A 57,244-nucleotide genomic window follows, 5' to 3' on the forward strand; every position below is an offset into this window, starting at 1 on the left:
GGCCAGCAGCGCGTCGAGCTCGGCGTCGTCGCGGGGCAGCTGCCCGTAGTTGACGGACGAGGCGGCGTAGTCACCTCCCGGGCGCGACGGGCTCGCCAGCTGCAGCGCGAACGCCCCGCCCATGCAGAACCCGATGACGCCGACCCGCCCGGTGCACTCGGCGAGCGCCACCAGCTGGGCCCGGGCGGCCTCGACGTCCTCGAAGGCCCTGCCGTGCCCCGCGGCCAGGGCGCGGAAGGTGGCCGTGAGGCACTTCCGGGCACCACCGGCGGAGAACAGGTCGGGCATGAGCACCACGTACCCGGCGTCGGCGAGGCGCTCGACCTGCCGGCGCATGACGTCGTCCACGCCGAACGCCTCGTGCACCACCACCACGCCCGGCCACGGCCCGTCGCCGTGGCGGTCCCGGTCGGGCACCCCCAGCACGCCCCGCAGCTCCGGGCTGCCCCCGGGGCGCGGGACCAGCGGGACCTCGCGCAGCCTCACGGGTGGAACACCGCGCGCAGGCAGCCGTCCTGCTTGTCCTTGAAGATCTGGTACCCGTGCACGGCGTCCTCCAGGGGCATGTGGTGCGTGGCCAGCCACGACGTGTCGAGTTCACCGCGCTGCAGGTGGTCGAGCAACCGGGGCACGTACCGCTGCCCGTGCTGCTGCGCCGAGCGCAGCGTCAGCCCCTTGTTGGTCACCACGCCCATGGGGAAGGAGTCCGTCAGCCCGTACACGCCGAGCACCGAGACCACGCCGCCCTTGCGGCAGGCCAGCAGCGCCTCGCGCAGCGGGGTGGCCCTGTCGGTCTCCACGCGCACCGCCTGCTTGACCCTGTCGACCACCTGCTGCACGCCCGTGCCGTGGCCCTCCATGCCGACCGCCTCGATGACGCTGTCGGGCCCGCGTCCGCCGGTGGTCTCGCGCAGGGCCTCCTGCACGCTGTCGGTGGTGGAGTAGTCGATGGTCTCGGCGCCCAGGTGCTCGCGGGCCAGCGCGAGCCGGTCGGGGAGCCTGTCGACGACGACGACCCGCGCGGCGCCCATGAGCCGCGCCGCCGCGGCGGCCATGAGGCCCACCGCGCCCGCCCCGAAGACGGCCACCACGTCCCCGCGGGAGATGTCGCAGAAGTCGGCTCCGGTCCACGCCGTGGGGGCGGCGTCGGAGGCGAACAGCGCCTGGGTGTCGCTGACGCCGTCGGGCACGGTGAAGCAGTTGACGTCGCCGAACGGCACCCGGACGTACTCGGCGTGGCTGCCGGCGTACCCGCCGAAGGGGTGCGTGTAGCCGTAGATGCCGCCGCTCGGGTAGCCGAGCACCGGCTGCTGCACGGCGGCGTTCGGGTTGGTGGTGTCGCACAGCGACGGCATCTCGTGGGTGCAGTACCAGCACGCGCCGCACGAGATGAAGCTCGGGACGACCACGCGGTCGCCGGTCCCCACCCGCCGGACCTCCGGGCCGGTGGCGACGACCTCGCCCATGAACTCGTGGCCGAAGACGTCCCCGGCGCGCATGCCGGGCAGGTAGCCGTCGATGAAGTGCAGGTCGGAGCCGCACGTCGTCGTCTGCCTGACGCGCAGCAGCACGTCGTGGGGGTTGACGACCGTCGGCTCGGGCACGTCGGCGACCGCGAGGTCGTTGACGCCGTTCCAGACCAGGGCGCGCATCCTCAGCCCCTCTCGTCGCGGGCGGAGGGCTGCGGCCGCAGCGTCGGGACCTCACCGGTGACCAGGAGCGCCCGCAGCCGGTACAGCAGCGTGAACGCGGCGGCGCCGGCGGCCGCCCGCGGCAGGGGGAGGTCGGCCACCGCCCGGACCTCGGTGCCGTGGTCGCGGGGGGCGGGGGAGGTGGTGACGTCGATGCTGCTCGTCGAGCCGCCGGTGGGCCCCTCGTAGCGCAGGCCGTCCTCGCGGCGCGCCAGCGCGGTGTCCCAGACCAGGCCGTCGTGCCCCTCGCCGCCGGCGAACGTCCACCGCTGGCCGGCGCCCCGCGCCTGTACGGACCCCAGCTCGCCCAGGAGCCGGCTGAGGGTGCCGGGGTCCTCCAGGGCGGTGAGGACGTCGACGGCGGACGCCGTCAGCGTCACGGTCTGCTGGACGGGCGAGGCCTGGCCGCCCCCGGCCGGCGACCTGCCGGGGAGGTGCTCGAGCACGGCGCGGGCGGCACCGGCGAGCCTTCCGTGATCACTGTGCGTCACCCCTTCGACGCTACGACGCGGCCCCCGGGGGAGCGACCCGATCACCCGCGGCCACCTCAGCCGGCGAAGGTCAGCACCAGCAGCACGACGTTGAGGACCACGACGGCGGCCACCGCGAGCAGGGCCAGCGCCCGCACGAGGGGGGTGTTGGCGTGCTCGCCCATCACCGCGCGGCTGGAGGTCAGCCGCAGCAGGGGGACCAGGACGAACGGGATGCCGAAGCTCAGCACCACCTGGCTCAGCACCAGCGCCTGCGTCGGGTCGACGCCCGCGAGCAGCACCGCCAGCGCCGGGACCAGCGTGAGCACGCGCCGCACCAGGAGCGGCGGCACCCGGCGCCGCAGGGTCCCCCAGATGACGGCGCCGGCCTGGGAGCCCACCGAGGTCGACGCCAGGCCCGAGGCGAGCAGCCCGACGGCGAAGAACAGGCCGACGGCCGGTCCCAGGGCGTCCACCACGGCGGCGTGCGCGCCCTCGAGGGTGTCGGTGCCGGCCACGCCGCGCAGCGAGGTGGCGGCGAGCAGCAGCATGGCGATGTTGACCACGCCCGCCAGCACGAGCGCCGCGACGACGTCGGTGCGGGTGGCGCGCAGCACGCGGGGGACCCGGGACGGCTCGACGGCGCCGCCGTGGTGGTCCCGCGCCAGGCCGGAGTGCAGGTAGATCGCGTGCGGCATGACCGTGGCGCCGAGCATGCTGGCGGCCAGGAGCACCGTGTCCGGGCCGTCGAAGCGTGGCACCAGCCCGGCGGCCGCCTCGGCGGCGTCCGGGGGCGCCACCACGAGCCCGGCGAGGAAGCCCACCGCGATGACGCCCAGCAGGGTGATGATCACCGCCTCGAAGCGGCGCACGCCGTCGGCGCTGTTGAGCGCCAGCACCGCCGTGGAGACCACCCCGGTGATGACGCCGCCGAGCCACAGCGGCAGCCCGAACAGCAGGCCCAGCGCCACCGCCCCGCCGATCACCTCGGCGACGTCGGTCGCGATCGCCACGGCCTGCGCCTGGCTGAAGAACGCCAGCCGTCCGCGCGGGCCGAGCCGGTCGCGCAGGTGCTCGGGCACGGTGCGCCCGGTCACCACGCCGAGCTTGGCGGACAGGTACTGCACGAGCACGGCCATCGCGTTGGCCACCACGAGCACCCACAGCAGCAGGTAGCCGTACTGGGCGCCGGCGGTGAGGTTGGCGGCGACGTTGCCGGGGTCGACGTAGGCGACGGCCGCGACGAAGGCCGGTCCGAGCAGGTGCAGGAGCTTGCGCTCCGGAGCGGGGCCGCGGGTGCTCGAGGTGGCCGCGGTCGTCGTCACCCGGTCAGCGTGCCACGGGTTTCGGTCGACCGAAACCTCGCCGTGCCGGATCCGCTCCCGTCGAGCGCGGCCAGGTCGCGCCGGGCGGCGAGCAGGTCGGGCCCGAGGGCCTGCGCCAGCTCGCCCCCACCGGACAGCGGCAGCGCCGCGGCGCAGCCCGCGGTGCGCCCGGCGGGCCCCGTCGTCGTCGCCGGGCCGGACGGGCCGACGGGGGCGGCCAGGGCGGCCAGGGCGGCGGGGGAGCGCAGCCGGCTGACGAGCACGCGCGGGGCGTCGAGCGCGTCCCAGCTCGGCGCACCCGGCCCCAGGGCCACGGACTGCCGCAGCCACGGGGCGCCGGCGAGGTCCGCCCGCAGCGTGCCGCGCCAGCGGCCGGGGGCCTCGCGCCACCGGCCGAGCACGACCACCTCGGTGAGGTCGAGCGCTCCGCCCTGCTCGACGTCGACGGTCGTGACCGCGTGCAGGTCGCTGCCGCGCACCGCCACGAGCGGCTCCAGGGCGACGTCGAGGTGCCCGCCCTCCGCCACGCGCAGGCGCAGGTCGAGGCGCGCCGGGCGCCCGGAGCGGTCCGGCATCGACAGGGTGGCCGCGACGCCGCGCAGCGACAGCCGCGCCCCGCGCTCGACGACGACGTCGACCTCCACCGCGTCCCCGCCCAGCGGGCCGGCGCCCGTCCCCACGAGGTGCACCTCGGCCGGTCCCGTGCGACGCGCGTTGAGGATGCCCTCCGCGCGGTTGGTGGTCAGCCGCGCGCCCCCGCCGGGGCCGGGCGCGGCGACCAGCTCGACCCGGGTGAGCACCGTCAGCCGGCTGACGCGGCGGCGAGCTCGCGCCGCTGCGCCAGCAGCTGCCGCACCCACGCGGCCACGGGGGTGGCGCCCGGGTCCTCGCGCAGGCTCGTGAACGCCACCGGGCGCTCGCCGCGCAGCGCGGAGGCGTCCCTGTCCATGACCCCCAGGTCGGCGCCGACGAGGGGGGCCAGGTCGGTCTTGTTGATGACGAGGAGGTCGGAGGTGATCACGCCCGGACCGCCCTTGCGGGGCACCTTGTCGCCGCCCGCGACGTCCACCACGAAGATCTGCGCGTCCACCAGGCCGTAGCTGAAGGTGGCGGTGAGGTTGTCGCCGCCGGACTCCACGAGCACGACGTCGGGGTGGAAGCTGTCCTCGAGCTCCTCGACCGCGTCGAGGTTCATGGCGATGTCGTCGCGGATGGCGGTGTGCGGGCACGCGCCGGTCTGCACCGCGGTGATCCGCTCGGCGGGCAGCACGCCGTGGCGGACGAGGAAGTCGCCGTCCTCGGTGGTGTAGATGTCGTTGGTCACCACCGCCATGTCCAGGCCGGCGCCCTCCGGGCCCAGCGCGCGGCACAGGGCCGCCACCAGCGCGGTCTTGCCCGACCCGACGGGGCCGCCGATGCCGATGCGCAGCGGCGCGGACGGCGAGCGGCGAGGGGTGGCGACGGGCGCGTGGGTGTGGGGGACCCCCGCCGCGTGCGCCCGGGCGTGGGCGTCGTCGTCGTGGTCCTGGTGGGGGAGCGGGTTGCCGTACCTGTCCTGCGGCGCGGGGTGCGTGTGCGGGGGCTCGGTGAAGCGCAGGTGCGCGTCGACGTCCGGCTGCGCCGGGGTGTGGTCGAGGTCGGGGGTGCGCTCGGCGCCGGTCGGCTGCGGGTCCTGCGGGTGCACGGGTCGTCCTTTCAGGAGGCGAAGAGCTTGTCCTGGCGCGGCGCGTGCCGGGTCACCAGGAGGTCGGTCAGGGGGTCGGACTCCGACGGCGGCTCCTGGCCGCGGGCCACCGCGTCGGCGGCCTCGCCGGCGAGGGCGTCCTGCAGGGGCCCCAGGCCCGCGAGCACCGCGGCGACGGTGACCGGGTCGAGGCCCAGCAGCCGCGCGGCGGCCGTGGCCGGGGCGGTGCCGGTGAGGTACAGCGCCACGAGGGCGGCGTCGCGGGGGGAGCCGCCGGCCGCGGCGGCGGCCACCCCGACCGCGAGGGGGTGGTGCGGCGCTCGCGCGACCTCCCGCAGCGCCGCCCACGCCGCGCTCGGCCACGCCACGGACGCCACGCGGACCAGGCCGCGGCCCTGTGCGCGGGACGCCTCACGGGCCGCGGGCGCTGGCAGCCGGACCTCCGCCTCGCCGTCGAGCGCGCGCAGCGCGCCGGTCTGCGGTGCGGCGCAGGCGGCGGCGGCGAGGTGCGCCGCGACGACCCCCGCGGTGAGCAGGCGGCGGCGCAGCAGCGTGGCGAGGGAGGCCTCGTCGCGGACGTACCCGTCCAGCACCGCCTGCTCGGTCCCGGCGGAGTGGGCGTGCCCCCCGGCGGGCAGGCGGGAGTCGGCGAGCGCGAGCAGTGACGCCGCCGTCATCAGAACAGGAAGTACCGCTGCGCCATGGGGAGCACCGCCGCGGGGGACTCCTCGATGACGTCGCCGTCGACCCGCACGGTGAAGGTGTCGGGGTCGACCTCGATGCGCGGCAGCGCGCCGTTCTCCGGCATGTCGGCCTTGGTCAGCCTCCGCACGTCCTTGACGGCCACGAGCCGGCGCTGCACGCGCAGGCGGTCGGCGAGGTCGTGCTCGAGCGCCGTGGGCGCCACGAAGTGCACCGACGTGGCCGCGGCCACCGGCACCGCGGCCCCGAACATGGGCCGGGGCAGCTGCGGCTGCGGCGTGGGGATCGAGGCGTTGGCGTCCCCCATGGCGGCCCAGGCGATGAAGCCGCCCTTGAGCACCACGTGCGGGCGGACGCCGAAGAACGCGGGGTCCCACAGCACGAGGTCGGCCAGCTTGCCCGGCTCCACCGAGCCGACCTCGCCGTCCAGGCCGTGGGCGATGGCCGGGCAGATGGTCGTCTTGGCCACGTAGCGGCGGGCGCGCAGGTTGTCGTCGCCGTCGGGGCCGCTCGGGTCACCGGCGAGCGCGCCGCGGCGCACCTTCATGGCGTGCGCGGTCTGCCAGGTGCGCAGCACCACCTCGCCGATGCGGCCCATCGCCTGGGAGTCCGAGCCGATCATCGAGATGGCGCCGAGGTCGTGCAGGACGTCCTCGGCGGCGATGGTGCTGGGGCGGATCCGGCTCTCGGCGAAGGCCAGGTCCTCCGGGATCCGCGGGCTCAGGTGGTGGCAGACCATGAGCATGTCGAGGTGCTCGTCGATGGTGTTGACGGTGTGCGGCCGCGTCGGGTTGGTGGAGCTGGGCAGCACGTTCGCGTGCGAGGCCACCGTGATGATGTCCGGCGCGTGACCGCCCCCGGCGCCCTCGGTGTGGTACGCGTGGATGCCCCGCCCGGCGATCGCCGACAGCGTCGACTCCACGAACCCGGCCTCGTTGAGGGTGTCGGAGTGCAGCGCCACCTGGATGCCGTGCTCGTCCGCGGCGCGCAGCGCGGCGTCGATGACGGCCGGGGTGGAGCCCCAGTCCTCGTGGAGCTTCAACCCCGAGGCGCCCGCCAGCAGCTGCTCCTCGATCGCCGCCGCCGAGGTGGTGTTGCCCTTGCCGAGCAGCGCCACGTTGACGGGCCAGCCGTCCATCGCCTCGAGCATGAGCGGGGTGTGCCACGCCGGCGTGACGGTGGTGGCCTTGGTGCCCTCCGCCGGACCGGTGCCGCCGCCCACCAGCGTGGTGATCCCGTTGCCGAGGGCCTCGGGCACGATCTGCGGGCAGATGAAGTGCACGTGGGAGTCGACGGCCCCGGCGGTGAGGATCTTGCCGTTCCCGGCGATGACCTCGGTGGACGGGCCGATGACGAGGTCGGGGTGGACCCCGTCCATGGTGTCGGGGTTGCCGGCCTTGCCGAGCGCCACGACCCGCCCGTCGCGGATGCCGACGTCGGCCTTGACGACCCCCCAGTGGTCGAGCACCACGGCGCCGGTGATGACGGTGTCGAGCGCGCCCTCGGCGCGGGTGGTGCGGGCCATGCCCATCGACTCGCGGATGACCTTGCCGCCGCCGAAGACCGCCTCCTCGCCCGAGCGGCCGGGGCCGCCGCAGCGGTCCTCCTCCACCCTGATGAGCAGGTCGGTGTCGGCGAGCCGGATGCGGTCGCCCGTGGTGGGCCCGAACAGCGCGGCGTAGCGCTCGCGCGAGAGGTCGACCATCAGAGCCTCCCGGGGGCGGGCGTGGTCAGGCCGGGCACCACGCGAGCCCCGGCGATCGGCACGAGCGACACCTCGCGCTCGACCCCGGGTTCGAACCGGACGGCGGTGCCGGCGGCCACGTCGAGCCGGAGCCCGTGCGCCGCGGTCCTGTCGAACGAGAGGGCGGTGTTGGCCTGGGCGAAGTGGAAGTGCGAGCCCACCTGCACCGGGCGGTCGCCGGTGTTGACGACGACGAGCGCGGTGCGCGGCGCGCCGGGCAGCGTGGTGACGGGGTCGGCGTGCTCGTCGACGAGCACCTGGCCGGGGTGCCAGCCGGTCACGGGATCGGCTCGTGGACGGTGACGAGCTTGGTGCCGTCGGGGAACGTCGCCTCGACCTGCACCTCGTGGAGCATCTCCGGGACGCCGTCCATGACGTCCTCGCGGGTCAGCACGCCGCGCCCGGCCGACATGAGGTCGGCCACGGTGCGCCCGTCGCGCGCCCCCTCCAGGAGGAAGGAGGTGATGACGGCGACGGCCTCGGGGTGGTTGAGCCTCAGCCCGCGCTCACGCCGCCGCCGCGCCAGGTCGGCGGCGTAGCTGAGCATCAGGCGCTCGGTCTCGTGCGGGGTCAGCAGCACGGGCTGACGCTAGCCGAGCGGGCTCGGCCTCGGGGAGGTCGGCCTCGAACGGGTCTGCTGCGTCCGCACGGCGTGCAGCGGGGAGGCGCCGGGGCGGCGGCGGCGCAGGCGCGGGCCGAGCCAGCCCTCCACCGCCACGCCGGCGCGCACCACGAGGACGCCGAGCAGCGTCCCGGCGAGCAGGTCGCTGAACCAGTGGAAGCCCAGGTACAGCGACACCAGCGTCATGACGGCGCTGGGCACGGCCACGCACACCAGCGCCGTGGACCTGCGGACGCGGGTGCCGCGGGCGCGGGCGACGAGGACGACGACGAGCGCCGCCGCCGAGGCGGCGTTGGCCGCGTGGCCCGAGGGGAAGGCCTGGCCGCCGGGCACGAACAGCTGCGGGTCGCCCGTGATGGCCAGGCCGCGGGCCAGGGAGAACTTGGCGGCGGCGATGACCACGTTCATCGCGAAGATCGTGCCGAGCACCATCCACAGCGAGGACCAGCTGCGCAGGCGGCGGCACGCCCACAGGGCCGCGGCCACCACGACCGGCGTGACCAGCCACCGCTGACCGGTGTGGTCGAGGACGTGCGCGAGGACCAGGTCGGGCCCGGTGTGGGGGCGCGCCGCCATCCAGGCGTGCAGGCGGACGTCGGCGACGGTCGTGAGCGGGCCGCCCAGGAGCAGGTCGAGCAGGACCCCGAGCAGCGCGGCGCCGGCGAGCAGGGGCCACCGCACGGCGAGCCACGCGGCAGCGGCCTCGCGGTGCTCGCCGGTCCCGCGCAGCGCGGCTGCACGCGGGCCGAGACGCATCGGATCAGTCGTCACAGTCCCTTGTTACCCGTTTCACATGAACGGAACCTGTCAGAAGTGGTCGCCCAGAGTCACGATCCGACAACGATGGACTCGCCGCTGGTGGAGACCAGCAGACCCTCGGCGCCGACCCGCACGCCCGTGACCTGCTGCGAGAACGGCAGCTCGCCCAGCGGGACCTCGAAGGCCAGCTGGTCGCGCAGACCGCTGAGCACCGAGCGTGACAGGCGGTCGACCAGCGCGCTCCCCGAGAGCAGCTGCCGGGGGACCGCCCGCAGACCTCCGCCGTCGGCGGTCAGGTCCACCGCGGCCGACAGGGACACGTCCTGGCCGAGCAGCCGGGTGGTGCCCGTGACGCGCAGGTCCCCGCCCTCGGGGGCCACCGAGAGCGGCAGGTCGCGCTGGCCCAGCACCTCGTCGAGGACCGGGTAGGCCAGCAGCGCCGTGGACGTCGCCCGGTCCACCTCGACCCGCTGCACGCTCCCTCCCAGCACCTGCGACAGCGGCAGGTGGACGCCGGACAGGCGAGCGTCGACCTGCTCCAGGCGCAGGCCGGCCGCGGGGACCCCGCGGGCCACCACGCGCACGTCGTCGTAGCGGCCCCGCAGGGCCTGCGGGAGGAACCAGCCGCCCTCCACCCGCACGTCCACGCCGCCGGTGGCCCCGGTGGCGCCGGTGACGTCCGCCGCGACCCGCTCCTGGGCCGCCGCCCGCGCCGCGCCGTCCACCGCGGGCGCCGCCACCGCGGCGCCTCCCGCGAGCACCGCCAGCACCACCAGGGTGAGGAGCAGCCGGCGCAGCACGGGGCCATCCTCTCAAGCCCTAGCCTCGCGGCATGCCGCTCCTGGACGTCCTGCTCGGCCGCACCCCGCCCGCCGGGGACGAGGCCTCCGCGCTCGCCGCGTGCCTCGACAGCCCGCTGTGGGTGGCCAGCGTGCTGGACGGGGCCCCCTACGCCGACGTCGAGGCGCTGCTGGAGCAGGCCGACGCCGCCGCCCGCGCCCTGCCGCCCGAGGCCGTGCTCGCGGCGCTGCAGACCCACCCGCGCATCGGGGAGCGCCCCACCGGCGACAGCGCCCACGAGCGCATGTCGCGCCTGGAGCAGTCAGGGGTGGCGCGGGACGCCGAGACCACCGAGCGCCTGGCCGCCGGCAACGCCGCCTACGAGGCGCGCTTCGGGCACGTCTTCCTCGTCCGGGCGGCCGGGCTCTCCCAGGAGGAGGTCCTCACCGCCCTCGACGCGCGGCTGGGCAACGACGCCGCCACCGAGCTGGAGGTGGCCGGCGACCAGCTGCGGCAGATCGCACTGCTTCGGCTCCAGGCCGCCCTGGCGGCCTGAAGCGCGGATAGCCTCCGCCGCGTGGGGTTGAGCACGCACGTCCTGGACACCGCCTCCGGCGCACCCGCCGGGGGCGTCCCGGTCTTGCTGTCGCTGCGGGCCGTCGACGGCACCGACGCCTGGACGCCGCTGGTCACCGCCGTGACCGACGACGACGGGCGCGCCGCGCTCCTGCACGACGACCCCGACCCCGGCACCTACCGCCTGCTGTTCGACACCTCGGGGCGCAGCGGGTTCTTCCCGGAGGTCGGCGTGGTCGTCGTCGTCCCCGAGGGGACCCAGCGGCTGCACGTGCCGCTGCTGCTGTCGCCCTTCGGCTACACCACCTACCGCGGGAGCTGAACCACCCCCATGAGCCACGAGCAGAGCCACGAGCTGTCCTGGAACCAGTACGGCAAGGCCGAGGTGCGCGTCGTGCACGTCGACAGGTCCGAGCCGCAGCACGTCGTCCGCGACCTCAACGTCACCACCGCGCTGCGCGGCGACTTCGGCCCGGCCTACACCGACGGCGACAACTCCCGCGTGCTCACCACCGACGCCCAGAAGAACACCGTGTTCGGCCTGGCCCGCGAGACCGGGGTGGGCGAGCCGGAGGCGTTCGCGCTGGCCGTGGCCCGCCAGCTGCTGTCCGCGTGCCCCTCCGCCGACGTCGCGCGCGTGGAGGTCGAGCAGTACCCGTGGAGCGCGCTCGGCGGCGGGCACGCCTTCTCGCGGGCCGGTTCGCACGTGGTGGTGGCCGAGCTGGAGCTGCCGCGCGACGGCGAGGCGCAGCTGTCCGGTGGCGTCGACGAGCTCGTGGTGCTCAAGACCACGGACTCCGAGTACCACGGGTTCGTCAAGGAGCGCTTCACCACCCTCGCCGAGACCGACGAGCGGCTGCTGGCCACGCAGGTCACCGCCCGCTGGCGCTACGCCACCGGCGCCGCCGAGAGCGCCGACCACGCGGCCGTGAAGGCCGGGGCGCTCGCTGCGCTGCTGGAGGCCTTCGGGGGGCACCACTCCCTGGCCCTGCAGCAGACGCTGCACGCCATGGGCTCCGCCGTCCTCGACGCCCGCCCCGAGCTGGCCGGGGTGACGCTGTCGCTGCCCAACAAGCACCACTTCCTGCAGGACCTCTCGCGCTTCGGCCTGGACAACCCGAACGCGGTCTACCACGCCGACGACAGGCCCTACGGCCTCATCGAGGGGACGATCACCCGCCGGTGAGCCTCGACCTCGACGCGCTCGCGCGCTCCCTCGACGACCAGCTCGCGGGCGTCGACGCGGCGCTGGCGGCCGAGCCCGTCCAGCTGCCCCAGCCCCAGCCGGTGCACACGGTGTACGTGCCCGCCGACGCCGGGGACGACGGCACGCCCGAGCAGTGGGGCCGCCGGGCCCTCGGACTGCTCGCCCGCCACGCCCCCGGCACCGCGGCCCTGGCCGCCGCCACGGGGCTCGACGTCGACGACGACGACCGCGAGCGGCTGCTCGAGCTGCTGCGCACGCGGCCGGTGGCCGACCTGCGCCTGGACCTGGAGGACGGCTACGGCCTCCCCGGGGGTCCGTCGGGAGGCCCGGGGCGCCGCGGGGACGCCGAGGAGGACGCCCACGCGGACGCCGCGGGCGCCTCGCTGGCGCGGGTCGCCGGGCGGCGGGTGCGCCAGCAGGTGGCGCCGGGCACCGCGGGGGTGAGGGTGCGGTCCTTCGATGCGAGCACCCGGCGCCGCGCGCTGCGGACGCTCGCGCGCGTGGTGGCCGCGGTGGTCGCCACCGCCGAGCGCGGCGCCGACGCCCCCGAGGTGGAGCTGGGCGCGCTGCCCGACCACCTGCTCGTGACCCTGGCCAAGGTCAGCGACCCGCTGCAGGTGGGCGCGCTGGCCGACGCGCTCGACGCGCTCGAGGCCGCGCACGGCCTGCCCGGGGGCTGGGTGCGGGTCGAGGTGCAGGTGGAGGTGCCGGCGCTGGTGGTCTCACCGGACGGGCGCGCCGCGGTGGCCCGCTGCCGCGAGGCGGCGCGGGGGCGGCTGACGGGCCTGCACTACGGCACCTACGACTTCTCCGCCGCCTGCGGCGTCCCGCCGGCGCACCAGAGCCTCGAGCACCCCCTGGCCGACCACGCCAAGGCCGTGCTGCAGCTCGCCGCGGCGGGCACGGGCGTGGCGGTCAGCGACGGCTCCACCAACGTGCTGCCCACCGGCGGTGCCGACGGCTCCGACACCGCCCAGGTGCACGCGGCCTGGGCGCTGCACGCCCGGCTCGTCACCCGCCAGCTGGAGCGCGGGCTCGCGCAGGGGTGGGACCTGCACCCGGGGCACCTCGTGACGCGGCACCTGGCCAACCTCGTGCACGCCCGGGCCGCGCTGCCCGACGCCGAGCGCCGGCTGGCGGCGTGGGTGGCCGCGACCGCCGCCAGGGCCGCCGCCGGGGACGACGCCGCGGCGGGCGTGGCCGACGAGCCCGCCACCGCGCAGGCGATGGCCCGGCTGCTGGTCCGCGCCGACGTCGTGGGGGCGCAGGACCTGGCCACCAGCGCGCGGCGGACGGGGACGGACGAGGCGGCGCTGCGGGCGCTGGCGAGCAGGAGGGTCGGCTGATGGGACCGTCGAGCGGGCTGGACCTCCTCGTCCTGGCGGAGCGCGCCGTGCTGCCCGGCGGGACGCGCGCAGCGGCGCTGGGAGTGCGGGACGGGCGCATCGCCGTCGTCGTCGACCTCGACCGGCGGGGCGACCTGCCGGCCGCGCGGCAGGTGCTCGAGCTGGCCGACGACGAGGTGCTGCTGCCGGGCCTCGTCGACACGCACGTGCACGTCAACGAGCCCGGCCGCACCGCCTGGGAGGGCTTCGACACCGCCACGCGCGCCGCCGCGCTCGGCGGGGTCACCACGGTGGTCGACATGCCGCTCAACTCCGTCCCGGCGACGACGACGGCGGACGCGCTGCGCGTCAAGCACGACGCCGCGCGCGGGGCCGTCCACGTGGACGTCGGGTTCTGGGGCGGCGTGGTGCCCGGCAACACCCGGGAGCTGGCCGGGCTCGTGGCGGGCGGGGTGTTCGGGGCCAAGTGCTTCACCACGCCGTCCGGCGTGGACGAGTTCGAGCACGTCAGCCCCGCCCAGCTGCGCGAGGGCCTGGCGGAGCTGGCGCGGCTCGGGTCGCGGCTGCTCGTGCACGCGGAGGACCCGCACGTGCTGGACGAGGCGGCGGAGCAGGTGGCGCGCCGCGTCGCCGAGGGGGCGGACCCGCGGTCCTTCGCGCTGTTCCTCGCCTCCCGGCCGGCGTCGGCGGAGGACTCGGCCGTGGCCGACGTCGTCGCGGCTGCCCGCGAGCTGCGCGGGCTGGGCCCGGGCGGTGCGCAGGTGCACGTGGTGCACCTCGCCAGCGCCTCGGCGCTGCCGCTGGTGGCGGCCGCCCGCGCCGAGGGCCTGCCCGTGACGGCGGAGACCTGCCCGCACTACCTCACCCTCGACGCCGCGGCCGTGCCCGACGGCGCCACCCAGTTCAAGTGCTGTCCGCCGGTGCGCTCGGCGCAGACGCAGGACGCCCTGTGGGCGGCGCTGGAGGCGGGGGTGCTCGACTCGGTGGTCTCCGACCACTCGCCCTGCACGCCCGACCTCAAGCTGCTCCAGGAGGACGGGGGCACCGGGGACTTCCTCGCCGCGTGGGGCGGCATCGCCAGCGTGCAGCTGGGCCTGCCGGTGGTGTGGACGGCCGCGCGCGAGCGCGGGGTGCCCCTGGAGCGCGTGGTCGGCTGGATGGCCGCCCGGCCCGCGGCGCGGGTGGGCCTGGCGGGCCGCAAGGGCTCGCTCGTGGTGGGGGCGGACGCCGACCTGGCGGTGCTCGCCCCCGAGGAGGAGCTGCTGGTGGAGCCTGGGTCGCTGGCGTTCAGGAACAAGGTGACCCCGTACGCCGGGCAGCGGCTGCGCGGGGTGGTGAGGTCGACGTGGCTGCGCGGGCGGCGCGTCGACGGCGCCGACGCCGGGGCGCGGCCGCGCGGTGGGCTGCTGCACGCGGCGGGCGGCGTCGTGGAAGATGGCCCGGCGTGAGCAGCCTGACCGACCTCGCCAGCCGCGTCCTCGGTGGGGTGGTGGTGACGTGCAACGACCAGTTCTACGCGGAGGCGTCCAACCTCCTGCTGCCGCACCCGGCGCGGTTCGACCCCGACGCCTACGACGCCAAGGGCAAGGTCTACGACGGCTGGGAGACCCGCCGGCGCCGCACCGTCGGTGACGACTGGGTGGTGGTGCGCCTGGCGGCGCCCGGCGTGGTGGAGCGCGTCGACGTCGACACCGCCTGGTTCAAGGGCAACTTCCCCTCCGCCGCCACCGTCCACGGGGCGTGGCTGGAGGGCTTCCCCGGCCCGAACGACGTGTGGCAGCTGCCCGAGCACGTCTGGCGGCCGCTCTCGCCGCGGACCCCGCTCACGGGTGACGCGGTGACGTCGCTGCCGGTGGTGCCCGAGGGGGCGCCCGAGCTGGCGGGCCGGCGGGTGTCGCACGTGCGGCTGACCATCCACCCCGACGGCGGCGTCGCGCGGCTGCGGGTGTGGGGCAGGCCGGTGCCGGACCCGGCGCTGCTCACCGGCACGGTGGACCTGGCCGCCACGGAGAACGGCGGGCGCGTGCTGGGCTCCTCGAACGAGTTCTACGGCTCCGCCGACCACCTCCTCGCCCCCGGGCGCGCCGCCACGATGGCCGACGGGTGGGAGAACGCCCGCCGCCGCGACGGCGGCCACGACTGGGTGGACCTGGAGCTGGCCGGCGCGGGGCGGCTGCGCCGGGTGGAGGTCGACACGACGTGCTTCGTCGGCAACGCCCCGGGCCGGGTGGTGCTGCGCGGCGCCGACGCGCGGGCGGGCGACCTCGGCGAGCCGTCGTCGTGGCCGGTGCTGCTCGACCTGCTCCCGCAGCCCGACACCCGCCACGTCATCGCGCTGGACGAGGCGGCCCGCCGGCGGGCCGTGACGCACGTGCGCCTGGAGGCGCACCCCGACGGCGGCATGAGCCGCCTGCGGCTGTGGGGCGAGCTCGACGACGACGCGCTGGCCGCCGCCGCGCGCCGCTGGGAGGACACGGCCCTCCCCGTGGGCTGAGGCCCCTCAGACGGGACCTCAGACGGGGCCTCGGGCGGCTGGGGGTCTCGGGACGACGTGACCGCCCCCTCTGCGGGGGGACCCCTCAGCACCAGCGTCGTCCCCGTGCACACCACCTGGGGACCCGCACTGGACGCCGAGACCTCCCTGCGCCGCGAGCGCCTCGCCCGAGACCTGCGCCGGCCCGCGCGGGCGAGGGGAGGATGGGCCGCGTGGACCAGCCTGATCCCGGCGCGACGCCGATCGTCGGCCGCGACGCAGAGCTGAGCGACCTGGCCGCGGCGCTGGAGCGCGCCGCGGCCGGCCGGCCCGGCGCGGTGCTCCTCACCGGGGACGCCGGCGTCGGCAAGACCCGGCTGCTGCGCACCGCTGCGGACCTGGCCCGCGGGCGCGGGGCGCGGGTCCTGGTGGGGCACTGCCTGGACCTCGGCGACGTCGGGGTGCCGTTCCTGCCCGTCGCGGAGGTGCTCAGCGCCCTCGTGTCGGCCGCTGCCGACGACGACGCCGTGCGGGCGGCGCTGACGCAGCGGCCCGTCCTCGCGCGCCTGTCGCCGGCGGTGCGGGAGCTGCTGGGCGGCCAGGCCGCGGCGGACCCCGCCTCCGCCGACCGTCTGGCGCTGTTCGAGGCGGTGGAGGGGCTGCTCGCCGACCTCGCCGGCAGGGACGGTGGGGCGCCGGTCGTGCTGGTGCTGGAGGACCTCCACTGGGCCGACGCCTCCACGCGCGACCTGCTGCGCTTCCTGCTCGCGCGCCTGCGGGTCGGCCGGCTGCTGGTGCTGGCCTCGGTGCGCGCGGAGGACCTCCACCGCCGCCACCCGCTGCGCCCCCTCCTGGTCGAGCTGAGCAGGCTCGCGGCCGTGCGGCGCCTGGAGGTGGGACCGCTCGAGCGCGACGCGCTCCTGCAGCACCTGCGCCACCTGGGGGCGGCCGGCGGTGCGCCCCGCACCGAGGCCCAGCTGGCCGCGGTGGCGACCCGCAGCGCGGGCAACCCCTACTACGCCGAGGAGCTGCTCGTCAGCAGCTCCTCGGGAGCCGCCGGCGTCCCCGAGGCGGTCTCCGACGTGCTCCTGGGGCGGACCGCCGTGCTCGACGAGCCGGCGCGGCGGGCGGTCGCCGCGGCCGCCGTGGGCGGTCCGGTGGTCTCCGACCGCCTCCTGCGGCAGGTGCTGCAGGAGGCGCTGGACGTGCCGCCGGACGCGGCGCTGGAGCAGGCGGTGGGCGCCGCCGTGCTCGTGCCGCGCGCCGACGGGTACGCCTTCCGGCACGCGCTGCTCCAGGAGGCCGTCCTCGACGACCTGCTGCCCGGTGAGCGCACCGCGCTGCACGCCTCCTACGCGCGGCTGCTCGCTGCGGCCGCCGGCGCGGGTGCGCCGCTGGCGCCCGCCGCCGAGCTCGCCCGGCACGCGCTGGCCAGCCACGACACGGCTGCGGCGCTGGCCGCCAGCGCCGCGGCCGCGGCCGAGGCCCTGGACCGCCTGGCGCCCGCCGAGGCGCTGCGCCACGTCGAGCAGGCGCTGTCGCTGCTGCCCGTGGTGCCGGGCGCCGACGAGGCCGCGCTGGCCGCTCCGCTCACGGACGCCCTGGCCTCCCACCAGTCCAGCGCTCCGCTGCTGTCCGCGGTGGCCGCCGAGCTCGCCTCGCGCGCCGGTGAGCTGGGACGCGCCGTCGAGCACGCCCGCCGCGCCGTGGCCCTCAGCGACGGGGGTGCCGGCGGGCCGCTGCAGGCGGTGGAGGCCCGCACGCGGGCGGCGCTGCACCTGCTCGCCGCCGACGTCGACGGGTCGATGACCGCGCAGGCCGCCGGCCTCCTCGACGACGCCGAGCAGCTGGTCGGGCAGCTGGACGGGCAGCTGGACGGGCAGCTGGACGGACCGGCCACGGCTGCCGTGCGCGCGCGGCTGCTCGTGCAGCGGGGCCGCGTGCACCTCGCCCGCGACGAGCTCGCTGCTGCGGAGGGCGCCGCCGAGGAGGCGCTCCCGCTGGCCCGCGCCGCCGGCGACGCGGCGGCCGAGGCCGAGGCGCGGGCCACGCTCGCCGTCGTCCACGACGTCGCCGGGGCGGACGCGCAGGTCGCCGAGCACCTGGGCCGCGCCCTCGCGCTGGCCGCGGCGGCCGCCGACCCCCTCGCGGCCTCCAGGGCCGGCTACCTGCTCGCCGTGCACCACTGGGGCGCCGGGCGCGTCCCGGAGGCGCTCGCGGGGTTCGAGCGCGTCAGCGCCGAGCTGGCCGCCCAGGGGCTGGCCTGGAGCCGCTACGGGGTGGCGGCGGTGTGGATGACCTCGGTGGCCCGGTACGCCTCCGGTGACCTCACCGGGGCCGCCGCGGCCTCGGCCCGCGGGGCCTCGGGGCCCGACCCCGTGCACCGGGCCCTGTCGCAGGCCGCTGGCCTGCAGGTGGAGGCGGCGCTCGGGCGGGAGGGCGTCGCCGAGCGCGCGGAGGCGCTGCTGCCGGCCGTGGCCCCCGACCCGCTCTCCACGATGGTCGCCCTCGGCGGCCGCACCGAGGCGCTGGCCTGGCAGGGGCGCCCGGCCGAGGCGGCCCGGGCGGCGACCGACGCCCTCGCGGTGGCGGAGGGGGTGGACCTCGAGGAGGCGCTCTCCGGGATCTGGCTGTCCGCGCTGGCCGTGGGCTCGCTCGCCGACGCCGGCGGCGACCCGGCGGAGGGGACCGAGCTGGCCCGCCGCGGACGGGTGCTCGCCGAGCGGCCCCCCGGCCGCGGTGGTCCGCTGGGGCCGGAGGGGCGGGCCTGGCTGGCGCGCCTGGACGCCGAGCTGGCCCGCCTGGCCGAGCCCGGCTCGGCCGCCGCGGTGGCGTCCTGGCGGGCGGCGCTGGAGGCGTTCGGCTACGGCCACCGCTACGAGCTGGCGCGCTGCCGGTGGCGCCTGGCGGAGGCCCTGCTCGACACCGGCCGGCCCGAGGCCCGCACCGAGGCCCGCGAGCTGCTGGCGACCGCCCTCGGCGAGGCCGAGCGCATGGCCGCGGCGCCGCTGGCCGTCGCCGTCCGCGACCTCGCGCGCCGGGCGCGGCTGCGTCTGGACGGCGGACCGGGCGCGCAGGGCGTCGTCGTCGACAGCCCGCTGACGGCCCGGGAGGCGGCGGTGCTGGCCCTCGTGGCGCAGGGGCTCACCAACCGCAGGGCGGGGGAGCGGCTGTTCATCAGCGAGAAGACCGTCAGCGTCCACCTGTCCAACGCCATGGCCAAGCTGGGCGCCTCAGGGCGCGCCGAGGCCGTGGCGGTGGCCACCCGGCGCGGCCTGCTGCCGCCCGCCTGATCTGTGGCCTGCGTCACGATGTGGTGACGGACCCGGTCTCGGGGTGCGTCCACCCTCGAACGGCCGTAGCAAGGGGCCGTTCGGCGGGCCACCGCCGAGCTGCCCCGAACTCAGCGGAGGAACGCCATGCACCGGACACCGTGGTCTCGCCGGCAGTTCCTCGGCGCCCTGGGCGCCGGGGGAGCGGCCGCCCTCGGGGCGGGCTCGCTGGCCAGCTGCTCCAGCTCCTCGGGCTCCGGCTCGGGCTCGGGGTCTGGCGACGGGGGGCTGACCTTCACGCTCTGGGGCGGTGACGAGGAGGTCCAGGCCTTCCAGGCCGTGGCCGACGCCTTCGAGCAGTCGGAGGGCACGAAGGTCACCCTCAACCAGCTGCCGTACACCGAGGTGCTGCCCTCGGTGGACTCCCGGTTGCAGGCCCAGGACCCGCCGGACCTGTTCCGGGTGTCCTACATCGACATCGGCAGGTACACCACGCTCGGCGTGCTGGCCGACATCTCCGACGCGCTGCCCTCCGGCTACGCCGACGCCTTCACCCCGGCGCTGTGGAAGGCCGTGCAGGACCCGGACGGCAGGCCGGTCGGGGTGCCCCACCACACCGACTGCTCGGCCATCGTCTACAACGCCCCCGCCTTCGCGGCCGCCGGGATCACCGCGCCCACCTCGCTGGACCAGGCCTGGACCTGGGAGCAGTTCCAGCAGGTGCTCACCGAGGTCAAGGGCGCCAACGGCGGCAAGTACCCGGTGGCGATCAACTGGCAGGCCGCCGGCGCCTACCGCTGGCTGAGCTTCCTCGCGCAGGCCGGCGGCTCGGTCTTCAACGACGACCTGTCGCAGGTGACCATCGCCTCCGACGCCGGGAGGAAGGCGCTCACCTACACGCAGGGGCTCTACACCTCCGGCCTGCACGACCCCACCTTCCTCGTGCAGGCGGCCAACTACCCGGACGAGACGTTCCCCACCGGCCAGCCGCTGTCCATCGCCACCGGCGACTTCAACCTCCCCTCCCTGGTCTCCACCGCCACCGGCTTCGACTGGGGCGCCACCTACCTGCCGCGCGACGCCGCCGCCGCCACCGACCTCGGCGGCAACGCCGTCGTGGTGCCGGACGGGCCCAACGTCGAGGCCGCCGCGAAGTTCGCGGCGTTCCTGGCCAACGCGGAGAACATGAAGAGCTTCTGCGAGGCCACCACGGTGCTGCCCACCCGCAGCGACGTCACCGACCTCACCTACGCCGTCCGCCCCGACCTCATGCCGGTCTTCGTGGAGCAGGCGACCACCATCCCCGAGAGCCTCGTGGCCGCCAGCACCTCCCCGGTGTTCACCCAGGTCAACCAGGCCCTCCAGCAGCAGCTGGAGGGGGCCTTCGCCGGCGGTGCGGACGTCGACTCCACGCTCGAGTCCCTGCAGCAGGCGATCGAGCAGGCCCTCCAGCAGCAGGCCTGACCCGTGGCGCTCCTCGGCTCGGCCGCGGCCCTGCAGGACTCGCCGTCGTCGGCGAGGCGCGTCCGCCGCACCCGCCGCCGGGGCGAGGCCGTGGCGGGCCTCGCCCTGGCCGCCCCCGCCCTGCTCGTCTTCGCCGTCTTCATGTTCGTGCCCCTGGGCATGACGGCGTACTACTCGCTGACCCGGTACACCGGCTTCGGGCAGCCGCGCTTCCAGGGCCTGGAGAACTTCGTCCAGATCGGCTCGGACCCGCTGTTCTGGCGGGCGCTGACCAACACCGCGGTCTTCACGGTGGTCAGCGTGCCGCTGAGCGTGCTCGGCGGGCTGGGCCTGGCGCTGCTGCTCAACCGCCACCTGCCCGGGCGGGGGCTGCTGCGGGCGCTCTTCTACGTGCCCGTGGTCATCTCCGCCGTCTCGGCGGGCATCATCGCCCGCTGGATCTTCAACGAGAACTTCGGCGTGGCCAACCGGCTCCTGTCGCTGCTGGGGCTGCCCGAGGTGGGCTGGCAGACCGACGGGCCGGCGGCGCTGGCCTCCGTCATCGCCGTGCAGGTGTGGACGAGCCTGGGCTTCGCCATGGTCGTCTACCTGGCGGGGCTGCAGGGCATCAGCGGCGAGGTCTACGAGGCCGCCGAGCTCGACGGCGCAGGCCGCTGGCGCGTGCTGCGCTCCATCACCTGGCCGCTGCTCGGGCCCACCACGTTCTTCATCCTCGTCTACATGGTCATCACGTCGTTCCAGGTCTTCGACATCGTGGTGATCATGACCGGGGGCGGTCCGCAGAACGCCACCACCTTCCTGGTCAACTACGCCTACGACTCCGGCTTCGAGCAGCGCCGCCAGGGGTACGCCGCGGCCCTCGGCGTGGTGCTCTTCGCCATCGTCATGGTCCTCACGCTGCTGCAGTGGCGCGCGGGCCGCCGGAGGGACCTCGCATGAGCGCCGCCACGCAGCCCCGGACCGCCGGCTCCGGCGCCACCGCCGTCCCGCGCCGCCGCCCCGCGCGCGGCGCCCCCTCGCGCCGCGGCGCGGAGCGCCGCGTCACCGGCTGGCGGCTCACCGCGGCGGTGCTCCTCGCCGCCGTCGTGGTCTTCCCGCTGTACTGGATGCTCGTGACGGCGCTGTCGAGCCCCGGCGCCCTCACCCGGCCGGACGCCGCGCTCTGGCCCACCGAGCTGCGCTGGGAGAACTTCACGCGGCCCCTGGAGCAGTTCCCCTTCGCGCGGTGGGCGCTGAACTCGGCGACCATCGCCGTCATCTCGGTGGCGCTCACGGTGGCCATCAACCTGGCCGCCGGCTACGCCTTCGCCAAGCTCGACTTCCCGCTGAAGAACACGCTCTTCCTCGCGATCGTCGGCACGCTGATGATCCCCGTGCAGGTGATCATGGTGGCGCAGTTCCAGCTGGTCATCGACCTGGGGCTGGTCAACACCCCCACGGGCGTGGTGCTGCCGCGGCTGGCGGAGGCTTTCGGACTGTTCCTGGCCCGCCAGTTCATGGACGCCATCCCCGACGAGCTCCTCGAGGCGGCCCGCGTGGACGGCGCCAGCGCCCTGCGCACCTTCGTCTCCATCGTGCTGCCGCTGAGCAAGCCGCTGGTGGCCGTGCTCGTGATCTTCACCTTCATGTGGCGCTGGAACGAGTTCATCTGGCCGCTCATCGTGCTGCCCGACCCCGACGCCTTCACCCTGCCGCTGGGCCTGCGCTTCCTGCAGCAGCAGTTCGGCAACGACTACGGCTCCCTCATGGCGATGTCGCTGCTGTCGATCCTGCCGATGCTGGTGGTCTTCGCCGTCTTCCAGCGGTACTTCGTGGAGGGGGTCGCGCGCAGTGGGCTCAAGTGAGGGGTCCGCGCGCGGCCTGGAGGGTGCGGCCGGCGCCTACCGCGCCGCGCTCGAGGCTCCGGGGACGCTCACCGAGTGGTCGCTGACCCGGTACGACACCACCGGGATGCCCGTGGTCGCCACCGCGTGGGACCCGCCCGCGGGCCCGGAGGGCGGCGGCGACGCCCACGGCGTCGGGTACGGCGCCTCCGAGCTGGAGGCCCGGGTCGGGGCCCTGGGCGAGCTCGCGGAACGCGTCGCCCTGGCGCCGCGGCTGCGGTCGGCGCTGGCGGGCGCCCGCCGCGCCTCCCTCGCCGAGCTGGTCGCCGAGGTGGGGGCGCAGGGCGTGGTGGACCCCCTCGAGCTGGCGCTGCCCGCCGGCTCGCCGCACACCGCCGACTCCCCGCTCGACTGGGTGCCCGCGGTGCGCTGGCGCACCGGTGAGCAGGTCCTCGTGCCCGCCGACGCCGCCGCCTACGACGGCTCCCTGCGCTCCCCGGGCGGACCGGGGCAGCTGTTCACGCCGGTCTCCAACGGCCTGGGCGCGGGTGCCGGGGACGACGCCCTGGTCCGGGCCGTCTCGCACGGCCTGCTCGAGCTGCTCCAGCGCGACGGCGACACCGTGAGCTTCAAGGCCCTCGACACCGGCGAGGTGGTGGACGTCGAGGCGCTGGCCGCCGGTGACGCCGAGCTGGCCGGCGTGCTCGCGCAGCTGCGCGCCGCGGGCACCGAGCCGGTGGTCAAGCTCGCCAGCACCGAGCTGGTGCCCGTCGTGTTCTGCCACGGAAGCCACGAGGTCGACGGCACGCCGCCGCTGGCCGTGGGCGCCGTCGGTGAGGCGGCCCACCCCGACGCGGTGCTCGCCGTGCGCAAGGCGCTGCTCGAGCACGCCGCCTCCCGCGCCCGCCGGGTCTTCGCCTTCGGTCCCCTCGACGACGTCCGCCGCCTCAGCCCGGACTACTGGGAGCTCGAGCAGCAGCGCCCGGTGGGGGAGCAGGAGCCGCGGGCGCTGCACGAGGCGGCCGGCTGGGCGCGCCTGGACCTGGCGGGCGTGCGCGCCGCCGTGGAGCCCGCCTTCTCCCGGCGCACCCGCACGGTGGGGGTGGCCGAGCTGCTCGCGGTCTCCAGCCCCGGCGAGCGCGGCCCGGCGCAGCTGCTCGAGCTGCTGCTCGGCAGGCTGGAGGGCTTCGACGTGCTCGTGGTCGCCTCCGACGAGGGCGACGGCGGGCCCGGCGGAGTGCGGTCCGCCAAGGTGGTGGTCCCCGGGCTGGAGGTGGAGACGCTGTCGTACGGACGCATCGGCGAGCGCGTGGCGCGCCGGCTGCTGGAGCGCGAGGACCCGCTGGTCACGAGGGCCCCCGGACCCGGTCGCCTGCCCGTCCGCCTCACCGCCGCCGCCACCGAGCGCCTCGGCGGACCGGTGTGGTGGGACGCCGACCGCGCCGCCGCCGCGCTCGGGCCGCTGTACCCGCTGTACCGCGAGCCTCGCCGGCACGCCCCGCAGCGGCTGGGCCTGGCGTGAGCACCCCCTCGTCCCCGGCGCTGCAGCTCCTGCGGCGCGCCCAGGACCGCGACCTGGCGGGCGAGGGCATCCCCGTGGCGCTCGCCCTGCTCGACGAGACCGGCGCGGACCCCGCCGCTGCGTCGGCGGTGGCGTCCCCGGCCGACGCCGCCCTCGTCGCCCAGCTCGACGCGCTGCGCGCCGAGCTGGCCCCGGACCAGCGCGACGGCGACCTCGGCGTCATCGCCTCCCTGGTCACCGCCGCCGCCTTCCACGAGGCCGAGCAGCTGGGCCGGCCGGCGCCGGAGGCGGGACCGCCGCCGCCGTCGTCGTCCTCGCGGACCGGGCGAGCGCGCCTGGGGTGGCGCCGCCACCGCGAGGCGCTGGCCGCCGGCCGCGTCCTGCGGGTGGTCAACTACCACAACACCCCCGAGCACGGCCGCGACGGCCTGCGCGCCGAGCTGGCGCGCTTCGCCGAGCACTGGGTGGGCGTCGGGTGGGAGGACCTGCTGGCCTTCTACGCGGCCGGCGCCTGGCCCGACGACCGGCCGCGCTTCGCCCCCGTCTTCTACGAGGGCTACGCCAACAGCGCCCAGGTGGCCGCTCCGGTGTGCGAGGAGCTGGGGCTGACCGGCTGGTTCCCGGTGTGCACCGGGTTCCTGCAGTGCCCGCCCGCGCAGCAGGAGCTGTTCGCCCGCTCGCACTTCATCGCCGTCGACCCCGCCGAGCGGGACGGGCGGCGCCTCGCGATGTCGCCCGAGGAGGCCGCGGCGCTCGCGGGCCGGCACGTGGTGCTGCCGCACACCTCCTCCCACGACGGCATCGGCGAGACCTCCCTGGGCGCGGGTGAGGACGACGTCGAGCGGGAGGTCGCCGCGCCGCTGCGCCTGCTGCAGGAGTGGACCGGCGGGCGCGCCGCACCCGCCACCGCCTGGATGGGCGGCACGCCGTGGGGGCTGCACCCCGGGCACGACGCCGCGGTGCGCGCAGCGGGCCACCAGCTGGTCATCAGCAACACGGCGGTGCAGCGCGTCGCCGCGGGGGACGCCGCGCAGCGGGCTGGCTAGCCTGGCCGACCGTGCCAGCCGCCGTCGTCGCCGTCGTGGGGCCCACCGCCACCGGCAAGTCGGACCTGGCGGTGGAGCTGGCCCTGGCGACCGGCGGCGAGGTGGTCAACGCCGACGCCTCCCAGCTCTACCGGGGGATGGACGTCGGCACCGCCAAGCTGTCGGTGGAGGAGCGGCGCGGTGTGCCGCACCACCTGCTCGACGTGCTGGACGTGCGCGAGGAGGCCCGGGTGGCCGCCTACCAGCGCGCGGCGCGGGCCGCGCTCGCCGACGTGGTGGGGCGCGGCCGCACCGCCGTCCTCGTGGGCGGCTCGGGGCTGTACGTGCGGGCGGCGCTGGACGAGCTGGCCTTCCCCGAGACCGACCCGGCGGTGAGGGCGCGGCTGGAGGCTGAGCTGGCGGCGGCGGGACCCGGCGGCGAGGCGCAGCTGAGGGCCCGGCTCGCGGCGGCGGACCCGGTGGCCGAGGCCGCCATCACCCGGGGGAACGTGCGCCGCGTGGTGCGGGCCCTGGAGGTGGTCGAGGTGACGGGCCGCCCGTTCAGCGCCTCCATGCCGCTGCGGCGCTACAGCGACGCGGTGGACGCGCTGGGCGCTGTGGTGCAGGTGGGCCTGCGGGCCGACCGCGAGGTGCTGCGGGAGCGGATCGCCGCCCGGGTGGAGGCGATGGCCCGCGACGGGCTCGTGGAGGAGGTGGCCCGCCTGGCGGAGGCGGGGCTGCGCGAGGGCGCCACCGCCAGCCGCGCCCTCGGCTACGCCCAGCTCCTCGACGCCCTCGACGGCCGCTGCAGCGTGGCCGAGGCGCTCGAGGCCACGGTGCACGGCACCCGCCGGTACGCCCGCCGGCAGCTGTCGTGGTTCGGCGCCGACCCCCGCGTGCAGTGGCTCGACACCGACGCGCTGCTGGCCTCCGGCGGCCGCGGCGCGGTGGTCCAGGCGGCGCTCAGGCTGCTCGCCTAGGCTCGCGGGCGTGACCAGCACCCTCGCGTTCACCAAGGGGCACGGGACGCAGAACGACTTCGTGCTGCTCACCGATCCCGACGGCGCCCTCGCGCTGGACCCCGTGCTCGCCGCGCGCCTGTGCGACCGGCGCGCCGGCCTCGGCGCCGACGGCGTCATCCGGGCCGTGCGCAGCGACGCCCTCCCCGAGGGCGCGGCCGCCCTGGCCGAGGACGGCGCCGCGGTGTGGTTCATGGACTACCGGAACTCCGACGGCTCGGTCGCGGAGATGTGCGGCAACGGCGTGAGGGTGCTCGTGGCGCACCTGCTGGCCGAGGGCCTGGTCGAGGAGGCCGAGCTGCGCAGCGGCCCGGGCCTGGCCGTGGGCACCCGCGCCGGCGTGCGCCGCGTCCGGCGCGTGCGCGGACCCGAGGGGGAGGACTGGCTCGCCGTCGACATGGGCCCCTGGCACCTCGTCGACCCGGTCGGCGCCGCTGAGCGCGGCGCCGACGCCGAGGTGGGGGTCCACGGGCTCGACGGCGTGCGCAGGCCCGGCCTGTCCGTCGACGTCGGCAACCCCCACACCGTGGTGGCGCTGGCCTCGGCCGCGGAGCTGGAGGCCGCCGACCTGGGCCGCGCGCCCGAGGTCGACCCGCTGCCGCCGCACGGCACCAACGTGGAGCTGGTGATCGTGGAGGACGCGGTCGGGCGCTCGGGCGCGTCCGAGCAGCCGCTCGGGGTCATCAGGATGCGCGTGCACGAGCGCGGCTCGGGGGAGACCCGCTCCTGCGGCACGGGGGCCTGCGCCGCGGCGCTCGCCGTGCGCAGCTGGGCCGGAGGCGCGCAGGCCGGCGCCCCGGAGCGGTGGCTGGTCCACGTCCCGGGTGGCACGGTGGCGGTGCGCGCCCTGGAGGGCCAGCGCGTGGAGCTGGCCGGGCCGGCGGTGCTGGTGGCCCGCGGCGAGGTGGACCTGGCCCTCCTGGAGGGCTGACCGCGGCGCGCCCGGCGTCCGCGACACGCCGGTCGTGATGCCTTCGTGATGTGACGTCTGGCTACTGGTGGGGCAGGAGTGCACTCCTGCCCGCTGTGGGCGACGATCTCTGGGCTGTGAGGGTGACCACTTCGGGCAAAGTGGTTGCTGCTCACCCTGCGTCGGGGAACCCTTGACCCAGGGCAACGGGGGGAGACGGTCGCGGTGGAGAGCACGGCCACGAAGAGCGCACTGCTCGACGCGCGCACGCACGCCGCGGTGGCGGCGCTGGCGGCCGTCAACGACCCCCGCACCGACGGCGACGAGCGCCTGCGCCGCCGCGAGCGGCTGCTGCACCAGCTGGCCATGGAGCGCCAGCGCAAGCAGCGCCGCCTCAGCCGGACCGCCTGACCTCCAGCACGCGGAACCCCTTGCGGGAGCCGGAGCGCTCGGCGGTCCAGCCGTGCTGCTCGCCCTGCTCGCCGATCCAGCGCTGCAGCGAGTCGGCGCCGAGGTCCTTGGCCACCACCAGGTGCGCGCTGCCGCCCGGCGCCAGCCGCGGCAGCCAGTGCAGCAGCAGCGCGTGCAGCGCCGGCTTGCCGATGCGGATCGGCGGGTTGGACCAGATCGCGGCGAAGCGGGCTTCGTCGTCGACCTCCTCGGGGGCTGCGGTGCGCACCCCGCGCAGGCCCAGGGACGCGGCGTTGGCGGCGGTGAGGTCGCGGGCGCGCTCGTTGACGTCCACCGCCCACACGCGGCGGGTGGCGGGCTCGGGCGACCTCATCGCCAGGGTGAGCGCCACCGGTCCCCAGCCGCAGCCCAGGTCGAGCAGGTCGCCGTCCGCGGGCGGGTCGCCCACGAGGTCCAGCAGGACGGCGGTGCCGAGGTCGAGGCGGTGCCCGCTGAACACCGACGGCGCCGTGACCAGCTCCAGCTCGCGCCCGTCGAGGTGGACCCGCAGCGGCCGGCGCTCGTCGGCGCTGGCGGGGGAGGCGCTGAAGTAGTGCTCCGGCGGCTGGTCGGGCTCGTCACGCACTGCGGGAGGCTATCCGTGAGCTCGAGGGGCGGAAACACCGTCGACGTCCCGGGCGTTGTGAGGAACAGTGGGCGGCTCGCAGTCAGCGAGCCGCACGACGCAGGAGGCGCATGACCACCACGGCCCAGTCCACGACCCGTACCGCTGACGACGCCGTCAGCCGCATCCTGGCCCGCCACGGCGGCGCGGTCCCGGCAGCGGTGGCGGACGGCGGACGGGACTACGACGGCGAGCAGTACGACCTCGAGGAGCGCAACGCGCTGCGACGGGTCGGTGGCCTCGCCAGCGAGCTGTCCACCGAGCTCACCGACGTCACCGAGGTCGAGTACCGCCAGCTCCGCCTGGAGCGCGTGGTGCTGGCCGGCGTGTGGTCGAGCGCGACCGCGTCCGCGGAGGACGCCGAGAACTCCCTGCGGGAGCTCGCCGCGCTGGCCGAGACCGCCGGCTCGACCGTCCTCGACGGCGTGCTGCAGCGGCGCGACACCCCCGACCCGGGCACCTGGCTCGGCTCGGGCAAGGCGAACGAGCTCAAGGGCGTCGTCTCCGCCGCCGGCGCCGACACGGTGATCGCCGACGGCGAGCTGTCGCCGTCCCAGCGCCGCGCGCTGGAGGACATCGTCAAGGTCAAGGTCATCGACAGGACCGCCCTGATCCTCGACATCTTCGCCCAGCACGCGAAGTCCAAGGAGGGCAAGGCCCAGGTCGAGCTGGCGCAGCTGGAGTACCTGCTCCCGCGCCTGCGCGGCTGGGGCGAGTCGATGTCCCGCCAGGCCGGTGGCCGCGTCGCCGGCGGTGAGGGCATCGGCTCCCGCGGACCCGGTGAGACCAAGATCGAGCTCGACCGGCGCCGCATCCGCACCCGGATGGCCAAGCTGCGCCGCGAGATCAAGGAGATGCGGCCCGCCCGCGAGACGCGGCGCCAGTCGCGCCGCCGCGGGGCCGTGCCCAGCGTCGTCATCGCCGGGTACACCAACGCCGGCAAGTCCTCGCTGCTCAACCGCCTCACGGGGGCGGGCGTGCTCGTGGAGGACGCGCTGTTCGCCACGCTGGACCCGACGGTGCGCCGCTCGCAGACGCCCGACGGGCGCACGATGACGCTGTCGGACACGGTCGGCTTCGTCCGTTCGCTGCCCACGCAGCTGGTGGAGGCGTTCCGCTCCACGCTGGAGGAGGTCGGCGAGGCCGACGTCCTGCTGCACGTGGTCGACGCCTCCCACCCCGACCCGGAGGGGCAGATCTCCGCGGTGCGCGACGTGCTGGCCGAGGTCGGCACGCACGGCGGGGACGGGCCCGTGGAGGTCGTCGTCCTCAACAAGTGCGACCAGGCCGACCCGGAGGTCGTCTCGCGGCTGCTGCGCCGCGAGCGCGGCTCGGTGGTCGTCTCGGCGCGCACGGGCGAGGGCCTGGAGGCGCTGCGCGAGCGCATCGGCGAGGTGCTCCCGCACCCGGAGGTGCTGGTCGACGTGGTGGTGCCCTACTCCAGGGGCGACCTGGTCTCGCGCGTGCACTCCACCGGCGAGGTGCTCTCCACCGAGCACACCGAGACCGGCACGCGCGTCCGCGCGCGGGTCGCCCCCGACCTCGCCGCGGAGCTCACCGCCTGACCCCCAGCAGGTGAGGCGACGAGTGCGGAGTCCAGGGTCAGGATCACGACGATCCTGACCCTGGACTCCGCACTCGCGGCAGTTCAGCGACCAGTGAGCGCGCGGCGGACCCGGTCCACGGTCTCCTCACGAGCCCACGGTCGGTGCCGGTCCAGGCTCCCGCCGACCAGGACGACGACCGTCCAGCCGGCCTCGCGCAGCCGCGTCCGCTTGTCCTCGTCGTGGCGCCACTGGTCCTGGCCCTTGAGGCGGTGGACGTCCCCGTCGTACTCGACGATGACGCGCTGCTCGAACCAGACCATGTCGACCTGCCACAGCCGACCGGTGGCGTCCGGCACCCACCGTCCGCACTCCGGTTCCGGCAGCCCCGAGCTCACGAACAGCAGGCGCGCCTCGGTCTCCATGGGGGAGTCGACCTGGTGGCGCACGTCTGCGAGGACGAGTCGCAGCTGCCGCGCGCCGCGGCAGCCGCTGCGCAGGTCCACCGCGACCTGCATCTCCTCGTGCGACGCGTGATGGCGTCGGACGGCGTCGCCGAGAGCCACCCCGTCGACGTGGGGCAGGCCGGGTGCTAGGTCGCACCAGGCGCTCACCGGGTCCTGCAGCCGCAGCCCGTCCCACGCCGGCAGGAGCGCCGAGGCGTCCCCGCCCGTGGTGAGGACGAGCCCGTCGTGCTGCCGCACGCGGCCGACGCTCACGCCGCGGACCTCGGGGCGCACGACACCCGCCGGGACCCGCGCCTGGAGGAGCCCGCCGACGGGCTCAGGGCGCCCCCAGGGCGTCGGCAGCCCGAGCAGGCGCACCGCGGTCCACTCCGAGAACCCAGCGGAGGGCGGCAGAGCCAGGCGCGCGGCAGCCACATCCAGTGCCAGCCCGGGTGCGAGGCCCGGGTGCGAGGCCCGGTGGCACCCGCACGCCGCGGTGCGGGGTGGTGAAGCGCGGTGGACGCAGCACGTCGGCCGTGGGTCCCATCTCGCGCGCCTCGGCCACGCTGAAGGGGCGACGCAGCAGCTCGGGTGGGACGTCGGCTCGGCGCGGCACCGCATCACCGTGCCGCGCGAGGGCTCCTTCCTGCTGTCGTCGTCCACAGGCGTCCGCGAGGGCGGAGTCCGGGGCCAGGAAGTGCTCGATGGTGACCTCGGACTCCGCTCTCGGGGCGCCTGGAGGGGGGCTGTGGACGAACGCGGCCGCCGGTCGGTGGCGCTGCGTAGGGTGGCTCGGTGCCGAAGCCCAGCCGCGGAGCCGACCCCTCCGACCTCCTCGACGCCGCCGTCGCGGCGCTGGGCGGGGCCCCGCGCGAGGGGCAGCAGAAGATGGTCGCCGCCGTCTCCCAGGCGGTCCGCTCGGGTCGCCACCTCCTCGTGCAGGCCGGGACGGGCACCGGCAAGTCGCTGGGCTACCTGGTGCCGCTGGCCGCGCACGCCGCCGAGACGGGCACCCCGGGCGTGGTCTCCACGGCGACGCTGGCGCTGCAGGCGCAGGTGGTCGACCGGGACCTGCCCCGGCTGTCCCAGGCGCTGCGCCCGCTGCTGGGCCGGGAGCTGACGTGGCAGACCGTCAAGGGCCGCGCCCACTACGTGTGCCGGCAGAAGCTGGTGGGGGGCTTCCCCGAGGACGAGCCGGAGGCGCTGCCCGGCATGGAGCTGGTCGGCGGGGCCGAGCGCGCCACGGACCGTCGCCCCGCCGCGAGCTCGGCCACCAGCCAGCTCGGCCGGGAGGTCGCCAGGCTGCACCGCTGGGCGCAGGACACCGAGACCGGAGACCGCGACGAGCTGGTCCCCGGCGTCTCCGAGCGCGCCTGGCGCCAGGTCTCGGTGAGCTCGCGCGAGTGCCTCGGCGCCACCCGCTGCCCCATGGCGGAGGAGTGCCACGTCGAGCTGGCGCGGGCGCGGGCCAAGGAGGTGGACGTGGTCGTCACCAACCACGCGCTGCTGGCCATCGACGCCGTCGAGGACGTGCAGCTGCTGCCCGAGCACGACGTCGTCGTCATCGACGAGGCCCACGAGCTGGTCGACCGGGTCACCTCGGTGGCCACGGGGTCGCTGTCGGCCTCGGCGGTGGCCCAGGCCGCGACCACCGCGCGCCGCCAGGGCGGTCTCGACCCCACGTCGGCTGAGCGGCTGCGCGTCGCCTCCGACGACCTCGGCGCCGTGCTCGAGGAGGCCCCCGTCGGCAGGTACGCGCGGGGCCTGCCCGAGGGCGTGCGCCTGGCCGTGGCGGGCGTGCGCGACGCCGCCCGCGAGGCCCTGTCGGGCCTCAAGGGCGAGGGGGGCCAGAAGGACGACGACGGCGAAGCGGCGGCCGGCAAGCAGGTCGCCCGCGCCGCGCTGAGCGAGGTCTTCGACGTGGCCGAGCGGCTCGTCGAGGTGGGCCCCGCGGGAGACGCGCCCGGTGAGGACGTCGCGTGGCTCGAGGCCCCCGGCGCCTGGCGCCGTGACGAGGAGCCGCGGCCGCGCGTGCTGCACGTGGCGCCGCTGAGCGTGGCGATGACGCTGCGCGAGCACCTCTTCGGCGGCTCCACGGTGGTGCTGACCTCGGCCACGCTGACGCCGGGCGGGTCCTTCGACGCCGCCGCCGGCGCGCTGGGCCTGCAGGGAGCGGGGGCGCCGCAGTGGACCGCGCTCGACGTCGGCAGCCCGTTCGACCACGCCAAGCAGGGGATCCTCTACGTGGCCGAGCACCTGCCCCAGCCCGGCCGCGAGGGCCCGGTGCCGGAGGTGCTGGAGGAGGTCGAGCGACTGGTCATCGCCGCCGGCGGCCGGGCTCTGGGGCTGTTCTCCTCCCGCCGCGCCGCCGAGGCCGCCGCGGAGGCCCTCGGCGACCGGCTCGCCCAGCACGGCATCTCCGTGCTCTGCCAGGGCGACGACACCGTGCCCAACCTCGTCCGCGAGTTCGCCGAGGACCCGCGCACCTGCCTGTTCGGCACGCTGACGCTGTGGCAGGGCGTGGACGTGCCGGGCCCGAGCTGCCAGCTGGTCATCCTCGACCGGATCCCGTTCCCCCGCCCGGACGACCCGCTGGCCTCGGCCCGCGCCGAGGCGGCCGACCGCGCCGGGGGCAACGGGTTCATGGCCGTCTCCGCCACCCACGCGGCGCTCCTGCTCGCGCAGGGCGCCGGGCGGCTGCTGCGCAGCACCTCCGACCGCGGCGTGGTGGCGCTGCTCGACCCGCGGCTGGCCACCAAGCGGTACGGCTCCTTCCTGCGGGCGAGCCTGCCGCCGCTGTGGCCGACCACCGACACCGAGGTGGTGCTGGGCGCGCTGCGACGCCTGGACGCCGCGGCCACTGATCAAGAGGCGAGGGTCACCGAGCCTGCTTAGCGTGATCGCATGACCTCCCAGAGCAGCGAGACCACCGTCCAGGACGCCACGGCCACCGCCGTGGCCGGCAGCGTGAAGACCTCCGACGGCGTCCTGGAGGCGGCCACGCAGCTGGCCGGTGAGTCCGCCGGTGACCGCACCACCCCCGAGCACCTCATGGCCGCCGCCACCGCCGCGTGCCTGCAGCAGTCGATCGGCATCGCCGCCTCCACCCAGGACGTCGACGCCAGCGACGCGCAGGTCACTGCGCACGTGGTCCTGACCACGGCGGAGGAGGCCGGCTACACCTCCCACATCACCCTGGAGGTCAGCGGTCTCGCCGACGACGTCGCCGAGCGCGTGCTGGAGCAGGCCCAGCAGATCTGCCCGTTCACCAAGGCCCTGGCGGGCTCCGACCTCACCGTGAAGCTGGCCGCCTGACAGGATCCGGCACGTGAGTCAGGCATGAGCCAGCACTGGGACCTGGTCGTCGTCGGGGCCGGGCCGGCCGGCTCGGCGGCCGCCCTGGGCGCGCTGCACCAGCGCGCGGACGCGCGGGTCCTGCTGCTGGACCGTGCCGACTTCCCTCGCGACAAGGTCTGCGGCGACGGGGTGGCTCCGCACGCCTTGGACGTCCTGGAGACCGTCGGCGTCACCGGCCTGCTCGACGACTGGCCGGTGGCGCCGCGCCTGCGCATCTCCGTGGTCGGCGCCCCCGGGGTGCCGGTGGTCGAGCAGGCCATGGCGCGGCCGGCGCAGGTGGTGCCGCGCGCGGTCCTGGACGAGCGGATCCTGCGGGCCGCCCTGGACCGCGGCGCGGTGCTGCGCCGGGCCCGGGTGCGTGACGTGCTGCAGGACGGCGCGGGCGTCGGCGTCGTCCTGTCCGACGGTGAGGTGGTGCGCGGGCGCGTCGTGGTGGGTGCCGACGGCGCCCACTCGGAGGTGCGGCGGGCCCTGGGCCCGGCGGCCGTGCCCCCGCAGAAGCGGGGGACGACGGCGATCGCGGTGCGGGCGTACGCGCCCGTGCTGCCGCAGCACGACGGCGTGCAGGTGCTCGCGTTCTCGCAGGACACCGACAGGCCCAGCTACGCGTGGTCCTTCCCCGTCGGCGACGGCCGGGCCAACGTGGGCTTCGGGCAGCTGGTCGACTCGCGCTCGTCCGCGGGGGAGGCGCCCACGCGGGCCCGGCTGCTGGAGCGCCTCGAGGAGCTGCTGCCGGGGACCACGGCGGGCGCCGAGCAGGTGGCCGGGCACCCGCTGCCGCTCTCGACGGGCCGCGGCGGTGTGTGGTCGGTGGGGCGCGTGCTGCTCGTCGGCGACGCCGCCAGCCTCGTCAACCCGGTCACCGGCGAGGGCATCTACTACGCGGTGCTGTCCGGGGTGCTCGCCGGGCGAGCGGCCCTCGGCGGTGGGCGCTACGACGCGATGCTCCGCGAGGCCCTCGTCGGCCACCTGCGGCACACCGACCTCGCGGCCCGGCTGGTGCGCAGCGACCACCTCCTGCACGCGGCGCTGCGCGCGTCGGCCCGCGACGGCGGCGTCTTCGACGACGTCGCCGACATCGGCCTGGCCCGCGGCCGCCTCACGCGCCGCGTGGTCACGGGGATGGGCCGGGCGCTGGTCGGGCGCTGATCGGTTGGCGCTCACGGGTGACGTGCGCCACGGTGGCCGCATGTCCACCCGCGACGACGCGGCCGGCCAGCGCGGGCCGAGCGCCACCACCGTCCTGGACCCGTTCCGCGGGTCGAAGCTCGCGGTGCCGGAGGTCCGCGAGCTCCCGAAGCCGCCGAGCCGGTGGCTCCCGCTCATCGGTCCGGGCATCATCGCCGCCGGCGTGGGCCTGTCCAGCGGCGAGTTCGTGCTGTTCCCGTTCATCGCCTCCCAGGTGGGGCTGGTGTTCGTGTGGGCGGCGGTGGTCGGGGTGGTCACGCAGTTCTTCGTGACGATGGAGATCGAGCGGTACGCCCTGGCGACCGGCGAGACGGCGGTGACCGGCTTCAGCCGGTTCTGGCCGCACTGGGGGCTGGTCTTCGCGATCCTCACCTACGGCGCCAACCTCTGGCCGGGGTGGGCGACCAGCTCGGCGACGCTCATCAGCTTCCTCACCGGCGGGACGCCGCGGTACATCGCCATCGGCCTGCTCGTGGCGATCGGGCTCATCCTCACGCTCGCCCCGGTGGTGTACGTGGCGCTGGAGAAGATCCAGATGGTCAAGGTGGCGGCGGTGCTGCTGCTGCTCGTGGTGGGCGCCTTCGCCGCCATCACGGCCACCGCCTGGCGGGACGTGCCCACCATCGTCACGGAGGCGACCTTCCCGGCTGCCGAGCTCGGCTTCGCCACGCTCTTCGGCGCCATGATCTTCGCCGGCGCGGGCGGCGGGCAGAACCTCGTGCAGTCCAACTGGATCCGCGACAAGGGCTTCGGCATGGGCCACTACGTCCCGCGCCTGCAGAGCCCCGTCACCGGTGAGCCCGAGGCCGTGCCGAGCACCGGCTACGTCTTCCGCACCGAAGGGCCGGAGGGCGAGGAGAACCTGCGGCGCTGGCGCGGCTGGTGGCGCTTCGCCAACATCGAGCAGCTCAGCACCTTCGTCGCCATCACCGTGGTGTCCATCTTCTTCACGTCGCTGCTGGCCTACTCCACCGTCTTCGGCCTGGAGGACCTGCCCAACGACATCCAGTTCGTGCGGGTGGAGGGCGAGCAGCTGGCCGAGGCCGTCGGCGACTGGTTCGGCGTGTTCTTCTGGATCATCGGCGCGTTCTCCCTGTTCGGCGCCGCCCTCGGCATCACCGACTACACGAGCCGCATGGCCGCGGACGTGCTGAAGACCAGCTACCTCAGGGGCGCTGACGAGAGCCGCATCTACTTCTGGCTCACCTGGGGCCTGGTGGCCATCGGCTGCGTGGTGCTGCTGGTCGGCTTCGACCAGCCGATCGCCCTCGTCGTCGTCTCCGCCACCGTCGGCGGGCTCATGATGACGATCTACTCGGCGCTGCTCATCGCCACCAACCGCAAGCTGCTCCCGGCGCCGCTGCGCGTCAAGGGAGTGCGGCTGGCGCTGCTCGTGGCCGCCATCCTCATCTACGGGACGGCGACCGTGCTGACCATGAGCCAGCAGATCCCGAAGCTCTTCGGAGGCGAGTGACGCCTCAGAGCGAGCGGAGCACCGTGACGACGCGGCCCAGGACCGTGGCCTCGGTGCCGTCGATGGGCGAGAAGGCCTCGTTGCGCGGCATGAGCCAGACCCGGCCCTCGCGGCGCTGCAGCACCTTGACCGTGGCCTCGCCGTCGATCATGGCGGCGACCACCTCGCCGTTCTCGGCGACTGGCTGGCGGCGGACCACCACGTAGTCGCCGTCGCAGATGGCGGCGTCGACCATGGAGTCGCCCACGACGCGCAGGGTGAACAGCTCGCCCTCGCCGACCAGCTGGCGGGGCAGGGCGAAGACGTCCTCCACCTCCTGCTCGGCCAGCAGCGGGGCGCCCGCGGCGATGCGGCCGACCAGCGGGACGAACGCGGTCTCCTCGCTGTCCGGCACCGCGGGGGCCGCGGGCTCCCCGGCCGCTCGACCGGAGGTGCGGGCGGCGTCGACCACCTCGATGGCGCGCGGGCGGTTCGGGTCGCGGCGCAGGTAGCCCTTGCGCTCGAGGGTCACCAGCTGGTGGGCGACGCTGCTGGGGCTGTGCAGGCCCACGACCTTGCCGATCTCCCGCATGCTCGGCGGGTAGCCGCGGCTGGAGACCGACTCGCGGATGGTGTCGAGGACGGCGCGCTGGCGGCTGGTGAGGTCGTCAGTGCGGGTGGGGGAGCCCTTGGGGGCGGTCGTCGCCACGGACGCAGCGTAGTGGATCGATGACGCGGATCTCAAACAGGCGTTCGACGGGCGCGCCGCGGGCCGTGCGGAGGCCCGTCCAGCACTGCTGGGCGCCCCACCAGCGCCTATGGTTCCGACGTGCTGCCCCCCGACGCCGCTCCCGCCACCGCGACGCCCTCGCTGTCGCGCGTGGAGGTCAACGGCCTCAACGTCATCGACGAGTCCGAGCGCAAGGGGAAGCCCTCCAGCCTGTTCTGGCCCTGGTTCGCCGCCAACGTCTCGGTCTTCGGCATCGCCAACGGCGCCTTCGTGCTGGGCTTCGGGCTCAGCTGGTGGCAGGCGCTGCTCGCCGGCGTCGTCGGCGTGGTGGCCTCCTTCCTCCTGTGCGGGCTGGTGGCCCTCGGCGGCACGCGGGCGTCGGCGCCGACCATGGTGGTCAGCCGCGCAGCCTTCGGCGTCCGCGGCAACCGCCTGCCCTCGGCGGTCAGCTGGCTGCTCACGGTCGGCTGGGAGACCGTGCTCGTGTCCCTGGCCGCGCTCGCCACCGCCACCGTGTTCACGACCCTCGGCTGGGGCGGCGGAGCCGTCACCAAGGCGGTCGCGCTCGTCGTCGTCGTCCTGCTGGTGGTCGGCGCGGGGGTGCTCGGCTTCGACGCGATCATGCGACTGCAGACGGTCATCACCGTGGTGACGGGCGTGCTGACCCTGGTCTTCCTGGCGCTGCGGGCCGGGGACCTCAGCTGGTCCGCCTTCGCCGCCATGCCGAGCGGCTCCTGGCAGGCCCTGGTGGGGGCCACCGTCTTCACCATGACCCTGTTCGGCCTGGGGTGGGTCAACGCCGCGGGCGACTACTCCCGCTACCTGCCGCGCCACTCCTCGCGGCCCGGCGTGGTCTGGTGGACCACCTTCGGCGGCGCCGCGGCGCCCCTGGTGCTGCTGGTCTTCGGCATGCTGCTCGCCGCCTCCTCCACCGAGTTCTACGACGGCGCCAGCACCGACCCCATCGGCGCGCTGGCCTCCGGCCTGCCGGTGTGGTTCCTCGTGCCGTTCGCGCTGGTGGCCGTGCTGTCGCTGGTCGGCGGCGCCGTGCTCGACATCTACTCCTCCGGCCTGGCCCTGCTCTCCCTCGGCCTGCCCGCCCCGCGCTGGGTGGCGGCCCTGGTCGACGGCGCGCTCATGGTGGCCGGCGCGGTGTACGTGGTCTTCGTCTCCGCCGACTTCCTCACCCCGTTCCAGGGCTTCCTCATCACCCTCGGCGTGCCGATCGCCGCGTGGGCGGGGGCCGCCATCGCCGACCTGGTCCGCCGCTCCGGCGCCTACGACGACGCCGCGCTCTTCGACCCCGCCGGCCCCTACGGCTCGGTGCGCTGGGGCCCGGTGGCCGTGCTCCTGCTCGCCACCGCCGTCGGCTGGGGCCTGGTGGTCAACACCAGCGCCACCTGGCTCGGCTGGCAGGGCTACCTCATGGGTCCGCTCGGCCTGGGGGGCAAGAGCGGCGACTGGACCTTCGCGAACCTCGGGGTGCTCGTGGCGCTGGTCATCGGCTTCGCCGGGCAGCTGCTGCTCACCCCGTCGGCGAGGAAGACCCTGCGCACCGGAGCGCTCAGCCGCGCTCGCCGGTGAGCTCGCCGGTGAGCTCGCCGGTGACGAGCCCGCGCAGCTGCGCCAGCGGCAGCTTGGGCGTGCGGTCTTCGGTGACCAGGCCGTTGGCCTCCTGCAGCGTGTCCGCCAGCTGCGTGTAGCACCACCCGACCAGCCCGCCGGCCTCGACGCAGGCGTTGGCCGCGCCCAGCAGGTCGCCCAGGCGGCGGGCGAAGTCGTCGGCGTCCCAGGCGGTCGAGTAGCCCCAGGTCGCGCCCTCGGGCGCCGAGGAGCCGGGGGTGAACCTCACCCCGCCGAACTCGCTGAGCACGAGCGGCCGCTCCTCGTCGGGCAGGTCGCCGCCCCGGGCGCCCCCGGCCACCCTCAGGCGCCGCCCGTTGGCGGTCACGCGGGCCGAGGGCGACGACGGCGAGGGCACGCCCACCAGCGCCGCGGCGGCCTCCGGGGAGCCGTAGCGGGACAGCAGCACCTGGCCGGAGTCCGTGTAGTCGTGCACGGTCCACACGTCGGAGTCGGTGTGCTCCCACCCGTCGTTGCTGATGACGGGCCGGGTCGGGTCGAGCGCCCTGGTCAGAGCCGCCAGCGCCGTCGCGTACGCGCGCTCCCCGGCGCAGGCGGCGACGTCCTGCACGCCCCAGCTCTCGTTGAGGGGCACCCACGCGACGACGCTGGGGTGGCTCGCGTCGCGGCGCACCACCTCCAGCCACTCCGCCGTCAGCAGCGACACCGCGCGCGCGGTGTGGGCGTAGGCGTTGGCGGTCTCGGCCCACACCGTGATGCCGAGGCGGTCGCACCAGTGCAGGAACCGCGGGTCCTCCACCTTCTGGTGGATGCGGACGGAGTCGAAGCCGAGGTCGGCCAGCAGCTGCGCCTCGGTGCGCAGCCGCTCGGCGCTGGCGGCCAGGTGGGTGTCGGGCCACCAGCCCTGGTCGAGCACCGAGCGCAGCGTGCGCGGCGTGCCGTTGAGCATGAGCCGCCCGGCGCCCACTCCCACCGAGCGCATCCCCAGGTAGCTGGCGACGGCGTCGAGCTCGTCGCCGGGGGAGCTCGGGGAGCCGGCCAGCAGCCGCACCTGCGCGTCCACGAGGTGCGGGTGCTCCGGGCTCCACAGCAGCGCCTCGCGCTCCTGGCCGTGCCGCAGCAGCGGCACCGCGAGGGCCACCTCCACGCGCGGGCCCCCTCGCTCGGCGGGTCCGGGCACGGCGACCACGGCCTCGGCGAGCACGCGCTCGTCGCCGTCAGCGCCGAGGGAGAGGCGGACGGCGAGGCTGGCCGGCTCCACCGGGGTGCTCGACAGCTCCGCGACCAGGTGCACGGTCGCGCCGGTCAGGTCGGTGGTCCAGGTGAGGTGCTCGATGCTCACCGCGGGCACCACCTCGGCCCACACCGTCTGCCAGATCCCGGAGGTGCGGCGGTACCAGATGGCGTGGGGGGCGTCGTGCCAGTCCTGCTTGCCGCGGGGCAGCTCGGGGTCGCGGGCGTCGTCGACGGCGCGGACCACGAGCACGTGCTCGAGGTCCAGGTCCAGCTGGTCGGCGTCGAGCAGCTCGGTGACGTCGGCGGAGAACGGCGTCTGCCCGCCGGTGTGCTCGGCCACGAGCTGCCCGTCGAACCAGACCCGGGCGCCGTGGTCGACCGCGCCGAAGCGCAGCACCAGCCGCGCTCCCTCCCCGAGCGCCTCGGCGCCCGCGACGTCGCGCAGGCGCAGGCCGCGGCGGTACCAGAGCTCCGCGAACGGGCCCTGCTCGCCCACGCCGGACGCCGCGCTCTCCGGCGGGTAGGGGACGACGACGTCGCGCTCGAAGCCCGCCCGCTGCGTGAGGTCGGAGCCTCGCCACAGGCCCCGGGGGGAGGGGGCTCCGGCGGGCACCAGCCCGAGCTGCCAGGTGCCGTCGAGGTCGGTCCAGCGCTCTCGCAGCAGCTGGGGCCGCGGGTGCTCCCCGGTCTGGGCGCTGGCTCGGGGGAGGTGTGCCGTCTCTGCCACGGCCCGGAGTGTGCCACGCCCCGTCGCGCTCGCAACGGTTGCGTTTCCATCGTTGCAAATCACGGGCCGACGATGCAGACTCCGGCTCAGCGGACGACGAGGAGGTCGACGATGACGACGAGGCTGCCTGAGCAGCACCCGAGCCGGCGGAAGGTGCTGGCCGGGGGACTGGCCGGGCTGGGGGCCCTGGGCCTGACCGGCGGGCTGGCCGGTTGCGGCTCACCCCTGGCCGCCGGGGTGGCGGGCACCCCGCTGAACCCCGACTCGGTCACGTTCTGGAACCTGTTCGGCGGCGGAGACGGCGCCCGCCTGCAGACCATGCTCGAGGAGTACCGCAGGCAGCAGGGGTCGCAGGACTCCCTGACCGCGGCCACCTTCGCCTGGGGCAACCCGTACTACACCAAGGTCGTGCTGGCCACGCTCGGCAACAAGCCGCCGGACGTCGCCGTGGCCCACGCCACCCGCGCGACCATCCTCGCGCAGGCCGGGCTGCTCGAGCCGATCACCGAGGACCTGCTCGGCCTGGCCGGGCTGTCCAGCTCCTCCTTCACGACGTCGGTGTGGGAGGCCGGCAAGGTCGGGGACAGCTACTACACGATCCCGCTCGACACCCACCCCTACGTGCTGTTCTTCAACTCCCAGGTCTGCCAGCAGGCCGGGCTCCTCGACGCCGACGGCAAGCTGGCGCCCATCCAGGGCAAGGAGGCCTTCGAGGCGGCGCTGACCGCCATCGCCGGCGTCACGGGCGGAGCGGCGTGGTCGGCGTCCAACGTCGGCGACACCTCGGGCTCCTGGCGCCTGTTCCAGACCCTGTACTGGCAGATGGACGGCGCCACCGACTTCCTGGGCGACGACGGGCAGCAGCTCACCGTCAACGAGGAGCTGGCCCTCGAGACCATGGCCTACATCGGCGACCTCGCCAAGCGGGGCCTGCTGACCCCCACCGTCGACTACGCCGGCGCCGGGACCCAGCTGTTCACCGGCAAGGTCGGCTTCCAGACCCAGGGCGAGTGGGAGATCACCACCGCGCAGTCCGTGGAGGGCTTCGAGTTCGGCATGGTGCCGATCCCGCAGATCTTCGACGTGCCGGCCGCCCAGGGCGACTCCCACACGTTCATCCTCCCGAAGATGGACAGGACGGACGCCCAGAAGGAGCTGGCGATGGGCTTCGTGAAGTCCCTGCTCGACCAGTCCCTCACCTGGGCCGAGGGCGGCCACGTCCCGGCGCTCACGGCGACGCTGGAGTCGGCCGAGTACAAGGCCCTCGAGCCGCAGGCCGACTACGCCGCGGCTGCGGAGATCGCCAAGTACGACCCGCCGGGCTGGTACTCCGGCTCGGGCTCGACCTTCGAGAACACCGTGGGGTCGCAGATCGGTCTGGTGCAGCAGCAGCTGGCCACCCCGCAGCAGGCGCTCGACGCCATCAAGGTGCAGCTGCGCACCTACCTGGAGACCCCCAGCCCGGTCGCGGGCACGTCCTCGAACGCCTGACAGGAGCCGACGATGACCTCGATCACCGCCGCGCCGGCACCCTCGGCGACGCCGCCGCAGGACACCCCGCGCGTCCGCCGCACCGACGCGAAGGCCGGGTGGCTCTTCGTCGCCCCGTTCGCCTTCTTCTACCTGCTGTTCCTCATCGCCCCGACGATCTACATGATCGTCTCCAGCTTCTTCAACACCTCGCTGGTGCAGGGCGGCCTGGGCAGCTTCGCCGGGTTCGCCAACTACGCCGAGATGTTCGGCCGCGAGGACTTCTGGTCCTCGATGTGGCACACGCTGCAGTTCACGATCTACACCACCCCGCCGCTGGTGGTGCTGAGCTTCGTCATCGCGGTGCTGGCCAACCGCGTGCAGCGCGGCCAGTGGTTCTTCCGCCTGGCGTTCTTCCTGCCCTACGTGCTGCCCTCGGCCACGATCTCCCTGATCTGGGTGTACATCTTCACGCCGGACACCGGGCTGTGGCCGTGGCTGGAGCAGCTCGTGGGCCTGTCGCCCACGGCCGTGCTGGCCGACCCGTCGCTGGCCATGGTCGGCATCGCGGTGGCCACCATCTGGTGGACCATCGGCTTCAACTTCGTGCTCTACCTGGCCGGCCTGCAGGACATCCCGCGGGAGCTGTACGAGGCGGCCGCCACCGACGGCGCCACCCCCTGGCAGCAGATCCGGTTCATCACCATCCCGCTGCTGAGCAGGACGACGACGCTCGTGGTGCTCCTGCAGATCATCGCCTCGCTGAAGATCTTCGACCAGGTCTACCTCATGACCCAGGGCGGCCCGGGCATCTCCACCCAGGTGGCGCTGACCCTCATCGCCAACGTCGGCTTCACCGACAACCGCATCGGCGCGGCGTCCGCGGCCTCGGTGCTGCTGTTCATCGTCATCATCGTCATCGCCGTGGCCCGCCAGCTGATGGAGCGCCGCTCGGAGAGGAGCGCCTGAGATGGCCACCAACACCACCACCCGCAACGGCGTCTCCGCCGCCGCCCCGGCCGCCGTGGTGCCCGCGGCGGCCGGCAAGGACTCCACCCGGACGTTCACGATCATCACCACGGTGGTGCTCGTGGTGTTCGCGGTGATCTGGCTCATCCCGAGCCTGTACGCGCTCAAGGCCTCCCTGTCGAGCAACGCCACCGCCGCGCTCGGAGCCGGCGAGGTCATCGCCAGCACCAGCCCGACGCTCGAGAGCTACACCACGCTGCTGGCCAGCGGCGACATCTGGAACTGGTACCTGTCGAGCTTCCTCACGTCAGCCGTCACCACGGTGCTGACGGTGCTGTTCGCCTCGATGGCCGGGTACGCCCTCTCCCGGCTGCGCTTCCGGGGTCGCAACCTCGTCTTCGTGCTCATGCTGCTCGGCATCATGGTGCCGCCGCAGGTCCTCGTGGTGCCGATCTTCCAGATGCTCGACGCCGCGGCCCTGCTCAACACCTACTGGGCCGTGATCTTCCCGCAGGTGCCGGCCGTCATCGCCGTCTTCGTCTTCAAGCAGTTCTTCGACGGGCTGCCCAAGGAGCTCGAGGAGGCCGCCCGCATCGACGGCGCCGGCTACTGGCGCATCTACCGCCAGGTGGTGATGCCCCTGAGCAAGCCGGTCATCGCCGCGATGGCGATCGTCACGTTCGTCGGGGTGTGGAACAACCTCATCCTGCCGCTGTTCGTGGTCTCCAACCCCGAGCTCATGACCATCCCCGTCGGCCTGGCCACGGTGCAGGGCTCCTTCGGCCAGCGCTACGCCGACATCCAGGCCAGCGCCATCCTCGGTGCGCTGCCGCTCGTCGTCCTGTTCCTCATCTTCCAGCGCCGGATCATCGAGGGCGTCGCGGGCACCGGCCTCAAGGGCTGAGCCGCCCCTGCCCGCACCGCCTCGGCTCAGGGCCGGGGGACCNNGGTCCCCCGGCCCTGAGCCGTCGCACGTTCTCCGCGACGTCGGCCACCCGCGCCAGCAGCGTCTGCCGCGTGATGCCGGAGCTGTGCGGTGAGGCGACGACGTTCGGCAGCGACCCCCAGTCGCACCGCCCCGGAGCGCCCGTGACCGGGCCCGCGCCCGCCCCGGTGCCGGACGCACCCGACCCGCCGGCCGCACCGCCGCCGGGGTAGCTCCACCACACGTCCAGCACCGCGCCGCCGAGGCGGCCGGACGCCAGCGCCTCGAAGAGCGCCTCCTCCACCACCAGGGGCCCGCGCCCCACGTTGACCAGCACCGCCCCGGACGGCGCCAGCTCCAGCAGCCGCGCGTCGACCATCCCCCGCGTCCTGTCGGTGAGGGGAGCGGAGAGCACGACGACGTCGGACCCGGCCACCAGCTCATCGAGCCGGTCCGCGCCACCGGCCCACGCCAGCCCGTGCGCGGCGGCGTCGAGCCGGCCGCTGCCCGTGACCGCAGCGCCCACCGCGCCGAGCGCCCGCAGCGGCGCCCAGCACGCCCGGCCGATGGCCCCGAACCCCGCGAAGCCCACCCGCGCGCCGTCCAGCCCCACCGGCAGCGGCAGCGAGGCGTCGAACGTCGAGGACGCCCACTCGCCGCGCTCGCGCAGCGCGACGTCCTGCTCGCGCACCCGCCGCCGCAGGACGACGACGCCCGCCAGCACGTGCTCGGCGATGCTGCGCTCGTGGTGGCCGGTGTTGGCCAGGAGCACCCCGGCGGGCAGCGCGGCGGTGTCGATGGCGTCCAGCCCGGCGGCGGGGCACTGCAGCAGGCGCAGCGAGGAACTCATCGGCACCAGCGACGCGGTGTAGCGGCTGGCCACCAGCACCTCGGCGCCCGGCAGGTCGCGCGCCACCGCCGCCCTGTCGAACCGGGGGTGCCACGCCACCTCCGCCTCCGGTGCGACGGCCCGCACGGCCGCCTCCAGCTCGGCGGCCACCGCGGGGAGGTTCGGGTCGATGACGACGATGCGCACCCGCGCATCCTCCCGGGCCCGCCTCCTCAGGCCGTCCTCAGGTCGGCGGTGTGGAATGTCCGGTACGTCCCGTCAGCAGGAGGTCACCGTGCGCGCCGTCCGATCCCTCACCCACACCGCGTTCACGCTGCTCGTGCTCGCGGCGATCGTCGTCGTCCTGCTGGCCTTCGCCCTGCCGCGGGTGACGGTGCCGGGCGTCGACACCCGCGGCGTGGAGGAGCGCTCCCAGCGCCTGGTCCAGCAGACCGCGGCCGTGGTGACCGGCGCCGTCACCGGCGCCTGGGACGGTGCGGTCGAGGGAGCGCGCTCAGCGGGCTAGGTGGTGCAGGGCCATCGCGGCCAGCGCGGCGGCCTGGTCGCCGAGCACCGCGTCGTCGAAGAGCACCAGCGGGGAGTGGTTCCACGCCGCCGTCGCCGGGTCGACGCCGTCCGGGCTCGCGCCGAGGAAGAGGAACGCGCCGGGCACCCGCTCCAGCACGAAGCTGAAGTCCTCCGAGCCCATGAGCGGGTCGGTCATGACCGTCCCCCGGCCCTCGCCCAGCAGCCCGTTGACGACGTCCAGGGCGGTGGCCGCCGCGCCGGCGTCGTTGACGGTGACCGGGTACTGGACGTCGAAGGAGACCTCGGCGGTGCAGCCGTGGGCCGAGGCGATGCCCTGGGCGACCCGCGCGGTCTCCACGCGCAGCCTCTCCACCGAGGCGGCCGACAGGGTGCGCACCGTCGCCCCCAGCGTCGCGGAGGGCGGGATGACGTTGAGCGCCTCGCCGGCCGACAGCTGCGTCACGGAGAGCACGACGGGGTCGTGGACGTCGAACCGGCGGGTGACCATCGTGTGCAGCGCCGTGACCACCTCGGCCAGCGCGGGCACCGGGTCGAGCGCCACGTAGGGCCGCGAGCCGTGCCCGCCGGCGCCGTGAACGGTGATGTGCAGCTGGTTGGAGCCCGCCATGAGCGGGCCGGGGCGGGTGCTGAACACCCCGCGCGGGCCGGGGGCCACGTGCACGCCGTACGCGGCGACGGGGTGCGCGCCGGAGGCGCCGAGCACCCCCTCGTCGACCATGATCTTCGCTCCGCCGAAGCCCTCCTCGCCCGGCTGGAACATGAGGACGACGTCCCCGGCGAGCTCCTCGCGGTGCTCGGCGAGCAGGCGGGCGGCACCCACGAGCCCGGCCACGTGCAGGTCGTGGCCGCAGGCGTGCATGGCGCCGTTGGTGGAGGCGTAGGGCAGGTCGTTGGCCTCGACCACGGGCAGCGCGTCCATGTCGCCGCGCAGCAGCACCGCGGGCCGCTCGCCTCCCGGCGGCACGGCGCCCCCGCGCAGGACGGCCACCACGCCCGTGGTCGCGCTGTCCGCGGGGCCGGTGCTGACCTCCAGGCCCAGGCCGGCCAGCGCCTCCAGCACGGTGGCCTGGGTGCGCGGCAGCTGCAGGCCCACCTCGGGGGCGGCGTGCAGGGTGCGGCGCAGGGAGACCAGGTCCGGCTGGAGCCGGGCGGCGTCGGCGAGGAGGGTGGTCGGCGTGGTCACCCGCCCCACGGTGCCACCCCTCAGGTGGCGGAGACGACCCCGGTGCCCACCAGCGCCAGCACGACGGCTCCCGCGACGACGCGGTAGGCGATGAAGACCGAGTAGCTGTGGCGGGCGATGAACTTCAGCAGCCAGTCGACGGTGAGGTAGGCGACCACGAAGCTCACCGCGGTGGCCAGCAGCGTGGGCCCCCAGCCGATGCCGGAGGAGATCTGCGGGAAGGCGCTGTACCCCTGGTAGAAGCTCGCGGCGGTCAGCGCGGGGATGGACAGCATGAAGGACAGGCGCGTCACCGTGACCCGGTCCAGGCGCAGCGCCAGGCCGATGGACATGGTGGCGCCCGAGCGCGAGATGCCGGGGATGAGCGCCAGGCACTGGACGGTGCCGATGAGCAGCGTGTCCTTCCAGGTCACGCTCGACTCGGGGCGGTCCTGCTTGGCGGTGCGGTCGGCGAGCAGCATGACGAAGCTCCAGCCGATGAGCGCGATCCCCACCACCCACAGGCTGCGCAGCGTGGTCTCGATGACGTCGGAGAAGAGCAGGCCCACCACACCGATGGGGATCGACCCCACGATGACGCCGATCGCCAGCCGCCAGTCGGCGTTGTGCCGCGCCTCGCGGTAGCGCAGCCCGTCGAGGAACGCGGCGACGAGCCGCAGGATGTCGCGGCGCAGGTAGAGGATGGTCGCGAACACCGCCCCGAACTGGATGATCACCGTGAAGGCCGTGATGTCGGGGTCGTCGATGGTGTAGCCGAGGAGCTTCTCGAGGATCGTCAGGTGGCCGGTCGAGGACACCGGCAGGAACTCCGTGACCCCCTCGACGGCCCCCAGCAGGACGGCGTGCCACCACTCCACGTCAGACGATCCCTCTCACACGGTGACGCCGGCGGCCCGGCGACTCCGTCGACGCCTGCCGGCACGGGCACCCACGGTAGGGGAGGCGACCTGACGCGGACCTGACGACGGGCCGACAGTCCCGCATCCCCGGACCGGGCTGTCACCGCCGCCGCCTAGAGTCCGTCGGGTGCTCGCGGTCCACGGCGTCTGGGCGCGGCGCGGTGCCCTGTGCCTGTGGGCCGAGGCACCCGCGCGCCTGCCGCTCACCGGCTCGGACGCCGAGGCCGTCCGGGAGGCGCTCGCGGGGCCGCTGCCGCGGCTGGCGCACGCCCTCGTGGCCCGCGCCCGCGGCACGGTGGAGCTGCAGCTGCCCTCAGAGCGCGGCCTGGCGCTGCAGCGCCTGCCCGCCGTCGTCCTCGGACCGGACCGCGCCCTGCCCGTGCTGCTGGAGCTCCACCGCCAGGCGGGGGAGGGGACCGCGCTGCCGTGGCCGCTGGAGGTCGGCGAGGACCTGCGCTGGCTCGCGGGGCTCGCCGCGGCCGCCGACGCGCGGGCGCGGGCCGGTCTGCTCGTGCCCGGCCTGGAGCAGGCCGACGGGGAGTGGTGGGGCCGCTGGCACCCCCTGGTCGACAGGGCGTGGCGGCGCTGGTGCAGCGCCGCTGCCGCCGCCGCGCCCCCCGCGGCCCGCGCCGAGGACGACGGGCGCATCGGCCGGCCCGCCGAGGAGCTGGTGACCGCCGTCGTCGCCGACCTCACCGCCGCGGTCGGCGCGCAGCTCGCGGCGGCGCTGCCGGAGCCCCTGGCGTCGTCCGGGCAGTCCGCGCCCGGTGGGGTGGCGGACGCAGGCTCGGCGTGGCTGGCCTCGCTGCGCACCGGTGAGCCGGTCGGGCCGGACGCGCCGGCGCGGGCCCTGGTGGAGCTCGCGGCGCGGGCCGAGCGCTGGCGGGCCAGCGCCACCACGCAGCCCGCGGAGCTGCTGCTGCGCGTCGCCGAGCCCGCCGACGAGGACGAGCCGTGGACGCTGCAGGTGCGGCTGCGCTCGCTGGACGACCCCAGCGCCGTCGCCACGCCCGGGGAGGTGCGCCGCGGGGTCAGCGGTGAGTGGGGCCAGGACTGGGACGGCGACCTCGACCCGTGGGCGTTCGCCGTCGCCGAGCTGGGCCGGGCCGCCGCGGTGCACCCGGCGCTGCTGGAGCTGGGGGCTTCGCCCGACGCCGACGCCGAGCTCGACGCCCAGCAGGTGGTCGACCTCGTCACCGACGGGGTGCCCGCGCTGGTGGGGGCGGGCTTCGCCGTCGCCCTCCCGGGTCGCTGGCTGCGCCCCCAGGTGGGTCTGTCGGTGCGGGCCCGCCGCCCCGGCGAGGGGCCGGCACCGCAGGGCACCTCCGACGTGCCCGCCGCGGTGGGTGCGCCGGGGTCGCTGGCCAGGACCGACCTCGTCGAGGTCGACTGGAAGGTGGTCCTCGGCGACGTCGAGCTGGACGAGGCCGAGCTGGCGGTGCTCGCCGCCCAGCGAGCGCCGCTGGTGCAGCTGCGCGGTCAGTGGGTGCAGGTCGACGCCGACGCCATCGAGAGGTCGCTGCGCTTCCTGCGGCGCTCGGTGCACCAGGAGTCCTCCCTCACCTCGCTGACCGGGGTGCTGGGGCAGCTGGCCTCGGGGAGCCTGCCGGCGCCGCTGGTGTCCCTGGACGGGGACGGGCCGCTCGGGGCGCTGCTGTCCGGGGAGCAGCGCACCTTCGCGCCGGTGCCCGCGCCCGCCGGGCTGCAGGCGCAGCTGCGGCCCTACCAGGAGCGGGGGCTGGCGTGGATGGCCTTCCTCGACGCCCACGGCCTGGGCGGGGTGCTCGCCGACGACATGGGGCTGGGCAAGACGGTGCAGCTGCTCGCGCTGCTCCTGTCGGAGCGCGAGCGGGCGGCTCCCGGCGTCGCGCCGGGCCCGACCCTGCTCGTCTGCCCGATGTCCGTGGTCGGCAACTGGGAGCGCGAGGCCGCCAGGTTCGCGCCTGACCTGCGGGTGCACACCCACCACGGCCCGGACCGGCTGCGCGGCGAGGAGCTGCTGGCGGCAGCGGGGAGGAGCGACCTCGTGCTCTCCACCTACCCGCTGGTCGCGCGCGACGCCGACGACCTCGCCGCCGTCGCGTGGCGCCGGGTGGCCCTCGACGAGGCGCAGCACGTGAAGAACCTCGGCACCCGCGCCGCCCGCGCCGTGCGCCAGGTGGCGGGGGCGCCGCACCCGCCGCAGGGCACGCAGCGGATCGCTCTGACCGGCACGCCGGTGGAGAACCGGCTGGCCGAGCTGCACGCCGTCGTCGACTTCACCAACCCCGGTGTCCTCGGCAGCGCCACGCGGTTCCGGGAGCGGTTCAGCGTGCCCGTGGAGCGGCACGGCGACGAGAGGGCGACCCAGCTGCTCACCACGCTCACCCGGCCGTTCGTGCTCCGGCGCACCAAGACCGATCCCGGCGTGGCGCCCGACCTGCCCGCCAAGCTCGAGCTGGTGGTCCGCGCCAACCTCACCACCGAGCAGGCGGCCCTCTACAAGGCCGTGGTCGACGAGATGCTCGCCAGGATCAAGGAGGCCGAGGAGCACCGCGACAAGCAGCAGCGGCGCGGTCTGGTGCTCGCCACGCTCACCCGCCTCAAGCAGGTGTGCAACCACCCGGCGCAGCTGCTCGCCGACGGCTCGCCGTTCCTGCGCCGCGGGCAGCACCGCTCCGGCAAGCTCGCCCTGGTCGACGACGTGCTCGACACCGTCGTCGCCGACGGTGAGAAGGCCCTGCTCTTCACGCAGTACCGCGAGCTGGGAGCGCTGCTGGTCCCGCACCTGCAGCAGCGGTACGGGGTGGAGGTGCCCTACCTGCACGGCGGGGTGTCCAAGAAGGCCCGTGACGCCATGGTCGTGGGGTTCTCCGAGGGGAGCGCGAGCCCGCTCATGCTGCTCTCGCTGCGCGCCGGGGGCACCGGTCTGAACCTCGTCGCGGCCAACCACGTCGTGCACGTCGACAGGTGGTGGAACCCCGCCGTGGAGGCCCAGGCCACCGACCGGGCGTTCCGGATCGGGCAGACGCGTCAGGTGCAGGTGCGCAAGCTCGTGTGCGTGGGGACGGTGGAGGAGCGCGTGGACGAGCTCATGACCCGCAAGGCCGACCTCGCCTCCTCGGTGGTGCGCTCCACCGACGCCGACGGGGGGTCCGGTGAGAGCTGGCTGACGGAGCTGAGCACGGACGAGCTGCACGACCTCGTCCGGCTGGGCGCCGAGGCGGTGGGCGACTGATGGCCGGGCCCCCCGGGCGCTCGGGGACCACCGCGTGGGACTCCTCCTGGCCGCCGGGCACGAGGATCAAGGCCGACGGCATCAGGCCCCGCTCCAAGCGCGGCGCGTTCGCCACCACCTGGTGGGGGCGCCGCTTCACCGACGCCGTCGAGGAGGCCGCCGGTCCCGGTCGGCTGTCGCGGGGGCGCACCTACGCGCGCGCCGGGCAGGTGGTGCACCTCGACGTCGGCACGCCGGGCACGCGCACCGCGGGCCGGGTGGACGCCACCGTGCAGGGCAGCCGCACCAAGCCCTACGACGTGGTGCTCACCCTCGGCACGTGGGACGCCGAGACCCGCGCCGAGCTGGCCGACGCGCTCGCTGCCGACCCCTCCGTGCTCACCGCCGTGCTCGGGGGGACGCTGCCCGAGGGGTTCGAGCAGCTCTGCCTCGACGCCGGGCTGGTGCTCCTGCCGCGCTCGCTGTCGGACCTGCGCACCAGCTGCACCTGCCCGGACCTCGTCGAGCCCTGCAAGCACGCCGCCGCGGTCGTCTACCTGCTGGCCGAGCGCCTCGACGACGACCCCTTCACCGTCCTGCGCCTGCGCGGCGTCGACAGGGACGGCCTGCTGTCGCTGGTCGCCGAGCGCCGAGCGGCGCTGGACGGGGCCGAGGACGGCAGCGCGCCGACGCGCAGGGCGGCGATCGGCGGGCCCCTGCCGGCGGACGCGTCGTTCTGGCGCGGCCGCCCGCTGCCGCCTCCGCCGGACCCGGCGCTGCCCACCGGCGCCAGCGCCCTCGATGCGCTGGACGCCTCCCTGCTCGGGCCGACCGGTGACTCGGTGGTCGCCCGCCTGCGCCCCCTGCTGGCGGCGATGGCGCAGGAGGGCCAGCGGCGCTGAGCGTCCCGACCAGCATGCAGAAGTCGGCCGGGAGCTCCCTGAGCGCCGTGGTGGGGGACATCTGCATGCCCGACGGGACGCCTCCGGCGGCGACCTAGAGCTGGTCCGCCAGCGCGGCGGGGGTGGGGCGGGCGCTCGCGGGCAGCGACCCGGCGGCCACCAGCGCGTCGAACGCCAGCAGCAGGGAGCCGACCACCGGTGCCACCTCGGTGTAGCGGATCCGGTCGTCGGTGACGGCGGGGTCGCGCGCCAGCAGCGCCGCCCGCACCTCGGCGGTCAGCCGCGGCGCGCGGGCGTGCAGCAGCCCGCCGCCCAGCACCACCGGCAGCTCGTGCAGCGGGTGGCCCAGCCGGGACGCGGAGGCGGCGGCGAAGTCGGCCACCTCCTCGGCGAGCCGCCGCACGAGGCCCACGGCCACGGCGTCCCCGGCGTCCGCCGCGGCCAGCACCGCACGGGCCAGGTGCCGCTCCGACCCGGCCGGCGCCTGACCGCGGTGCAGCGCCAGCACCGCCTCGTGCGCGCTCGCCGTGCCGTACTGCTCCCGCACGGCGGCGGTCAGGGCCGTGGCGGGACCGCGCCCGTCCTCCTCGCGGCACGCCGCGCCCAGCGCCGCCACGCCCAGGTCGGTGCCACCGCCCCAGTCGCCCGAGACCGGCCCCAGCGAGAGGAAGCGCACCGTCCGCTCGCCGTCCAGCCCCACCGCGTTGGTGCCCGTGCCCGCGATGACGGCGACGCCCCGCGGCTCTCCCGCGGCGGAGCGCAGGACCGCGAACAGGTCGTTCACCACCGACAGCACCCCGCCCTCGCCCGGCCCCGCGACGAGCTCGCGCTCGCGCGCCACCTCGGCGAGCGCCACCTCCTCGTCGGGCTGGTCGACGCCGGCCACGGCGAGCGCGGCCACCGCGTACCCGCTCCTCGGGGCGCCGGCAGCCGCCAGCGCCTCCTGGACGACGTCGAGGCAGCCCTCCTCCCCGAGCTCGTCGGGCGAGCCGCCCGGCCCGCGCCCGGAGAAGAGCACCCGCCCGCCGGTGTCCGCGACGGCGACGGCGGTCTTCGAGCCGCCGACGTCCACGCCCAGCAGCAGCCCGGACGCCAGGTCCGTCATCGGGACGCGTCTCGCGTGACGCCCGGCAGCAGCTGCTCGACGAGGTCCCACTGGCCCACGAGCGGGTGCGCCAGCAGGGCGCGGCGCACGTCGTCGTCGTCCCTCGTGACGGCGGCGCGGGCGATGAGCGTCTCGTAGGCGGTGACCGCCTGCACCAGCCCGCGGGCCTCGGGGGCCAGCGGCGGCTGCGGCAGCGGCCGCACCGTCCCGCCGCCGGAGGAGCTGACCTCGCAGGGCACCTCGACGACGTCGTCCACCGACAGGCCCGCGACCACCGGCTCGCCGTCGAGCGAGTTGCGCACGTCCACCACGTGCACCGCGGGACGGTCCCCGAGGAGGGAGGCGAGCAGGTCGACAGCGGCCTCGGAGTAGAACGCACCGCCGCGCCCCTCCAGCGCCGCCGGCTTGGTGACGAGGGCGGGGTCGGCGTAGGCGCGCAGCAGCTCGGCCTCGAGGTCGGCGACCACGGCGGCGCGCGGCCGCTCGCTGCGCTGCTCGGCCACCACGCGGTCGTGCTCGTAGAAGTAGTGCAGGTAGTAGGACGGGATCACCCCGGCCAGCCGCACCAGCTCCGGCGGGAACGGGTACTGGGCGACCACGTCGTCGAGGTGCTCGGCGAGGATGCGCGGCAGCACGTCCTCGCCGTCCAGCAGCACCCGGCGGGTCCAGGACAGGTGGTTCAGGCCGGCGGGGTCCACGGCCACCCGGCGCAGCTGCTCGCGGTCGGTGACGTCCACGCCGAGCAGCTTCGCGGCCCACCGCTGCACGCCGATGGCGTAGTTGCACAGCCCGACGGCGCGGTGGCCGTGGTCCAGCAGGGCGCGCGTGACGATGCCGACGGGGTTGGTGAAGTCGACGACCCACGCGCCGGGCGCGCTGCGGCGGCGCACCTCCTCGGCGATCTCCAGGACGACGGGCACCGTGCGCATCGCCTTGGCCGCGCCGCCGGCGCCGGTGGTCTCCTGCCCCACGCAGCCGCAGGCGCCGGGGAAGGTCTCGTCGCCCAGGCGCGCGGCCTGCCCGCCGACGCGCAGCTGCAGCAGCACGGCGTCGGCGCCGTCGAGGGCGCGGTCGCGCTCGGTGGTGAGCGAGGTGGTGACGGACAGGCCCTGCGCGGCGAGCATCCGCTGCGCCAGGCCCCCCACCACCTCCAGGCGGGCGCCGTCGACGTCGAAGAGCACCAGCTCGTCGACCTGCAGGTGCTCGCGCTGCGCGGCCAGCCCGGAGACGAGCTCGGGGGTGTACGTGGAGCCGGCGCCGACGACGGTCACCTTCAACCCAGTCATCCTCCCAGCGAACCACCAGCCTTGCACGCAGCGTGACGGCCCCCCTAGCCTGGAGCGGTGCACTGCCCGTTCTGCCAGTTCGCGGACTCGCGCGTGGTCGACTCGCGGACCTCGGACGACGGCCAGTCGATCCGCCGGCGCCGCCAGTGCCCGCGCTGCGGGCGGCGCTTCTCGACGTCGGAGACCGCCAGCCTCACCGTGCTGAAGCGCTCCGGGGTGGCCGAGCCGTTCAGCCGCGACAAGGTGATCGCGGGTGTGCGCAAGGCCTGCCAGGGCCGCCCGGTCACCGCCGACCAGCTGGCCCGACTCGCCCAGCAGGTCGAGGAGTCGGTGCGCACCGCGGGGCGCGCCGAGGTGGACGCGCACGACGTGGGCGTGGCCGTGCTGGCGCCCCTGCGCGAGCTGGACGAGGTCGCCTACCTGCGATACGCCTCGGTCTACCAGGCGTTCGACTCCCTGGAGGACTTCGAGGCGGCCATCGCGCTGCTGCGCGCCGAGCACCAGGTCAGCGGCACGGTCAGCGGCACGGTCAGCGAGGCACCTGCTCCTGCTGCTGAGCGGGAGCAGCCGGCGGCGCGGGGCTGATGCCCAGCCGGCGCGCCACCTCGGCGGCCGGCTCGGCGCGGCCGTGCAGGTACCCCTGCGTCTCGTCGCACCCCGCCTCGACGACCGCGGCCAGGACGGCCTCGTCCTCGACGCCCTCCACCACCAGGCGCAGCCCGAGGCGGTGCGCGAGGTCGACGGTGGAGGCGACGATCGCCGCGATGCCCGGGTCGGTCAGGACGCGCATGGTGAACGCCCGGTCCAGCTTGAGCTCGGTGGCCGGCAGGTCCGCCAGGTAGCTCAGCGAGGAGTAGCCGGTGCCGTAGTCGTCGATGGACAGCTGCGCCCCGAGCGCCCGGAGCCGCCGGGCCGTGGCCAGCGCCTGCTGCGGCTCCGACATGAGCACCGTCTCGGTCACCTCGACCACCAGCAGGTCCGCCTCGACCCCGCTCTCGCGCAGCGCGGCGTCCACCATCGGCACGAACGAGGCGTCGGTGAGGCACGTGGGGGAGACGTTGACGGCGATCCGCAGCCGGTGACCGGCGGTGTGCCAGTCGCGGGCGTCCAGCAGCGCCGTGCGCAGCACGTGCTCGGTCAGCCGCCGCACCAGGCCCTGCTCCTCGACGATGCCGAGGAAGGTCTCCGGCCCCACCAGGCCGTGGCGGGGGTGGCGCCAGCGCACGAGCGCCTCCAGACCGCCGATGCGGCCCGTGGCGGTGCTCACCTGCTGCTGGTAGTGCACCACCAGCTGGGCCGTCGCACCGCGGTCGGGCTGGCCGCTCTCGGACAGCGCCGCGCGCAGCTCGTCGGCCAGCAGCGCCCGCTCGCGCACCGCGAGGTCGTGGCCGGGGTCGAACAGACCCACACCGCCCCCCGCGGCCTTGGCCGTGTAGAGCGCCACCTCGGCGCGCCGCAGCACCTCGTGGGCCGGGTCGAGGAGGGCGCCGTCGGTGCCGTCGACGTCGGGGACCTCCTCCCACGGGTCCGCCCAGGCCAGGCCCACGCTGACGGGGGCCTGCGGCGTGACGGCCGCGGCGATGCCGTCGGCCACCAGGCGGGCCCGGGCGGCGTCCTCGCCGGTGAGGAGGACGGCGAACTCGTCGCCGCCGGTCCTCGCCACGAGGGCGCCCCCCGGGGCGTTGGCCCGCACGATCTCCGCGGTGCGGCGCAGCAGCGCGTCACCGGCCACCGGCCCGTACCGGCCGTTCACCTCGTGGAAGCCGTCCAGGTCCGCGAGCAGCAGGGCGACCAGCGAGCCGCCCTCGTCCTCTTCGTCCTCCGGGGTGGTCTCCGCGCGCGCCAGGGCGGTCTCGAGGGCGGCCTGCAGGACGGTGCGGTCCGGCAGGCCGGTGAGCGGGTCGAGGGCGGCGGCGGTGGTGAGGTCCTGGGCGAGGCGCTGGGACCGGCGCAGCTGGTCGCCGGTGCGCAGCACCCCCACCACGGTGGCGGTGAACAGGACCACGGCGGCCGTGACCGCCATGGGTGCCGGCACAGGGCGGAAGGCGTGCAGCAGCAGCGCGGCGGCAGCGCACGCCGCAGCGACGACGCCGGTGACGAGGTCGGCGGCGCCTGCTGCGCGGCGGCTCACCAGTCGGAGGCCGTGACGGCCTCGTGGAGCTTCGGCATCATGGCGGCGAGCCGGTCCTCGGTGACCGAGCCCTCGGACAGCCCCAGCACGTCGACGGTCGGGGCGTCGGGGCAGACCAGGCGGCCGGCCGCTTCGATGGACGTGGCCAGGCACCGCGACCACGGCGTGGTGGAGCTGCGCCCCGAGGGGTCGTCGACGAGGTCGAGGGCGTCGGTGAACTCGCGCGGGAAGCGCCACGCGGACAGGGCGGCGGCCGAGACCTGCGTGTGCCGGAAGCCGTGCACCTCCTGCTCGGCCAGCAGCAGCGCCCGGCGCCCGCCCGCCGCGACGTCCTCGCGCTCGAGCAGCACCTGGTAGCCGTCGCGGTCGTGCTGGATGAGGATCGCCTGGCCCAGCCCGGAGAGCAGGCCCAGGCAGAACGCGTCAGGGGCGGGGACCCCGAACAGGGGGGCCAGCGAGCTGCAGGCCACCGCGGTGGCCTTGGAGCGGGGCCAGAAGTCGGCGGGCAGCACGTCGTCGGTGTCCAGGCCGGCGGCTGCGGTGGCCGCCATGGCGCGGATGGTGGAGAAGCCGACCACCGTGACCGCGAAGGTCACGGTGCGCACGCGCCCGCCCAGGCCGAAGTAGGCGCTGTTGGCCAGCTTCATGACGCGGGTGGTCAGCGCGACGTCGGCGGTGAGGGTGCCGGCCAGCTCCTTGGAGCCGACGGAGTCGTCGTCGGTCATGGCCACCACGCGGGCGGCGACCGGACGGCGAGCAGCCAGCTGGTCGACCAGCTCGAGCAGGTCGCCGATGCTGGGGCCGGCCTCCTCCTCGGGGGCGGCGGCCTCGTCCGTCGTCTGGACTCCGGTGGTCATGGGTGGCACTCCGAGCTGTCGCGGGTCTGGTGGACCTCGCCCGCAGGAGGTCCTCGCCCCGCACATCGGCCGTGCGCCCCGACCCGTTGAGCGCTGACCGGTGAGGGCACCCGCTCGGCCCACCGGCACCGGCCGCGGGGGTAGCGTGCGCCGGTGAGCTGGGACCGGCACGTGTACGGCGAGCGCGACGCACCGCTGGCCGTGGTGGAGCACGGGGACTTCGAGTGCCCGTACTGCGCCGCCGCCGCTCCGGTGCTCAGGGCGCTGGTCGACGGCTCCGACGGCCGGGTGCGGCTGGTGTTCCGTCACTTCCCGCTGTTCACCAAGCACCCGTTCGCGCTCACCGCGGCGCTGGCCTCCGAGGAGGCGGCCGCGCAGGGGCGGTTCTGGGAGCTGCACGACCTGCTCTTCCGCCACCAGGCGGACCTGTCCGACCCGGCACTGGTGGCCCTCGCCGAGCGCGCCGGGCTGGCCGACCCGGCGGCGGTGGTGGGCCAGGGCGCCCAGCGGCACCGCGAGGCGGTCGAGACCGACTACGCCGACGGCGGCGCGGCCGGTGTCAGGGGCACGCCGACGCTGTTCGTCGACGGCCGCCTGTACACCGGCCGCGTGGAGGAGGCCGCCCTGCGGCGCGAGCTGGGGCTGCCCCGCCGCTGACTGCCGCTGACTGCCGCTGACTGCCGCTGACCTCGGCTACCCGACGAGCGAGCCGAAGAAGTCGCGCACGTCCGCCACGTACGTGTCCGGGACCTCCAGCGGGGCGAAGTGCCCGCCGTCGTCGTGGACGCGGTACTGCTTCAGGTTGAAGTAGGCGTTGGTGAAGGTGCGCGGCGGCTTGTAGATCTCGCCCGGGTAGATGCTCACCGCGGTCGGTGCGCCGACCACGGGGAACCTGTCGTGGGAGGGCTTCCACGGGTTGCCGCGGCACTCCCAGTAGTACCGGGACGACGTGCCGCCGGTGTTGGTGAGGAAGTACACCGCCGCGGTGGTGACGAGGTCCTCCTTGGGCCAGACCGCCTCGAACCTCTCGGTGCCCTCGCCGCGCTCGGCCAGGCCCCAGAAGTAGCGCTTCTCGGTGATCCAGGCGAGCTGCCCGGCGGGGGAGTCGGCGAACAGCGCGGCCAGGGTCTGCGGCTTGGTGAGCTGGATCTCGCCGTAGCCGGACTCGTGCTGCACGAAGAGCTTGCCG

Annotated in this window: 52 protein-coding genes and 1 pseudogene (1 of these 53 cut by a window edge); 29 read left to right on the forward strand and 24 right to left on the reverse strand. The window is 75.7% G+C overall.

What is annotated here, in order from left to right:
- The 12 genes from FHN55_RS17940 to FHN55_RS17995 all read right to left on the reverse strand — a co-directional run.
- On the reverse strand, positions 1–486 hold a 486-nt coding region (locus tag FHN55_RS17940; RefSeq protein WP_180357931.1), incomplete at its 3' end, for a dienelactone hydrolase family protein.
- The gene (locus tag FHN55_RS17945; RefSeq protein WP_139713707.1) at positions 483–1,652 is read right to left on the reverse strand and encodes a zinc-dependent alcohol dehydrogenase; all 1,170 of its coding nucleotides are present in this window, start codon (positions 1,650–1,652) and stop codon (positions 483–485) included. The genes FHN55_RS17940 and FHN55_RS17945, both read right to left, overlap by 4 nt.
- 2 nt (positions 1,653–1,654) lie before the next feature.
- Positions 1,655–2,182 (reverse strand): hypothetical protein, encoded by a 528-nt coding sequence (locus FHN55_RS17950; protein ID WP_139713708.1) that lies wholly within the window; start codon positions 2,180–2,182, stop codon positions 1,655–1,657.
- A gap of 56 nt (positions 2,183–2,238) precedes the next feature.
- On the reverse strand, positions 2,239–3,486 hold the full coding sequence (locus FHN55_RS17955; RefSeq protein WP_139713709.1) for an Nramp family divalent metal transporter: 1,248 nt from the start codon (positions 3,484–3,486) through the stop codon (positions 2,239–2,241).
- Positions 3,483–4,286 carry an urease accessory protein UreD gene (locus FHN55_RS17960; RefSeq protein ID WP_180357932.1) on the reverse strand — a complete coding sequence of 268 codons (804 nt, stop codon included), beginning with the start codon at positions 4,284–4,286 and terminating at the stop codon, positions 3,483–3,485. Before FHN55_RS17960 ends, FHN55_RS17955 begins: the two co-directional genes overlap by 4 nt.
- 2 nt (positions 4,287–4,288) lie before the next feature.
- Positions 4,289–5,170 (reverse strand): urease accessory protein UreG, encoded by an 882-nt coding sequence (gene ureG / locus FHN55_RS17965; RefSeq protein WP_257571113.1) that lies wholly within the window; start codon positions 5,168–5,170, stop codon positions 4,289–4,291.
- Between the two features lie 11 nt (positions 5,171–5,181).
- Complete coding sequence (locus FHN55_RS17970) at positions 5,182–5,847, reverse strand: urease accessory protein UreF (RefSeq protein WP_139713711.1); 666 nt, start codon at positions 5,845–5,847, stop codon at positions 5,182–5,184.
- Positions 5,847–7,577: an urease subunit alpha gene (locus FHN55_RS17975; RefSeq protein WP_139713712.1), complete on the reverse strand. Its 1,731-nt coding sequence runs from the start codon at positions 7,575–7,577 to the stop codon at positions 5,847–5,849. The genes FHN55_RS17970 and FHN55_RS17975 overlap by 1 nt, the downstream gene beginning before the upstream one ends.
- Positions 7,577–7,897 (reverse strand): urease subunit beta, encoded by a 321-nt coding sequence (locus tag FHN55_RS17980; RefSeq protein ID WP_218974806.1) that lies wholly within the window; start codon positions 7,895–7,897, stop codon positions 7,577–7,579. Before FHN55_RS17980 ends, FHN55_RS17975 begins: the two co-directional genes overlap by 1 nt.
- Positions 7,894–8,196 (reverse strand): urease subunit gamma, encoded by a 303-nt coding sequence (locus FHN55_RS17985; RefSeq protein WP_139713713.1) that lies wholly within the window; start codon positions 8,194–8,196, stop codon positions 7,894–7,896. The genes FHN55_RS17980 and FHN55_RS17985 overlap by 4 nt, the downstream gene beginning before the upstream one ends.
- 9 nt (positions 8,197–8,205) lie before the next feature.
- Complete coding sequence (locus FHN55_RS17990) at positions 8,206–8,994, reverse strand: phosphatase PAP2 family protein (RefSeq protein ID WP_218974807.1); 789 nt, start codon at positions 8,992–8,994, stop codon at positions 8,206–8,208.
- Between the two features lie 71 nt (positions 8,995–9,065).
- Entirely contained in the window at positions 9,066–9,797 is a 732-nt protein-coding gene (locus FHN55_RS17995; protein ID WP_139713715.1) for a DUF2993 domain-containing protein, read from the reverse strand.
- Positions 9,798–9,829: 32 nt separating this feature from the next.
- On the opposite strand from FHN55_RS17995, the gene uraD reads away from it, so the two are divergent.
- The 15 genes from uraD (at position 9,830) to FHN55_RS18070 (ending at position 26,825) form a co-directional block, all read left to right on the forward strand.
- Positions 9,830–10,333, forward strand: a complete 504-nt coding sequence (gene uraD, locus FHN55_RS18000) for a 2-oxo-4-hydroxy-4-carboxy-5-ureidoimidazoline decarboxylase (RefSeq protein ID WP_139713716.1) — start codon at positions 9,830–9,832, stop codon at positions 10,331–10,333.
- 21 nt (positions 10,334–10,354) lie between these two features.
- Positions 10,355–10,675, forward strand: coding sequence for a hydroxyisourate hydrolase (gene uraH, locus FHN55_RS18005; protein WP_139713717.1), 321 nt, complete (start codon positions 10,355–10,357; stop codon positions 10,673–10,675).
- Between the two features lie 9 nt (positions 10,676–10,684).
- The gene (gene pucL / locus FHN55_RS18010) at positions 10,685–11,539 is read left to right on the forward strand and encodes a factor-independent urate hydroxylase (RefSeq protein WP_139713718.1); all 855 of its coding nucleotides are present in this window, start codon (positions 10,685–10,687) and stop codon (positions 11,537–11,539) included.
- Positions 11,536–12,906 carry a DUF6986 family protein gene (locus FHN55_RS18015; protein ID WP_139713719.1) on the forward strand — a complete coding sequence of 457 codons (1,371 nt, stop codon included), beginning with the start codon at positions 11,536–11,538 and terminating at the stop codon, positions 12,904–12,906. Before pucL ends, FHN55_RS18015 begins: the two co-directional genes overlap by 4 nt.
- On the forward strand, positions 12,906–14,354 hold the full coding sequence (allB, locus tag FHN55_RS18020) for an allantoinase AllB (RefSeq protein WP_139713720.1): 1,449 nt from the start codon (positions 12,906–12,908) through the stop codon (positions 14,352–14,354). Before FHN55_RS18015 ends, allB begins: the two co-directional genes overlap by 1 nt.
- Positions 14,351–15,400, forward strand: coding sequence for an allantoicase (alc, locus tag FHN55_RS18025; RefSeq protein WP_139713721.1), 1,050 nt, complete (start codon positions 14,351–14,353; stop codon positions 15,398–15,400). Before allB ends, alc begins: the two co-directional genes overlap by 4 nt.
- A gap of 212 nt (positions 15,401–15,612) precedes the next feature.
- The gene (locus tag FHN55_RS24180; protein ID WP_180357933.1) at positions 15,613–18,672 is read left to right on the forward strand and encodes a LuxR family transcriptional regulator; all 3,060 of its coding nucleotides are present in this window, start codon (positions 15,613–15,615) and stop codon (positions 18,670–18,672) included.
- Positions 18,673–18,798: 126 nt separating this feature from the next.
- On the forward strand, positions 18,799–20,115 hold the full coding sequence (locus tag FHN55_RS18035) for an extracellular solute-binding protein (protein WP_139713724.1): 1,317 nt from the start codon (positions 18,799–18,801) through the stop codon (positions 20,113–20,115).
- 3 nt (positions 20,116–20,118) lie between these two features.
- A complete protein-coding gene (locus FHN55_RS18040; RefSeq protein ID WP_218974808.1) occupies positions 20,119–21,054 on the forward strand; it encodes a carbohydrate ABC transporter permease in 936 nt (311 codons plus the stop codon).
- Positions 21,051–21,959: a carbohydrate ABC transporter permease gene (locus FHN55_RS18045; RefSeq protein WP_139713726.1), complete on the forward strand. Its 909-nt coding sequence runs from the start codon at positions 21,051–21,053 to the stop codon at positions 21,957–21,959. Before FHN55_RS18040 ends, FHN55_RS18045 begins: the two co-directional genes overlap by 4 nt.
- Positions 21,946–23,460 (forward strand): YcaO-like family protein, encoded by a 1,515-nt coding sequence (locus FHN55_RS18050; protein WP_139713727.1) that lies wholly within the window; start codon positions 21,946–21,948, stop codon positions 23,458–23,460. The genes FHN55_RS18045 and FHN55_RS18050 overlap by 14 nt, the downstream gene beginning before the upstream one ends.
- On the forward strand, positions 23,457–24,506 hold the full coding sequence (locus tag FHN55_RS18055; RefSeq protein ID WP_139713728.1) for a hypothetical protein: 1,050 nt from the start codon (positions 23,457–23,459) through the stop codon (positions 24,504–24,506). The genes FHN55_RS18050 and FHN55_RS18055 overlap by 4 nt, the downstream gene beginning before the upstream one ends.
- Positions 24,507–24,517: 11 nt before the next feature.
- Positions 24,518–25,465, forward strand: coding sequence for a tRNA (adenosine(37)-N6)-dimethylallyltransferase MiaA (miaA, locus tag FHN55_RS18060; protein WP_139713730.1), 948 nt, complete (start codon positions 24,518–24,520; stop codon positions 25,463–25,465).
- A gap of 10 nt (positions 25,466–25,475) precedes the next feature.
- Entirely contained in the window at positions 25,476–26,435 is a 960-nt protein-coding gene (gene dapF, locus FHN55_RS18065; protein ID WP_139713732.1) for a diaminopimelate epimerase, read from the forward strand.
- A 204-nt stretch (positions 26,436–26,639) separates the two neighbouring features.
- Positions 26,640–26,825 (forward strand): hypothetical protein, encoded by a 186-nt coding sequence (locus FHN55_RS18070; RefSeq protein ID WP_139713733.1) that lies wholly within the window; start codon positions 26,640–26,642, stop codon positions 26,823–26,825.
- On the opposite strand, the gene FHN55_RS18075 is transcribed toward FHN55_RS18070, so the two are convergent.
- Positions 26,809–27,450, reverse strand: coding sequence for a class I SAM-dependent methyltransferase (locus FHN55_RS18075; RefSeq protein ID WP_139713735.1), 642 nt, complete (start codon positions 27,448–27,450; stop codon positions 26,809–26,811). The two genes, FHN55_RS18070 and FHN55_RS18075, sit on opposite strands and share 17 nt — an antisense overlap.
- 110 nt (positions 27,451–27,560) lie before the next feature.
- Between FHN55_RS18075 and hflX the strand changes: the two genes are divergently transcribed.
- Positions 27,561–29,054 carry a GTPase HflX gene (gene hflX / locus FHN55_RS18080; protein WP_139713736.1) on the forward strand — a complete coding sequence of 498 codons (1,494 nt, stop codon included), beginning with the start codon at positions 27,561–27,563 and terminating at the stop codon, positions 29,052–29,054.
- 83 nt (positions 29,055–29,137) lie between these two features.
- Here hflX and FHN55_RS18085 read toward each other — a convergent pair whose 3' ends face one another.
- Complete coding sequence (locus FHN55_RS18085; RefSeq protein ID WP_139713737.1) at positions 29,138–29,752, reverse strand: hypothetical protein; 615 nt, start codon at positions 29,750–29,752, stop codon at positions 29,138–29,140.
- 522 nt (positions 29,753–30,274) lie between these two features.
- On the opposite strand from FHN55_RS18085, the gene FHN55_RS18090 reads away from it, so the two are divergent.
- Genes FHN55_RS18090 through FHN55_RS18105 form a run of 4 tightly spaced genes read left to right on the forward strand, consistent with a single transcriptional unit; the run spans position 30,275 to position 35,498 of the window.
- Positions 30,275–32,374 carry an ATP-dependent DNA helicase gene (locus tag FHN55_RS18090; RefSeq protein ID WP_257571114.1) on the forward strand — a complete coding sequence of 700 codons (2,100 nt, stop codon included), beginning with the start codon at positions 30,275–30,277 and terminating at the stop codon, positions 32,372–32,374.
- Between the two features lie 9 nt (positions 32,375–32,383).
- Positions 32,384–32,794 carry an OsmC family protein gene (locus tag FHN55_RS18095; RefSeq protein WP_139713739.1) on the forward strand — a complete coding sequence of 137 codons (411 nt, stop codon included), beginning with the start codon at positions 32,384–32,386 and terminating at the stop codon, positions 32,792–32,794.
- A gap of 24 nt (positions 32,795–32,818) precedes the next feature.
- Complete coding sequence (locus FHN55_RS18100; RefSeq protein WP_139713741.1) at positions 32,819–33,985, forward strand: NAD(P)/FAD-dependent oxidoreductase; 1,167 nt, start codon at positions 32,819–32,821, stop codon at positions 33,983–33,985.
- 40 nt (positions 33,986–34,025) lie between these two features.
- Positions 34,026–35,498 carry an Nramp family divalent metal transporter gene (locus tag FHN55_RS18105; protein ID WP_180357934.1) on the forward strand — a complete coding sequence of 491 codons (1,473 nt, stop codon included), beginning with the start codon at positions 34,026–34,028 and terminating at the stop codon, positions 35,496–35,498.
- 4 nt (positions 35,499–35,502) lie between these two features.
- On the opposite strand, the gene lexA is transcribed toward FHN55_RS18105, so the two are convergent.
- Entirely contained in the window at positions 35,503–36,186 is a 684-nt protein-coding gene (gene lexA, locus FHN55_RS18110; protein WP_139713742.1) for a transcriptional repressor LexA, read from the reverse strand.
- 120 nt (positions 36,187–36,306) lie between these two features.
- On the opposite strand from lexA, the gene FHN55_RS18115 reads away from it, so the two are divergent.
- The gene (locus FHN55_RS18115; RefSeq protein WP_257571115.1) at positions 36,307–37,791 is read left to right on the forward strand and encodes a cytosine permease; all 1,485 of its coding nucleotides are present in this window, start codon (positions 36,307–36,309) and stop codon (positions 37,789–37,791) included.
- On the opposite strand, the gene FHN55_RS18120 is transcribed toward FHN55_RS18115, so the two are convergent.
- Positions 37,772–39,754, reverse strand: a complete 1,983-nt coding sequence (locus FHN55_RS18120; RefSeq protein ID WP_139713744.1) for a glycoside hydrolase family 2 protein — start codon at positions 39,752–39,754, stop codon at positions 37,772–37,774. The two genes, FHN55_RS18115 and FHN55_RS18120, sit on opposite strands and share 20 nt — an antisense overlap.
- Positions 39,755–39,865: 111 nt before the next feature.
- On the opposite strand from FHN55_RS18120, the gene FHN55_RS18125 reads away from it, so the two are divergent.
- Genes FHN55_RS18125 through FHN55_RS18135 form a run of 3 tightly spaced genes read left to right on the forward strand, consistent with a single transcriptional unit; the run spans position 39,866 to position 43,097 of the window.
- Entirely contained in the window at positions 39,866–41,245 is a 1,380-nt protein-coding gene (locus FHN55_RS18125; RefSeq protein ID WP_139713746.1) for an extracellular solute-binding protein, read from the forward strand.
- Between the two features lie 12 nt (positions 41,246–41,257).
- A complete protein-coding gene (locus tag FHN55_RS18130; protein ID WP_139713748.1) occupies positions 41,258–42,193 on the forward strand; it encodes a carbohydrate ABC transporter permease in 936 nt (311 codons plus the stop codon).
- 1 nt (position 42,194) lies between these two features.
- Entirely contained in the window at positions 42,195–43,097 is a 903-nt protein-coding gene (locus FHN55_RS18135; protein WP_139713749.1) for a carbohydrate ABC transporter permease, read from the forward strand.
- 44 nt (positions 43,098–43,141) lie between these two features.
- On the opposite strand, the pseudogene FHN55_RS24325 reads toward FHN55_RS18135, so the two are convergent.
- Positions 43,142–44,154 (reverse strand): annotated as a pseudogene (locus FHN55_RS24325) (NAD(P)-dependent oxidoreductase); the annotation flags it as partial.
- 88 nt (positions 44,155–44,242) lie between these two features.
- On the opposite strand from FHN55_RS24325, the gene FHN55_RS18145 reads away from it, so the two are divergent.
- Complete coding sequence (locus FHN55_RS18145; RefSeq protein ID WP_139713751.1) at positions 44,243–44,473, forward strand: hypothetical protein; 231 nt, start codon at positions 44,243–44,245, stop codon at positions 44,471–44,473.
- Here FHN55_RS18145 and FHN55_RS18150 read toward each other — a convergent pair.
- Both FHN55_RS18150 and FHN55_RS18155 read right to left on the reverse strand, forming a co-directional pair.
- Positions 44,462–45,679, reverse strand: coding sequence for a M20 family metallopeptidase (locus FHN55_RS18150; RefSeq protein ID WP_139713752.1), 1,218 nt, complete (start codon positions 45,677–45,679; stop codon positions 44,462–44,464). The genes FHN55_RS18145 and FHN55_RS18150 overlap by 12 nt on opposite strands.
- Before the next feature lie 20 nt (positions 45,680–45,699).
- The gene (locus FHN55_RS18155; protein WP_139713753.1) at positions 45,700–46,536 is read right to left on the reverse strand and encodes an undecaprenyl-diphosphate phosphatase; all 837 of its coding nucleotides are present in this window, start codon (positions 46,534–46,536) and stop codon (positions 45,700–45,702) included.
- A 169-nt stretch (positions 46,537–46,705) separates the two neighbouring features.
- Between FHN55_RS18155 and FHN55_RS18160 the strand changes: the two genes are divergently transcribed.
- Together FHN55_RS18160 and FHN55_RS18165 are read left to right on the forward strand one after the other, a co-directional pair.
- A complete protein-coding gene (locus FHN55_RS18160; protein ID WP_139713755.1) occupies positions 46,706–49,795 on the forward strand; it encodes a DEAD/DEAH box helicase in 3,090 nt (1,029 codons plus the stop codon).
- The gene (locus FHN55_RS18165) at positions 49,795–50,676 is read left to right on the forward strand and encodes an SWIM zinc finger family protein (protein ID WP_139713757.1); all 882 of its coding nucleotides are present in this window, start codon (positions 49,795–49,797) and stop codon (positions 50,674–50,676) included. The genes FHN55_RS18160 and FHN55_RS18165 overlap by 1 nt, the downstream gene beginning before the upstream one ends.
- A 94-nt stretch (positions 50,677–50,770) precedes the next feature.
- Here the strand turns inward: FHN55_RS18165 and FHN55_RS18170 are convergent, their stop codons facing one another.
- Positions 50,771–51,781, reverse strand: a complete 1,011-nt coding sequence (locus tag FHN55_RS18170) for an N-acetylglucosamine kinase (RefSeq protein ID WP_139713759.1) — start codon at positions 51,779–51,781, stop codon at positions 50,771–50,773.
- Positions 51,778–53,058, reverse strand: a complete 1,281-nt coding sequence (locus FHN55_RS18175) for a 6-phospho-beta-glucosidase (protein ID WP_139713761.1) — start codon at positions 53,056–53,058, stop codon at positions 51,778–51,780. The genes FHN55_RS18170 and FHN55_RS18175 overlap by 4 nt, the downstream gene beginning before the upstream one ends.
- Positions 53,059–53,124: 66 nt before the next feature.
- Between FHN55_RS18175 and nrdR the strand changes: the two genes are divergently transcribed.
- On the forward strand, positions 53,125–53,652 hold the full coding sequence (gene nrdR / locus FHN55_RS18180) for a transcriptional regulator NrdR (protein ID WP_139713762.1): 528 nt from the start codon (positions 53,125–53,127) through the stop codon (positions 53,650–53,652).
- Here the strand turns inward: nrdR and FHN55_RS18185 are convergent.
- Together FHN55_RS18185 and FHN55_RS18190 are read right to left on the reverse strand one after the other, a co-directional pair.
- The gene (locus FHN55_RS18185; protein WP_139713764.1) at positions 53,597–55,198 is read right to left on the reverse strand and encodes a bifunctional diguanylate cyclase/phosphodiesterase; all 1,602 of its coding nucleotides are present in this window, start codon (positions 55,196–55,198) and stop codon (positions 53,597–53,599) included. The two genes, nrdR and FHN55_RS18185, sit on opposite strands and share 56 nt — an antisense overlap.
- Positions 55,195–56,055, reverse strand: a complete 861-nt coding sequence (locus FHN55_RS18190; protein ID WP_180357936.1) for an HDOD domain-containing protein — start codon at positions 56,053–56,055, stop codon at positions 55,195–55,197. The genes FHN55_RS18185 and FHN55_RS18190 overlap by 4 nt, the downstream gene beginning before the upstream one ends.
- Positions 56,056–56,208: 153 nt before the next feature.
- Between FHN55_RS18190 and FHN55_RS18195 the strand changes: the two genes are divergently transcribed.
- Complete coding sequence (locus FHN55_RS18195) at positions 56,209–56,712, forward strand: DsbA family protein (RefSeq protein WP_139713767.1); 504 nt, start codon at positions 56,209–56,211, stop codon at positions 56,710–56,712.
- Positions 56,713–56,748: 36 nt separating this feature from the next.
- On the opposite strand, the gene FHN55_RS18200 is transcribed toward FHN55_RS18195, so the two are convergent.
- A protein-coding gene (locus tag FHN55_RS18200) for an epoxide hydrolase family protein (RefSeq protein WP_139713769.1) crosses the window boundary here: on the reverse strand, positions 56,749–57,244 show its 3' end. 740 nt of this gene lie beyond the right edge of the window; 496 of the gene's 1,236 nt are visible here — the last part of the coding sequence; its start codon lies off the right edge, out of view — the gene reads right to left on this strand; it ends in the stop codon at positions 56,749–56,751.

This window comes from Streptomyces sp. NP160 (assembly GCF_006335115.1).
Classification (GTDB): Bacteria; Actinomycetota; Actinomycetes; order Actinomycetales; family Quadrisphaeraceae; genus Quadrisphaera.

What these genes read in the sequence shown, in the direction of transcription:
- FHN55_RS17975 (WP_139713712.1), bottom strand. Translation starts at nt 7,577, where the DNA reads ATGGTCGACCTCTCGCGCGAGCGCTACGCCGCGCTGTTCGGGCCCACC.
- FHN55_RS18135 (WP_139713749.1), top strand. Translation starts at nt 42,195, where the DNA reads ATGGCCACCAACACCACCACCCGCAACGGCGTCTCCGCCGCCGCCCCG.
- FHN55_RS18125 (WP_139713746.1), top strand. Translation starts at nt 39,866, where the DNA reads ATGACGACGAGGCTGCCTGAGCAGCACCCGAGCCGGCGGAAGGTGCTG.
- FHN55_RS18045 (WP_139713726.1), top strand. Translation starts at nt 21,051, where the DNA reads ATGAGCGCCGCCACGCAGCCCCGGACCGCCGGCTCCGGCGCCACCGCC.
- FHN55_RS18165 (WP_139713757.1), top strand. Translation starts at nt 49,795, where the DNA reads ATGGCCGGGCCCCCCGGGCGCTCGGGGACCACCGCGTGGGACTCCTCC.
- FHN55_RS18035 (WP_139713724.1), top strand. Translation starts at nt 18,799, where the DNA reads ATGCACCGGACACCGTGGTCTCGCCGGCAGTTCCTCGGCGCCCTGGGC.
- FHN55_RS18190 (WP_180357936.1), bottom strand. Translation starts at nt 56,055, where the DNA reads ATGACCACCGGAGTCCAGACGACGGACGAGGCCGCCGCCCCCGAGGAG.
- FHN55_RS17970 (WP_139713711.1), bottom strand. Translation starts at nt 5,847, where the DNA reads ATGACGGCGGCGTCACTGCTCGCGCTCGCCGACTCCCGCCTGCCCGCC.
- FHN55_RS18105 (WP_180357934.1), top strand. Translation starts at nt 34,026, where the DNA reads ATGTCCACCCGCGACGACGCGGCCGGCCAGCGCGGGCCGAGCGCCACC.
- allB (WP_139713720.1), top strand. Translation starts at nt 12,906, where the DNA reads ATGGGACCGTCGAGCGGGCTGGACCTCCTCGTCCTGGCGGAGCGCGCC.
- FHN55_RS17945 (WP_139713707.1), bottom strand. Translation starts at nt 1,652, where the DNA reads ATGCGCGCCCTGGTCTGGAACGGCGTCAACGACCTCGCGGTCGCCGAC.
- FHN55_RS18130 (WP_139713748.1), top strand. Translation starts at nt 41,258, where the DNA reads ATGACCTCGATCACCGCCGCGCCGGCACCCTCGGCGACGCCGCCGCAG.
- hflX (WP_139713736.1), top strand. Translation starts at nt 27,561, where the DNA reads ATGACCACCACGGCCCAGTCCACGACCCGTACCGCTGACGACGCCGTC.
- FHN55_RS17990 (WP_218974807.1), bottom strand. Translation starts at nt 8,994, where the DNA reads ATGCGTCTCGGCCCGCGTGCAGCCGCGCTGCGCGGGACCGGCGAGCAC.
- uraD (WP_139713716.1), top strand. Translation starts at nt 9,830, where the DNA reads ATGCCGCTCCTGGACGTCCTGCTCGGCCGCACCCCGCCCGCCGGGGAC.
- pucL (WP_139713718.1), top strand. Translation starts at nt 10,685, where the DNA reads ATGAGCCACGAGCAGAGCCACGAGCTGTCCTGGAACCAGTACGGCAAG.
- FHN55_RS18170 (WP_139713759.1), bottom strand. Translation starts at nt 51,781, where the DNA reads ATGACGGACCTGGCGTCCGGGCTGCTGCTGGGCGTGGACGTCGGCGGC.
- FHN55_RS18100 (WP_139713741.1), top strand. Translation starts at nt 32,819, where the DNA reads ATGAGCCAGCACTGGGACCTGGTCGTCGTCGGGGCCGGGCCGGCCGGC.
- FHN55_RS18095 (WP_139713739.1), top strand. Translation starts at nt 32,384, where the DNA reads ATGACCTCCCAGAGCAGCGAGACCACCGTCCAGGACGCCACGGCCACC.